The sequence below is a fragment of the Litorivivens lipolytica genome (assembly GCF_014191715.1).
In the GTDB taxonomy this organism is placed as follows: Bacteria; Pseudomonadota; Gammaproteobacteria; order Pseudomonadales; family Spongiibacteraceae; genus Litorivivens; species Litorivivens lipolytica.
Window position 1 is genome coordinate 758,560 of sequence record NZ_JACHWY010000002.1, and the last position, 55,815, is coordinate 814,374.

Genomic DNA, 55,815 nt, shown 5'->3' on the forward strand with positions numbered 1-55,815 from the left:
TGAGTCGGATGCTCTAACCAGCTTTTGGAAAGGGATTGGTGGGCCCGGACAGACTTGAACTGTCGACCTGCCGATTATGAGTCGGATGCTCTAACCAACTGAGCTACGGGCCCGGCGTGGGAGAGTCGGGCATTGTATAGAGCCTCGCAGCTATCGTCCATAAGGCCTTGAAATTTAAGTCTCGTCACCCCGCTACATTACTGGGTATACTCCTAATCATGAGCCGATGACATAGCGGGAACGGAGCGGCGGTGGAGCACCCAATAACAAAAAATCAGCAGGACTTGTGCGCTGCACTGGGATCTGCCGTAGAGCTGATTATTCGTCACGCGACCGAGCTGACCCGCCTCTTTACTGACAAGCAGCAGCGCGAGCACAAAGAAGATGCGGAGCGGATTCTGGAGGCGGGGCGGGAACTACAGGTTTTTGTGGTTGATATGCTGGGGCTGCTGCAGAACGGTGAGAGTTTTGCGCCGCTAAGACACGATATCCGCAATACCGTGGGTTTGGTCAGCGGGTATGCCGAGATCCTTGAAGACGAGGTTTCCCACCAGCCGCCCTGTTTGGCTGAACTCCGTGGCATTCAGAAATCTACCAGTCGTTTTCTCAATAGTCTTGATGAACTCACGGCCCTTACCAGCGATGAGGAAAAGGCACCTTCGGTTGATGAGCTAATCAGCAGCCTGAGCACCACAGCCCGCAGTCGCAGTGAAGCCACACTGGGGCGCAAGGTACTGCTGGTGGACGACAACGACGACAACCGGGAGCTGGTCTGCCTGCAATTGAACCGTCTCGGTATCGAAGTTGCCGAAGCCCGAAACGGTCATGAAGCGCTGGCGGCGTTGGCAACCAAGTCCATCGATTTGGTGCTGCTTGATCTGATGCTGCCGGATATCAATGGCTATGATCTCCTCAAGCGCATTAAACAGGACAAGAACTGGCGTCATCTGGCGATCATCGTTATCAGCGGTGTGAAGGATGAGCAAAGCGCGCAACGCTGCCTTGAGGCCGGAGCCTCCGATTACATCGTCAAACCGGTCAACGCCACCCTGCTGCGGGCGCGGGTAAGTTCGCTGCTGGAACGCAAGGCGTGGGAGGACAAGGAATCGGCCTACCTGTCGAATCTTGAGGCCAGCTATGACTTTATCCGTAAAGTCTTCGGGCGCTATCTGTCAAACGATGTCATGCAGCGGCTGTTATACGACGGCGACGGCCTGAGTCTGGGGGGAGAGCGGCGTGAAGTCACCATTCTGCTGGCGGATATCCGCAGTTTCTCGGTGATCAGTCAGCAGCTCAGTCCGGAAGACTGTGTGCGCCTGTTGAATAATTATTTTGCGGTGATGACCGATATCATCATGTCCTATCAGGGCACGGTCGATGAGTTTATCGGCGATGGGATTCTCGCGATTTTCGGCGCGCCGCTGTCCGATGCCCTGCACAGCGACCATGCGGTTGCCTGTGCGCTGGCCATGCAACAGGCCATGCCCCACGTCAATGAATACAATGTTGAAAGCGGTCTGCCGGCGATTGATATCGGTATCGGCATCAACACCGGGCCGGTGGTGGTGGGCAATGTCGGCTCCGAATTGCGCACCAAATACGGGGTGGTGGGCCACCACGTAAACATTGCCTCGCGGATCGAATCCTGTACTGTCGGCGGCCAGGTGTTGGCGTCGGCAGATACCTTAGCGAGCATGCAGGCAACGCCGCAATGGCGTAAAACCCTTGAGGTGAATGTGAAGGGCAGCACAGAGCCGCTTCAGATTTACGACCTGACTGGCATTGGTGTGCCCTTCGATATTATTCTGCCCGAGCGCAACGCGCCGATGGTCTTTTTGACCGAGCCGGTCGCGATCTCGGTGCGCCTGATGCAAGGTGAGCGCTTGTCACAGAGCGCGGGTTTAGGGCGCGTTGTCGCGTTAAACGGCCGTGAGCTGCTGCTGGAGCTTGATCTCACGCTGTCCTCTCTGGAAGAGGTACAGTTAATGTTGCCGGAGGTCGGCGAAGAATCGCTGGCTTACGCCCGAGTGATGGGAGCTGATGAAGCGAATCGCTACCATGTCACGTTGACATCGAGTGTCGGCGTATTGCGAAACCTGCTTGAACAGCGTCTGGCCTGATAATTCTGATAGTTTCCCAACGGAGGTAACAGCTTGGCGACTATCCTCTTGGTTGAAGACAATGAAATGAACCGGGATATGCTGCGCCGCCGTCTGGAGAAACGCGGCTATACCGTGTTGATCGCAGAAGATGGTGCTCAGGCCCTGGAGTCTGCCTGCGCCGAGCTTCCCGATCTGATATTGCTGGATATGAGCCTGCCCGTGGTTGATGGCTGGACTGCTGCAGCCAATCTGAAGGCTGATGAGCGCACCCGCAGTATTCCTGTTATTGCCCTGACGGCGCACGCAATGGACGGTGATCGACAGAAAGCCATTGCTGCCGGTTGTGATGACTACGACACCAAACCGGTAGACCTCAAACGCCTGCTGGTGAAAATCGTTGCCCATCTGGGCGAGGAGGGTAGTGTATGAGTCTCAAGCGCCGTCTTGCCCTGTCTTTTGCCCTGCTGCTCGTGCTCGGGCTGGTCAATATCGTCACCCATACCTGGGGTAGCTCGGTTCGCTCCGAGCTGTTCAGTGAGCTGCAGGTCGTCATGCGCGATCAGGCTGGTGTGAGAGACCTTGAGCAAAAGCTGGATGCCATGCACAAGAAAGTGCGGGTGATTCAGACTTTGGTCGAGGCGGGTAACGCCCAGCCCGTCACTGAAGCCGAGGCCATCGAGCAAATCAACACTCTGAACACCATGCTGAGCCGTGCCGACATGTTGGCGCTCAGGGCTCAGGAAGTGCTGGATACTCCCATCGATTTTTCTGCAAGCCGTAACCTGCTGAATAACTGGAGCAACTACCTCAGCCAGTTTGCCGGGGGGCAAGCAGAGAGCGTTGTGCTGGAAGATACAACGCCGGTATTTCGCGCAGCGATGCAGTCGCTGGTTACCTATGAGCTGGCCTTGGTTGAGCGGTCATCGCGAATCAATGAAGAGCTAAACAGCGCGGTTGAAACGACCAACCGCATGACCACGCTGATCTTTCTCGCAACCCTGTTAGCAACGGTTCTGCTGGCCTGGCATATCGTTACCTTCACCTCGCGTTCCATTCGTGCTCTGCACCAGGGAACCCAGCAGTGGGGGAACGGTAACTTGGCGTATCAGGTTCCGCCGCTGGAAGGTGAGCTCGGCGAGCTGGCTGAGAACTTTAACCACATGGCGCGCAATCTGCGGGTTGCGATGAACGAGGTTAAGGCTGCCAGTGCACGGGCCGATGCAGCCAATCAGGCGAAAAGCAGCTTTCTCGCGAATATGAGCCACGAGCTGCGTACGCCGATGAATGCGATTATTGGCTACAGTGAAATGCTGATTGAAGAGGCTGGCGATGATCCCACACAGGAAGTAGGCGATTTTGTGCCTGACGTGGAAAAGGTGCTGTCGGCGGGCCAGCATCTGTTGGCACTGATTAATGATGTATTGGATATTTCCAAAATTGAAAGCGGAAAAATGACGGTGTTCCGCGAGGTGACGGATCTGTCACAACTGTTGAACGAAGTGATTGTCACCGTTCAGCCCATGATTGATAAAAACGGCAATAAGCTCAATTACACTAATGAACTCGCTGACTCTCGCACGGCGACAGACGTAACGCGGTTCCGCCAGATCGTGCTCAATTTGCTGAGCAATGCAGCCAAGTTTACCCGCGAGGGCGAGGTGAGTCTGACCGTTCGCGAAGCGATCCACGGTGGCGATGCCTTTATCGAGGTTGCGGTTCAGGATACCGGTATCGGTATGTCTGAGGAGCAGATGGCGCAGGTGTTTGAGGCCTTTATTCAGGCGGATCTCTCTACCACTAAAGAATATGGTGGCACCGGCCTCGGGCTGACAATATCGAAGAAATTCGCGGAGCTTCTCGGCGGCAGCATTGAAGTGGAGAGCGAGCTGGGTAAAGGCTCGTGTTTTACGCTGCGACTGCCAAAGTTGACTGAGGGCGCGGAGAAAGGCGTTGATCAAAGCAACGGTGGTCCGAGCCCGGAAACCGTTCAGGTTCTTATGGTGGACGATAATGCTGAAGCGCGCGATATCTGTTCGCGTCATCTGTCTCAGGCGGGTTATCGTGTGACTTGCGCCGAATCCGGTAGCAAGGCGTTGTCGCTACTCGATGAAGTAGAGCCCGATTTGATCCTGCTGGATGTCATGATGCCGGAGATGGATGGCTGGCAGTTTATCGAGGCCTTGCGACAGCGACCGGCGTCGGTCGACACGCCAGTGGTTATTCAGTCGATGGTGAATGAGCGGGAAATGGGTGATCTAATGAAAGTTAGCGCCTATCTCGTAAAACCGGTCGATAAACAGGCGCTCGTGACAACGATTAATCAGGTGTTGGGCATTGCTGCGGAAGAACTTTGTAGCGAGTAACGCTGGCGCAAATTACTCCAGAGACAGTTCGCGCAGTTTGGTGACTGTCTGCTCGAGCAGGCGATTTTCCGTTAGCGCCTTGCTCAGTTCGCGCTCGCATGCACTGGCTTCACTGGAAGCCCGACTGTTTTGGCGCGTGTTGTTGTAAGCGATCGTCAAAGCACGTTTCAGCATAGTGTGATCCGTGTTGTCGCCTTCCTTCAGTTTTGGCAGCAGTTTGCCAGCTGCGCTCAGGTTTTCCCCTCGACCACGCTCCAGGTGAATTAGCACGGCAAGCGCCAGCGCGTCTTGTTGTTCCGATTCAGCTGCGCCTTCGTCGCCATAAACTTTCTCGAGAACACCCAACGCCTCTTTCGGATTGCCCGTAAAGTAATATTGCAAGGCCATTTCCATCAGGGCTGTGGGTTCTTCGCCCTGTTGCGAGCGGATGGCGGCGCAGCCACTCAGCAGGGACACGATGACGATCAGTGAGAGAAATCGTTTCATGGGTTTTTAATTGCTCCGCTTTTTACGGCTTTTTTATCTTCAGTGCTCTGAAGTGTTAGTTGTCGCATTCGCTAGCGTTAAAAAAAAGGCCCGTTTCCGGGCCTTTTGCTGGCCTGGCTGGCCTTACTCGTCGAGGAAGCTGCGCAAGTGATCCGAACGAGTCGGATGACGCAGTTTGCGCAGGGCCTTGGCTTCAATCTGACGGATCCGCTCGCGGGTAACATCAAACTGCTTGCCGACTTCTTCCAGCGTGTGATCGGTATTCATATCAATGCCGAAGCGCATGCGCAGAACCTTAGCTTCTCGCGCAGTCAGACCCGCGAGTACATCACGGGTGGATTCACGCAGGCCTTCACCGGTTGCAGAATCTACGGGCGAGGAAATGGTGTTGTCCTCGATAAAATCGCCCAGATGCGAATCTTCGTCGTCGCCAATAGGCGTTTCCATGGAGATAGGCTCTTTGGCGATTTTTAGCACCTTGCGAACCTTGTCTTCCGGCATGTCCATGCGTTCGCCAAGTTCTTCTGGCGTCGGCTCGCGACCCATTTCCTGCAGCATTTGCCGGGAAATGCGGTTCAGCTTGTTGATGGTCTCAATCATGTGGACCGGAATACGGATAGTGCGGGCCTGGTCGGCAATGGAGCGGGTAATGGCCTGACGAATCCACCAGGTGGCGTAGGTTGAGAATTTGTAACCGCGGCGGTATTCGAATTTGTCGACCGCTTTCATCAAGCCGATGTTGCCTTCCTGAATCAGGTCCAGGAACTGCAGGCCGCGGTTGGTGTACTTTTTGGCGATGGAGATAACCAGACGCAGGTTGGCTTCTACCATTTCTTTTTTTGCGCGACGGGCGCGCGCTTCGCCGATGGACATGCGGCGATTGATTTCCTTGATGTCGGCGATGGTCAGGTCGTAACCAGCCTCTACCAGTGAGATCTTTTTCTGCAGCTTGATGATGTCTTCGCTGATTTTTTCCAGCTCAGGGTAAGCCTTGAAGTGACTCTTGAGCCAGTCGGTGTTGGTTTCGTTGCCCTGAAAATCGCGAATGAATACCTTGCGATCCATTTTGCCGTCAACAACACACATGCGCATGACTTCGCGTTCCAGCACGCGAATGTCGTTGAGCGTATTACGTACCGATGCGGTCAGCGGCTCGAAAATCTGCGGTGTCAGTTTCAGGTACTTGAAGGACTCGGCCAGCTTGGCCAGTTCCTTGGCAGTCTGCTTGCTGTAGCGACCGTGCTTGTCGACAGACTTGGCGACTGCATTCATGTGCTTGCGGATTTCACCGAAGCGGCGGGCGGCTTCTTCGGGATCCGGGCCTGAATCCGTGTTGTCGTCATCGTCGTCGCTGTTACTCGCGGCAGCGTTGGCAGCAGCGACTTCAGCCGGGGTTGGTACATCGTCGGCAGGGTCGAGATAGCCGCTGATAATGTCGGCCAGACGGCGCTCTTCGGTGGCGACTTTGTCGTATTCAGTCAATACGCTGTCAACGGCGCCGGGGAAGTAGGCAAGCGCTGACATTACTTCGCGAATGCCTTCCTCAATACGCTTGGCGATAACAATCTCGCCTTCACGGGTCAGCAGCTCGACGGTACCCATTTCGCGCATGTACATGCGCACCGGGTCGGTGGTGCGCCCGGCTTCTGATTCAACGGCAGCCAGTGCGGCGGCAGCTTCAGCAGCGGCGATATCATCTGGTGAATCGCTGCCGGCCATCAGCAGGGTGTCGGCGTCCGGCGCGTTCTCGAACACCTGAATACCCATGTCGTTGATCATCTGAATGATTTCTTCCACCTGATCCGGATCAGATATATCCTCCGGCAGGTGGTCATTCACTTCGGCATAGGTGATGTAGCCCTGTTCTTTGCCTTTGGCGATCAGGTGCTTGAGTCTGGATTGTCGCTGAGAGTTGCTCATTAGTCCTCGGTGCCCGTTATTTCGTGCTTGCTGGTACTGACTGCTTACGCTTGTGAACTACTTACACACGCTTACGTTATGCAATTTCGCGGCCATTCTCGGACTTATGTCGAAACTGCTGCTGCGCTTTGGCGATGGCAGCACGCACACGGCAAATAGCCGCGCATTATACCCGAACGACACGGCCACCCACTAGTGCGAATGCAGACTTTCTCTATGGGGCTGGCGACCCGGAAATTCAATCCCCTTGCGCCTTTTGCTGCATCAGGGCGCGCAGGTTTTCCTTGTCTTCGTCGCTTAAATCAGCGTAGTTGGCATTGCGCAGTTTGTCGACTGCGCCCTGAAAGGAGCGCTGGGCATTCTGCCGGCGCAAATGTTGCAGGCTTTCCTGCAGGGCGATCTGGGCTTTCTCCGCGTCGTAGCGCGGTTTGTCGAGGCTCAGGGCGAGAGTAAGCACTTCGCCTTCGGGCTGGCCCTGCCAGTGCCCTAGCAGCATGGCTGTGCTGGATTCAGGTCGCTTGCGCAGCAGCTCGAGCAGGCTGCTCAGGGTGGCTAGGTAGGGGTTGTCGGTTGTCGGCAGCGCTTCTTCAAACAAGGCCGCCGCGCTGCTGGGATGCAGGAGCACCAAGCTGATCATATACAGCACCGGATCGCGTTTTGACGCGGGTATTGGCGGTGCGCTGACTTTCTGTTTCGGTGGCGGCGCGGCTGGTTTGGTGTCTGCTTCGGCTTTGGGTGCCGGTGTGGTTTGCTCCAGAATATTTTGCAAGGCGCCTGAGCTGAGACCGGTGCGCTGCGACAGGGCGTCCATCATCAGTTCGCGGTACACGCCGCGCGGCAACAATTGGATCAACGGGGCGGCGAGCTTGCTCAGGCGAGCCTTGCCTTCCAGTGAGTCGGTGTTCAGCCCGCTACTGAGGGTGTTAAAAAAGTGCTCCTCCAGCGGTGTGGCCTTGAGTATCTGCTGCTCGAAGAGGGTGGTGCCGATGGCGCGCACCTGGGTGTCCGGGTCTTCGCCGTCGGGCATAAACAAAAAGCGCGCCTGACGGCCGTCTTCCATTAGCGGCAGTACGGTTTCCATGGCACGGCGAGCGGCCTTGCGTCCGGCCTCATCGCCGTCAAAGCAGAACACGACCTCCGGGCAGTAGCGAAACACCTTGCGCAAGTGGTCTTCGCTGGTGGCGGTGCCGAGGGTTGCGACCGCGTAGGGGATGCCGTGTTGGGCTAGCGCGACCACGTCCATGTAGCCTTCGACGATAACCAGTCGCTCGAGATTCCGGACGGCTTTGCGCGCCTGGTAGAGGCCGTAGAGTTCGCGGCCTTTGTGGAAAATATCGGTTTCCGGGGAGTTTAGGTACTTGGGTTTGTCGTCCCCGAGCACGCGGCCACCGAAGGCGATGGTCTGGCCGCGGTTATCCAGAATCGGGAACATAATGCGATCGCGGAAGCGGTCGTAAAGCTTGTTGTCGCCGCTGACCAGCATGCCCGCATCAATCAGTAATTGGCGCGATTCCTCATCGTCGCCTAAGGCCTTGAGCAGGTTGTCCCAGCCGGGTGGAGCAAAGCCGATCTGGAAAGCCTTGGCGATCTCGCCGGACAGGCCGCGTTTAATCAGGTAGTCGCGCGCCCTAATACTGTTGTCGTGTTGTTTGAGTTGGCGCTGGTAATACTGAGCGGCCTGTTCCATCAGGCTGTGGAGGTCTTTGCGGCGGCTGACTTTTTCCGGGTTTTCGACGCGTTCGCGCGGGACTTCGAGCCCGGCAACCGTGGCGAGGCTATCGATCGCCTGCGGAAACTCCAGTCGCTCGTACTCCATCAGGAAACCGATGGCGTTACCGCCGGCGCCACAGCCGAAGCAGTAGTAGAACTGCTTGTCCGGGTTGACGCTAAACGACGGTGTTTTTTCTTCGTGGAAGGGGCAGCGGGCGGTGTAGTTTTGACCGGTTTTTTTCAGGGGAACCCGGCGGTCTACCACTTCAACAATGTCGACGCGGGACAGCAGTTCGTCAATGAAATGTTGTGGGATCAAGCCCTTCATGGTGCCCGCAGTTGAGAGTTACCGGAGCCGCAGAGAATAGCACAGCGGGGCGTAATTGAGAGGGTGTGGGCGGTGCAGCTTACTGCAGTCGCGCCTTGATGCGCTGGCTGACCTGACCGACGTCGGCCCGGCCCTGAATCTGCGGTTTGACGATGGCCATTACCTGACCCATGGCCTTGATAGAATCCGCGCCGCTTTCGCTGATTGCAGCATCGATCAGGGCGTCAATTTCGTCGTCGCTTAGCGGTTGCGGCAGGAAGGTCTTGATAACCTCGATCTCGGCCTGTTCCTTGGCGGCGAGCTCGTCGCGGCCGGCCTCGGTAAACTGCTTGATCGAGTCACGGCGCTGCTTCACCATTTTATCAAGCACAGCAAGGCCGCGAGCATCATCGACTTCGATGCGCTCATCGACCTCTATACGCTTGAACTCGGCGAGTATCAGGCGGATGGCAGCCAGTCGTTCCTTGTCTCTGGCTTTCATGGCGGCCTTCATGGCCTCCGTGAGTTCAGCCTTCAAGGTTGTGTCTGCCATCGCGGGGAGAGAACTCAGTAGAGGCGCTGCTGTTTCTTCATTTCGCGTGACACCTTTTTGGCGTGACGCTTAACAGCGGCTGCAGCCTTGCGCTTGCGGACGGAAGTGGGCTTCTCGTAAAACTCGCGGCGACGGACTTCTGCCAGGACGCCAGCTTTCTCGCAGGAGCGCTTAAAACGTCGCAGGGCGATATCAAATGGTTCGTTGTCTTTGACTTTAACAAAAGGCATTCAAAGTACCTGTGTGGTTCGATCTGTTTCTGCTCCTCGCCAGCACCCGCTTGGTGTGGAAATTAGCAGTCCTTAAGGGCGGGGGATTCTAAACGCAGAGACCGCAAAAAGCAAAGCAAAACTGGTTCTTATGCCCCCGAGTCAGTAAGATGCGCGCATTCCATGGCCGCGAGGCCGATGAGCGGGAGATCGGAGTGGCAGTCAGACGGGTTTTGGGTATTGAAACGTCCTGTGACGAGACCGGTGTGGCGGTATATGACGCCGACCGGGGCTTGCTGGCGCATCGGCTCTATTCCCAGATTGCCCTTCACGAGAGTTTTGGCGGCGTTGTGCCCGAATTGGCCTCCCGCGATCATATTCGCAAACTGTCGCCGCTGGTGAAGGAAGTGCTCTCAGCCTCTGGCTCCAAAGCCGAGGATATAGACGCTGTGGCCTATACTCAGGGGCCCGGCTTGGTGGGCGCGCTGATGGTTGGCGCCTGCTTTGGCCGTGCGCTGGCCTACGGTTGGGGCGTGCCGGCCCTCGGTGTGCACCATATGGAAGGCCACCTGCTGGCGCCCATGCTGGAGTCTGACCGTCCCGAATTCCCCTTTATTGCCCTGTTGGTTTCCGGCGGTCATACCCAGTTGGTCAGGGTGAATGGTGTCGGCGATTACCATTTATTGGGTGAATCTTTGGATGACGCCGCGGGCGAGGCCTTCGACAAAGCCGCCAAGATGCTGGAGCTGGGCTACCCTGGTGGGCCAAAGCTCGCAGCCTTGGCGGGGCAGGGGAATCCCGATCGTTTTGATTTTCCGCGCCCGATGGTGAACCGGCCGGGGCTGGATTTCAGTTTCAGCGGCCTGAAAACCTATACCCTCAATACCGTGACCGCTTGCAAAGAGGCCGGTGAGCTGACCGAGCACGACAAGGCCGATATCGCCTGTGCCTTTCAGGATGCGGTGGTCAGCACGCTGGTCATTAAATGCCGCCGCGCTCTGCAGCAGGAATCCCTGAAACGCTTAGTGATTGCCGGTGGTGTCAGTGCCAATACCCAGCTGCGCGCGGCGCTGGGTGCTGAGCTGGACAAACTGGGCGGCCGCGTCTATTACCCGCGCCCGGAGTTCTGCACCGATAACGGGGCCATGATTGCCTACGCCGGTTTCTGCCGTTTGCGAGCGGGCTTGCATGATGATTTGGGGATCAAGGTGCGCCCGCGCTGGCCGATGACGGAACTGGAAGGGGTAGCTTGAATATGGACAAGATCCTGATTCGCGGCCTGAAAGTTCGAACCATCGTCGGTATTTTGCCTTGGGAGCGGAAAATTCCGCAGCTTCTGCTGCTCGATGTGGACTTGGCGACCGATATTCGCGCCGCAGCTGACAGTGAAGATATCAGCCAAACCGTTGACTACAGTGCCGTTGCCGAGCGCCTGACGCGCTTTATTCAGGAAAGCCAGTTTTTGCTGATTGAAACCCTGGCCGAACGCTGCGCCGCCTTGATTTTGGAGGAATTTGGCGTGCCGGAAGTGCGTTTTCTGGTCAGCAAGCCAGAAGCGGTTCCGGCAACGGATACGGTGTGCATCGAGATTACCCGGTCGCGCCATGCCTGAGGTGTATATCGGTATCGGCAGCAACGTAGATCGCGACCTGAATATTCGTCGTGGTCTGGAGGTGCTCGAGCAGGAGTTCGGGCGGCTCCGCTTGTCGCCGGTCTATCTCAGCGAGGCGATTGGCTTTGCCGGGGATGACTTCCTGAATCTGGTTGCGGCCTTTGACACCCAGCTGAGTGTTGCGGAGCTGAGTACCCGTCTCAGACAGATTGAGCGGGATCACGGGCGACCGGATCATGCGCCCAAATTCAGCGCCAGAGCGCTGGACTTGGATATTCTCTTGTACGGTGACGCCTGCGGCTTGGTCGACGGGATCGAACTGCCTCGTGGCGAAGTGCTCTACAACGCCTTTGTGCTCAAGCCGCTGGTGGATTTGGCTCCGGAGGGAGTGCATCCCGGCGAGGGTCAAACCTTTCATGCGCTGTGGCAGGCATTGTCGGCACGCACGGAGCAGCGCCTGACCCCTTACCCCCTCGAACTCTGATTTATTTTCGAAAGATCACTGAGAAAGAGTTCTACCGCCGTCAACGGCCAGTATCTGACCGGTAATATAAGGCGCATCGCACACCAGAAACGCAATGGTTCGGGCGATGTCATCGGGCTCGCCGATCCGGCGCAGTGCCACCCTCTGTTCGATATTCAATTTTTCCTGACTGACAAATGCTGATTCTTCGGTGGGCATCAGAATGGCGCCCGGTGCTACGCCATTCACCCTCACCGCCGGTGCCAGCTCCAGTGCCAGCGACTGGGTCAACATGGCGACACCGGCCTTTGCGCAGCAGTAGGCAGTGTGTTCCGCCAGCGGCCTTTGTGCGTAGATATCCACCAGATTGACTATGCAGCCATTGCGCGCGGCCAATTCCGAGGCGAGTGCTTGTGACAGAAACAGCGGTGCGCGCAGGTTGCTGGCCATCAGGCCATCGAAATCCTGCTCGGTAATGCGGCCAACCGGCGTCGGGTAAAAATCGGACGCGTTATTGATCAGGGCGTCGACCCGGCCAAAGGTGTTTATAGCTGCCTGTGCCAATGTTTCTGCTGCTCCGCTTTGGGCAAAATCGGCACTGAGAATTGCCGCAGAGTCCGCTCGCTGATTGTTCAGCTCGCCCGCCAATTCCTCGGCAGCATCCGTAGAGCGGCGGTAGTGAATCAGAATGCGGTAACCGCGCTGGTGCAGGGTCTTGGCAATCTGTCGGCCAATGCGTTGGGCGCCACCGGTAATCAGGGCGACGGGAGATTCGCTTCGCAGGGGAGAATCGCTCATGGTCTGGCTTTATCCCTTTGTCAGTGCGTTTTTTATGGCGTGCAGCCGCTGCTCGCGCAAGGCCTGGCCGAGCGCTTTGCCGCTGAAACCCTCGGCAATCAGCGCATCGCTAGTCACGGCTTGCATCGCAGCCGCTGCGCTTAATAGATGTTTGTAGTCTTGTCCGGTTCGCAAGGCTTCCACGGCGCAGAGTTGTTCGATTAATTCCGGGCGGCGCAGGACATCAGCTTTTTCCAGCAGCGCTTGCGCTGCCTCAGGTGAGCAGTCATCAACGTGGGGCAGTGGCAGTACGGTGGCGTATAACTGGGCCAAGTGTCCCGGCACCTTGGGCACGGTGAGTTCTGTGCACAGGCATTTAACGACCTTGTGCGACAAGCCAGAGGTCGACAGCGCAAAGCGACAGTCGACGGACAGCGCCGTACTGTGGCTGAGCAGATCCAGTAGCGATGGCTCAATGCTGTCGGCCCACTCGGGGAACAGGGTTGGCAATGCCTCGCAATCCTGCAGTGTGCTCAACATGACCTGAGGCGATTGTTCACCCAAGCCTTTTTGTATTTCCTGCCAGACACGCTCTTTGGCCAGTGTTGCAAGTTCACCGCTGCGGCTGAGCTGGCGCATCAAGGCCAGTGTTTCCTCGGCAATGGTAAAGCCCAGATAGTGATAGCGCGCCGCAAAGCGGGCGGTGCGCAAAACTCTGAGAGGATCTTCCGCAAAGGCCGGTGATACATGCCGCAGCAGGCGGGCCTCCAGATCGTGCTGCCCGCGATAGGGGTCGATAATATCGCCTTCGTCGGTCATGGCCATAGCGTTTACGGTCAGGTCGCGCCGTTGCAGATCTTCTTCCAGCGTGACATCCGGGTGCGCATCTATCTCAAAGCCGTGATAACCGCGCCCGCGCTTGCGTTCGGTACGGGCGAGGGCGTATTCCTCGTGAGTGCTGGGGTGGAGAAAAACCGGAAAATCCTTGCCCACCTGGGTAAAGCCGGCAGCAAGCATGGCTTGGGGGGTGCTGCCGACCACGACCCAGTCAACCTCTTTTACGTCGCGCTTGAGCAGGTAATCACGAACGGCGCCGCCGACCTTATAGCACTGAGCTCCGTCTGCAAGTTTCATTGGGCGGGTTCGCAGTGGCAGCGGTGGAATTCTCGACTATCCATATCAAGCAGAGTCATATAACGCCCCCACACACAGCCGGTATCCAGCGGGATATAACCGGGTTGATCCAGCTTGCCGTCGAGGGCAGCCCAGTGCCCGAACAATTGGGTTTCCCGGCGCGGGCTGGCGGTGGGCCAGGTGAACCAGGGCGCGTAGCCGTCCGGGATATCTTCTATCCGCCCCTTATATTTCAGGTTGAGTTCGCCATTTTGGCGGGTTACCCGCATGCGGGTGAAGGTATTGGTAATCATCCGCAGCCGATCAAAACCCTGCAGGCCGTCGTTCCAACAGGCGGGTTCGTTGCCATACATATTCTGCAGAAAAGCGTCGACCTGTTGATCTTCGCTCAGCACGGCCTGAAGTTCTGCACTGTAGCCCAGTGCGTCTTCCGTCGACCACTGGGAGGGTACACCTGCATGACTCATTAGATATTCGCCGCAGTTACTGCGCACGCACAGCGGTAATTCGCGAAACCAGTCCATGTAGGCGGGAAGTTGGGTGGAGCTGAGCAAAGATTCGAGGCTGGCATGGCGACCCTGCGTGGTTGCGCCGCGCGCGAGTGCCAGCGTATGCAGGTCGTGATTGCCGAGCACGACGGTTAGCGCATGGCGTATGGGGTAGAGAAAATCGAGAACTTCCAGCGAGTGGGGGCCGCGGTTGACCAGATCGCCCACCAGCCACAGTTCATCCTGAGAGGGGTTGAAGGCGACTTCCTCAAGCAGGCATTGCAGTGGTTCCAGGCAGCCCTGTAAGTCTCCTACGGCGTAACGGCCCATACGGTGCGCCTTAGTGCAGTGAAGAGGGTTCGACCAGCGAAAAGGCGCTGACAGGCGCGATAAAGGGGCGGCCGGATTCGCTGATCATTTCGTAGCTGCCTTCCATGGTGCCGACAGCGGTTTCGATTATGGTGCCGGAGGTATAGCTGAAGCTCTTGCCGGGCTCTATCAGGGGTTGTTTGCCGACAACCCCTTCGCCGCGAACTTCGGAAATGCGGTTGCGACCGTTGGTGATGATCCAGTGGCGATTCAGCAGACGCACTGCCTCGCGGCCGCTATTGGTGATCGTAATGGTGTAGGCGAAGGCGTAGCGGTCTTCGCCCGGCGCGGATTCGTCCGCGAGGTATTGGGTGGCGACTTGAATGTCTACCTGATCTTGGTCGTTTGCGGTGTGCGTCATAGATCCTCAGTGTGCTGGCCCGATTCAGCCGGCAGAGCAAGAGGCTCAGCCGCTCGGGCAAAGTGCGTTCGACAAGCGCACGAAGTCAGCCAGTTCCAGTGTTTCCGGACGCGTGCCCGGATCGACACCGGCGGCTTCGATCTGTTCTGCGCTGGCCTGAGTCTTCAGTCCGTTGCGCAGGGTTTTGCGGCGCTGATTGAAGGCATCGCGAACCAGCGCCTGCAAATGCTCGGCGTTGTTGGCCGGGCAGGGCAGCGGGTCGAACGGGGTCAATCTTACCACGGCAGAGGTTACTTTTGGACGGGGCGTGAAGGCCTCGGGCGGTACTTCAAACAGGGATTCAACCTGACAGTAGTACTGGGTCATCACGCTGAGACGCCCGTAAGCCTTGGTGTTGGGCTTAGCGGCGAGCCGGTCTACCACTTCTTTTTGTAGCATGAAGTGCATGTCTTTCACGCGGCCATGCTGAGCGAGGAGATGGAAGATCAGCGGCGTGGAGATGTTGTAGGGAAGATTGCCGACAATGCGCAGTTTTTGTTCCGGGTAGAGGCTGGCAAAGTCGGTTTTCAGGGCGTCGGCCTGCAACAGGGTGACGTGTTCATGGCCTGAAAACTGACCTTCCAGAATCGGAATCAGGTCGCGGTCCAGCTCAACCAGAGTGAGCGGCGCACCGCTGGCCACCAGCTGCTCGGTCAAGGCCCCCTGACCGGGGCCGATTTCCACCAGCGCGTCGCTGGCCTGCGGGCGAATGGCCCGACCAATGCGGTCGATAATGCCTTGATCGCGCAGGAAGTTCTGCCCGAAGCGCTTGCGTGCGCGGTGTTCTGTCATGTGCTTGCCTGTGCCATAAGGATGGCTTGATTGAGGGCTTCTTCGAGGCTACCGGTATCGGCCTTGCCGCTACCGGCCAAATCCAGGGCGGTACCGTGGTCAACGCTGGTGCGGATGATGGGCAGGCCAAGGGTGATATTCACCGCGCGACCAAAACCCTGGTATTTCAGTACTGGCAGGCCTTGATCGTGATACATGGCCAGCACAGCATCGGCGTCCGCCAGATTTTTCGGGGTAAAGGCGGTATCGGCGGGCAGGGGTGCGCTTAGGTTCAGGCCTTCGCGGCGCAGGGTGTCGAGTGTAGGAATAATGACATCCAGTTCTTCACGCCCTAAATGGCCGCCTTCGCCTGCGTGAGGGTTTAGACCCAGGACCAGAATGCGCGGCTCGGCAATCCCAAACTGCGTATGCAGGCTGTGGTGGGTAATTCGCAAGACCTGTGTGAGGCTTTCTGGCGTAATGGCGTCGGCGACCTCTCGCAGCGGCAGATGCGTGGTGGCCAGTGCAACACGCAACTCACGGGTAGCCAGCATCATGACCACTTTGCTTACCTTGCAGCGCTCCGCCAGAAATTCCGTATGGCCACTGAAAGGAATGCCGGCGTCATTGATGACGGATTTCTGCACCGGCGCCGTCACCACGCCCTGACAATGGCCGTTGAGGCAGGCATCGGTGGCGGCTTTTAGGGTGTCGAGTACATAGGGCGCATTGGCGGTATTCAGCTGGCCGGGTACGGCGGCTTCCGCCAGTGTCACGGGCAGCACTTTCAAACTGCCCGCGCGCTGAGTTTCCGCTGGCGTCTGAAAATCGACAGGTTCTAGGGTAATGGTGAGCCCAAGCTGCGCGGCGCGAGCTTCGAGCAGGGCTGGATCGCCGACGGCCACCAGTTCGGCGGGCCAGTCGCGCTGGGCCAGTGCCAGCACGATATCCGGCCCGATACCGGCGGGTTCGCCGGGGGTAACCGCGAGTCGCGGAATACTCATGAACTTATTTGATATCGACGTAGGCTTCGTCGCGAATCTTGCGCAGCCAGATATCCAGCTCTTCGCCGAACTTGCGCTCGTGCAGGATATTGCGGGCCATATTGCGACGCAGATCCATGGTGACGTCCTGCATGCGGCGGTCTTCCACTTTGACAATGTGCCAGCCGTAGCGGGATTTGAAAGGCTCGCTGATCTTGCCTATAGCGGTGGCTTCCATGGCGTCCTGAAATTCGGGTACCAGCTGGCCGGGATTAGTCCAGCCCAAGTCTCCACCTTCCTGTGCCGAGCCGATATCTTCGGAGAAAGACTTGGCCAGCTCGTGGAAGGATTCGCCTTGCTGAGCGCGTTTGCGCAGGCTGGCGGCCAGTTCGCGGGTTTCTTCCTCACTGCGGATTGCCGAGGCTTTCAGCAGAATATGGCGGGCGCGTGTCTGGGCGATGACTTCGTTGTGACCGCGGCTTTCCAGCAGGCGGACCACGTGGAAACCACTGGCGCTCTCCATGGGCGGCAGCACTTCACCGTCTTGCACCAGACTGGCCTGATCGGCGAACAAACTGGGCAGGTCGGGCTGTTTGCGCCAGCCGAGATCGGTGGCGCGCACGTTGTCTGCTTTCAGTAGGGCATCGATGGCTTTCTGTTTGCCGCCTTGCAGGGCGCTGTATATTTTGTCGGCTTGCTGGCGGGCCTGCGCTTTCTGGGCGCTGCTGGCGTCACTGGGCAGAGCGACCAGAATATGGGCGAAATGGTATTCCGGGGCCGTGCGATTGCGGCCTTCTTCGGATTCCAGGTAGTTTGCAATTTCCTGATCGGTGATCTGGATGCGCTGGTTGACGTTACCGCGCTGTACCTGCTGCAGCACCATTTCCCGGCGAATCTGCTCGCGGGCGGCGGCATAGGAGGTGCCCGACGAATTCAGGGCCTCGCGGAACTGCTCCAGCGACATATTGTTCTGGGCAGCGATGCGGGCCATGGCGGCGCTGAGCTGCTCGTCGCTGATGCGCAGACCGACGCGTTCAGCCATCTGCATCTGGATATTTTCCAGAATCATCATATCCATGACTTCGCGACGAATCCGTTCTTCAGGAATGTCCTGGCCGGATTGGGCGATATTGGCGCGCACCTGTTGCAGTCGGGCGTCCAGTTCGCTGCGCAGAATAATATTGTCATCGACGATAGCGACGATTTCGTCCAGTACTTGCACGTCTGCGACGGCGGTAAAGGGAAGGGTGGCCAGTGTCAGCAGGCCAAAAATGCGCTTGAAAAACGGTTTATTCATCGCGGTAACCAAAAATACTCTCTTCCAGGACGCCGTTAAGTTTGTCGCCAAGACCGCCGAGGCCCTTCAGCTGAAATTCCAGCAGGATGGCCTCGTCGTGTTCAAGATCGTTAGACAAGGTTTCGTCGTCGGGTTCCAATGCGCGCTGATATAGCGTGCGTACTGCCCAGCAGCAGCTCTCATAGGCTACGCCGAACAGGGTTTCCAGTGATCGTTCCAGTTCCATGTCGTAGTGCCAGCGGCCAAACAGCTTCCACTGCCGACCAAAAGGCATACTGAAAGAGGCATCGAGCTGTTGCAGTTCAGGGCGGTCGTCGCTGTCCACCACGGTCAGGCGGCGCTGGCTGTAGCCGAAATTGTACAGGGTCTGTCGACCATCGCGATAGTGCCAGCCTAGATGACTCTGATTGACCCGGCCATCGTCCCGGTCGATAACCACGTCGGCTTCCAGCCAGTGATTGTCGGCGGCGCGCCAGCGCAGCGTGGTGGCCACATCCGAGTATTTTTCCTCGCGCTGCTCCTGAGAGCCATCCGCGGCGGCGGTGGCATTGCCGGGATGGCGGTAGCTGGTGGTGCCGGGTATCACAATGCTGCTGTCGAGCAGGTTGGGGTCAGTGGTCAGGGTGCCGGCGACGACGGTGTCGGGCAGGCTAACCAGCCGGTCGTCGAAATAAAAGGCCTGCCCGATACCGAGGCTGAGCTTTTCTTCACCAGTGAGCTGGTCATAGAAGCGACTGCGCAGGCCAAACGAGACGTGCTTGGCGTCGTCGACCCGATCGTAGCCGGTGTAACGAGAATCCCGGAACAGCTGGTAGTAGTCGAAGGTGCGCAGGCTGGTGTCGAAAATCGGCTGATCTTCCTGTCCGGCCTCGTAATCGCTGTAAAGGTAAAAGAGGCGAGGTTCTATGGTCTGACGCCATTTGCCGAGATTGCGCTCGAACACCAGTTGGGCGTCGAGGCTGGCCTGCGCGGCGGTCACCTCGGGCTGATCGTTGATGACGCCGTCGTCGAGTTCATAGCTCAGGTGGCGGGCTTTTGCCGTGCCGATGATATGCCCGGCCCGGCCAATATAGGGCAGTCGAAGGCCGGCTTCACCGTAAGTGCGGCGACCGGTGATAAAGAGGCCGCCGTCCTGTAGGTTGTCGTCGTGGTCGAATTCGGTGATATCGGCCCGGAACAGGGGTTGAGGCCTTAAATTGCGCACCACCGGCAGGTACTCCATGGACCATTGGGGCATCTTGCGGTAGGTATCGTCCAGATTGGCCAGCGCCTGATACTGCTGCACATTGAGCTGAGAGCGCCAGCGCTCGCTCTGGTAGTCGATGCGGGCGCGCTGATCGAGATAGGTTGTGCGGCGCACATTGAGGGAGGCCACACTGAGGTCGGAAAAGTAGTCGTCGTCGCTAACCCGGGTGTAGTCGACTTCGGTGCTCCAGCGCTCGCCTATAGAGCCCTGTTCCGTGACCCCGATCAGCCAGCGGTCGCGGTCGGCCTCGCGGTCATTGTTGAGGTAGGCGGTGGAGAGCTGCCATTCGCTCCAGGGGTTTAGATAGCGCGCCTCGGCTTCCATCATGTTGCCGCGTGCTTCCAGAAAGCGAGGTGTCAGGGTCAGGTCGTAGTTCGGTGCCAAATTGAAGTAGTAGGGGACGGAAATATCCAGACCGCCGTCGGTGCTGGCAAAGCCGGGCCACAACAGACCGGTGGCGCGGCGGTCGTCCACGGGGAAATCCAGCCAGGGGCTGTAAAACACGGGCACGCCTTTGATCTTCAGACTGGTGTCCCGGGCGACACCGCGGCCGGTTTCAAAATCCAGATGAATGTCTTTCGCATGCAGGGCCCAGGCCTCTGAGTCCGGCGGACACTGGGTGTATTCGGCGCCCAGCAGGTTCAGGGTTTGTGGCGTGGGGCGTTCAATTAGATCGGCGCTGGCGCGCACGCCGGAGTCAAAAGCGACAAACCGGGCCTGTTCTATGCGACCTGTACTGTCGGCGCCGCTGAGCTGGGCGCTTTCTCCGTGCAGCATCATTTCCGGCAATACGATATGCACTCCGCCGTCGAGGGCGAAGGCTTGGCTGGCGCGATCAAAGTGGGCGCTGCCGGCATTGAGGCCAAGCGGGCCTTTGTACACCACCACATCCCCACTCAAAGAAACCGCATTGCCCTGCATGCTCGAATGGTCGGCGCTGGCATGTAAGGGAGCCTGCTGCAGCGGAAGATCAGCGCCCGGCCAGGTGCGAACTGGAGGTAGATAGCGGCCGTCGCAGCCGGTCGCCAGTTGGCACTGGCTCATTTCGGCGACTTCTTCGGCGGAAAACCAATACCATGGGCGATCGGCACCCACGGGCGCGGTGCAGGCGGATTGGGCCTGTACGGCAGCGGGGGCCAGCACGGTCGTCAGCAGCGTTAGTGTGCGTAAAGTCGGAAGCTTCAAAAGGTCTGTTATGGTCTGTCTGGTTAAATGCAGGTGGATGATAATGGATTCTTTGATAGGATGCGCGCCTGCAGGCGCTGAAAAGGCAGGGAAATATGTTCGACAGTCTGCGGCAGTGGTGTGCCGCTGAGCTTGATTTGCCGGAGTCGGCGCTGGGCGAGCTCGAAACCGTCGCCGGTGATGCGAGTTTTCGCCGCTATTTTCGCCTGCATCCAGAAGGGCATCCGCCGGTTGTCATTATGGATGCTCCGCCCGAAAAAGAAGACAGCCGCCCCTTCCTCGATATCGCCGAGCGCCTGCGGGCCGTGGGTATTCATTCGCCCGCCATTCTTGCCCACGATCTTTCGCGAGGTTGGATTCTGCTCGAGGATCTGGGCGATACCCTGTATAAATCTGCCTTTGAAACTCGTCCTGGTGAAGCCGTTTTCGCCGAGATTTTGCCGGTACTGGTCAGTCAGACCACAGTTGAGACTCAGGGGCTGCCAAGCTACAGCCGCCAGCGCCTGCTGGATGAACTCAATCTCTTTGTCGACTGGCATATTCCCCGTGAAACCGACCAACCCTTTTCGGAGGCTGAGCAGCGTCAGTGGCTGAGTCTGTGTGAACTGTTGATCGATAGCGCGCAGGCCCAGCCGCAGGTGTTTGTGCACCGGGATTTTCACTCCTGCAATCTGATGGTGTGCGAAGGTGCGCCGGGGGTTATTGATTTTCAGGACGCGGTGCTAGGTCCTCTCACCTACGATCTGATGTCGATTCTGCTAGACCGTTATATCACCTGGCCTCGCCCCCAGCTGGAAGGCTGGATGGAAGCTTTCAGACAGCAGGTGGCCCCTCAGGTTGCCGTGGCCGACTGGCAGCGCTGGTGCGACTTTATGGGGCTGCAACGCAACCTGAAAATCATCGGTATTTTTGCAAGGCTGGCCCACCGAGACGGCAAATCGGGGTATCTTTCTCTGGTTCCACGCTTTGCCGACTATGTTCGCGACGTGCTGCATCACTATAACGAATTGAAGCCCTATAAGGCGCTTCTGGAGCCGCGACTATGAAAGCCATGATTCTCGCTGCCGGCCTCGGCAAGCGGATGCGCCCACTGACCACGGTCAGGCCTAAACCCCTCCTGAAAGTGAACGGCAAGGCTTTGATTGACTACCATCTGGAGCGACTGGCCGCTGCCGCGATCACCGAGGTTGTGATCAATCACTATTGGTTGGGCGAGCAGATCGAGGCCCATATCGGCGATGGCTCTGGCTACGGGCTCAAGGTCGTCTACTCCCGCGAAGCAGACTTGCTGGATACCGCTGGCGGTATGATCAATGCGTTGCCACTGCTGGGTGATAAGCCCTTTTTGCTGGTAAATGGCGATGTCTGGTGTGATTTTCCCGTGGCCAGTCTGGTCACGCGACAACCTGCCGGCGCGCATCTGGTCATGGTGGATAACCCCGAGCACAACCCTCAGGGCGACTTTGCGCTGAACGGCGAACATCTGGCGCTGTCGGGCAAGCGGGCGCTTACCTACGCCGGCATTGCCGTGGTCAATCCGGCGCTGTTTGCCGGTGCGGATCCCGGCTGTCTGCCCTTGAAGCCGTTTTTGGTAAAGGCTATCGAGCGGGGCGAGGTGACCGGCGAGCACTACGATGGTGAATGGGTCGATGTCGGCACGCCGGAACGCCTGTCTGAACTCGATGCCCGGGTATCGGCAATACCCGCCTGATACCCCTGCCTGAGCGCGCTGCCCGAATGGCCCCCGGCAGCCGAAGTCGGTAAACTACGCGCTTTCAAAATTCCACTACGCGAGTTTGTCGTCAATGTCTGATTTCTGGATTGCCCCCTCCATCCTTTCCGCCAATTTTGCCCGCCTTGGTGAAGAGGTGGACAACGTGCTCGCGGCGGGCGCCGATGTGGTGCACTTCGATGTGATGGACAATCACTACGTTCCCAACCTCACGTTTGGTCCGATGGTCTGCAAGGCCCTGCGCGATCACGGTGTCACCGCGCCGATAGATGTGCACCTGATGGTACAGCCGGTGGATGCTCTAATCGGCATGTTTGCGGAGGCGGGCGCCAGCTACATCACCTTCCACCCCGATGCCTCGACTCACGTGGATCGCTCGCTGCAGATGATCCGTGATGCGGGCTGCAAGGCGGGACTGGTGCTGAACCCGGCGGTTTCCCCGGACTGCCTGCGCTACGTAATGGACAAACTCGACATGATTCTGCTGATGTCGGTGAACCCCGGTTTCGGTGGGCAGAAATTCATCCCCTCGACCATCGATAAAGTGCGCGAAGTGCGTCAGCTGATCGATGCCAGCGGCTACGACATTCGCCTGGAAGTGGACGGTGGCATCTCTGCGAAAAATATCGCGGAAATTGCGGCTGCGGGTGCGGATACCTTTGTGGCCGGTTCGGCAATCTTCAATGCCGATGACTACAAAACGGTTATCGACGATATGCGCACTCAGCTGGCATCGATCTGATCGTGTTACTAAACCAGCTGCTTGGTCGCCAGCCCCAAGCCCTGCTGTTTGATCTGGATGGCACGCTGATAGACAGCGTGCCGGATCTGGCCAGCGCGGTGGATCACACCCTGAAGCATGCCGATCTGCCGCCGGCGGGCGAGACCTTGGTGCGAGGCTGGGTCGGGAATGGCGCGCGCAAATTACTGGAGCGTGCGCTGAAACATGCGCAAAGCGATGCCGATCTGGATGCACTCCTGCCGGTGTTCTTTGAGGCCTATGAAGCCTGTTGCGCGGAATATACCGTGGCCTATCCCGGCGTCGAGGCCGCTCTGCAGCACTGGCACAAGCAGGGCATTCGACTGGCCTGCGTCACCAACAAACCCGAGCGCTTTGCACTAAAGATTGTCCGCCATTTTGGCTGGGATAAGGTCATGCCGGTTGTGCTCGGCGGCGACAGCCTGCCTCAGCGTAAACCCTCTCCCGAACCCCTGTGGGAAGCTTGCGAGCGGCTGGGGGTTGAGCGCACTGATGCGCTTATGGTTGGGGATTCGGTCAATGACGTAGAGGCTGCCAGAGCGGCGGGCATGCCGGTGATTGCGGTGCCTTACGGCTATAACTACGGCAGCGATATCCGTGAAGCGAAGCCGGATCTGGTGGTCGAGCAGCTCGATGAGCTGATCTAGTACGTTGCTTCAGTTTTCATCCGGTCGACGATAGGCAAAACGCCGGCTTTGTTCGCGCCAAGCATTAATCAGACATTCTTCTTCGCCGGTCAGCATGTCCGGCACAATTCCGGTCTCATCCAATAGGCGCCGCGCCAGCTCCGATTCGCTTTCCAGCGCGCCCTCATGATCGATGTGGGCAATATCCAGATTGTGTTCGCGCTTTAAAAACTGGGCGATCAGCAAGCTGCGATGGCAGACCGCCGGATCTTTTTCTGCGCAGGTGAGGGCAATGCGAAAGCCCTTGTCGAGACCGTCCAGTAGGCGTTTGATGCCGCGTTGAAAGGGTTCGGATCGCTGCAAGCGCTCGAACTGCACCTGCCCGTAGTCGTAGTGCTCGTCGCAGGGGGAGCGCGGGCCGAGCTCCTCGCCCAAATAGACGTAGCGGATCTTCGCTTGCCGCAAATGCTCTATCAGCCTTTCCCGGTGATAATCGTGAAAGGCCTTGCTGTAAGGTACCGAGCGCACGTCGGCGACCACATCAATGCGGTGGGCCTGTAGTTGTTTGATAAAGGTTTCGATGGGTTTGGTGGCGTAGCCGATGCTGAAGAGCGCTGCCATAGGTGTTCCCGTTTTGACGAGGCCGCTAGTCTATCGGCGTCATTCATGCCTCGCAAATCCGCAGTTTTACAATACCGGGCACTGGGGTAGAATGCGGAGCTTGACTAATCCTTTCATCTGGAGAAAACGGTGATCTGCTCCGCTCACACAGCGCTGCAATCTGATACCCGCCGATGGCGATGGTAGGCCCCTGCGTACTTGCAAGCACGCCCCCGAACATCGTTATTCACCGTTTTTGAAGGAAAGACCTGTGACTCCCGAACATTTTGCCGAACTGGCCCAGCAGCCCTATAACCGTATTCCGGTCTACCGCGACGTGCTGGCCGATCTCGATACGCCTCTCAGTGCCTACCTGAAACTGGCGCGCGGCCCCTACAGCTACCTGTTTGAATCGGTGGAGGGCGGTGAGAAGTGGGGGCGCTATTCCATTATCGGCCTGCGGGCGTCGACGGTACTGACCGTGCGCGGCAATGACATCCGTGTCAGCGAAGATGGCCGTGACATTGAAAGCCTGAACAGTGACGATCCGCTGGATTTTGTCGAACAGTTTCAGGCCCGTTACAAAGCGCCGGATCTCGATGCACTGCCTGCTTTTAATGGCGGTCTGGTGGGCTACTTCGGTTACGACACGGTGCGCTACGTCGAGAAAAAGCTGGCGGCGACTTGCCCGCCGGATAAACTCGGCAACCCCGATATTCTGCTGATGGTGTCTGACGAGGTTGTGGTTTTCGACAATCTCGCCGGCGTGATCACCCTGATCGTTCACGCTGATCCGGCTGAGACTGATGCCTATCAGCAAGCCCAGCTGCGTCTGGACGAGCTGGAAAGTCTGATGGCTGGTCCGGCCCCCGAGCTTGCGCGGCCGCGCACCGTGCCTGGGGAACTGCCCGAATCCGCTTTCGAATCGGAAGTGGGTGAAGACGGTTACAGCGCGATGGTCGAGCGCGTGAAGGAATACACACTGGCTGGTGACGTGATGCAAGTGGTGCCATCCCAGCGGCTTTCTACCCCGTTTGATGCCGAACCGATCAATCTTTACCGCGCGCTGCGCCGCCTGAACCCCTCGCCCTATATGTTCTATCTGGATCTGGATGATTTTCATATTGTCGGCTCCAGCCCGGAAATTCTGGCGCGGGTCGAAGACGGTGAAATCACGCTGCGGCCGATTGCCGGCACCCGCCGTCGCGGTCACACCGAAGCCGAAGATCGGGCCATGGAAGAAGAATTGCTGGCCGATCCCAAAGAAATTGCCGAGCACCTGATGTTGATTGATCTGGGCCGCAATGATGTGGGCCGGGTTGCCGAGACTGGCAGTGTGGTGGTGACCGATCAGATGGTGGTTGAGCGTTATTCACACGTGATGCATATCGTTTCCAATGTGACCGGCAAATTGAAAGCGGGGATGAGCGCGATGGATGTGCTGCGCGCCAGTTTGCCTGCCGGCACCTTGAGCGGTGCACCAAAAGTGCGGGCCATGGAAATTATCGACGAGCTGGAGCCCGTCAAACGCGGTGTTTACGGCGGGGCTGTGGGCTACCTCGGTTTTAACGGCAACATGGATACGGCGATAGCCATTCGCACGGCGGTGATCAAGAGCGGTCGACTCTATGTACAGGCCGGTGGCGGTATCGTGGCCGATTCCGTGCCGCGACTGGAGTGGAAGGAAACCATGAACAAGGCGCGCGCCATGTTTCGTGCTGCCGCCATGGTGCTCGGCGGCGAGCGCGACGGTAAGGGAGGGCAATGACATGTTGTTGATGATCGATAACTACGACTCCTTTACCTACAACATCGTTCAGTACCTAGGCGAACTGAAAGCCGATGTGAAAGTGGTGCGCAACGATGAGGTAACGGTGGCCGATATTCGCGCCATGCAACCCGAGCGCATTGTGGTGTCGCCCGGCCCCTGTACGCCCAACGAGGCGGGTATTTCCATGGAGGCCATTCAGGCTTTTGCCGGTGAGCTGCCCATTCTCGGTATCTGTCTGGGGCATCAGAGTCTGGGGCAGGTTTTTGGTGGCAAGGTCGTGCGTGCACGACAGGTCATGCACGGCAAAACCTCTCCCATCTACCACGCAGACAAAGGCGTGTTTTCCGGTCTGAAAAATCCCTTGATCGCAACGCGCTACCATTCACTCGTTGTAGAAAAAGATAGCCTGCCGGATTGTCTGGAAATTACCGCCTGGACACAGACCGAAGATGGGGCGGTCGATGAAATTATGGGGCTGCGCCACAAAACGCTGGACGTGGAAGGCGTGCAGTTTCACCCGGAATCCATTCTGAGCGAAGAGGGCCACGCCATGTTGGCCAACTTCCTGAAACGCTGAAAGGAATATCGACATGGATATAAAAACCGCACTGGGCCGCGCCATTCAGCATTTGAGCCTAAGTACCGATGAGATGGCCGATGTCATGCGCGACATCATGACCGGTCAATGCACCGACGCGCAGATTGGCGCCTTTTTGGTGGCGCTGCGAATGAAAAGCGAAACCATCGATGAGATCGAAGGAGCCGCCCGCGTTATGCGTGATCTGGTGACGCCGGTGGATATTGCCGATCTCAAGCATGTGGTGGATATCGTCGGCACCGGTGGGGATGGCGCCAACCTGTTTAACGTCTCTTCTGCCAGCACCTTTGTGGCAGCCGCCGCCGGGGCGGTGGTGGCCAAGCACGGCAACCGCTCGGTCTCTTCAAAAAGCGGCAGTGCCGACCTGCTGGAAAGTGCCGGCATCAATCTGGCGTTGAGCGCCGCGCAAGTCGAGCAATGCATTCGTGAAGTGGGCGTCGGCTTTATGTTTGCCGTCAATCACCACAGTGCCATGAAGCACGCGATTGGCCCACGCAAGGAAATCGCCCAGCGAACCATCTTTAATATTCTGGGGCCGCTGACCAATCCTGCTGGGGTTAAACGTCTGCTACTCGGTGTCTTCAGTGCCGAGTTGTGTCGGCCGCTCGCCGAAGTACTCAAGCGTCTGGGTGCGGAGCATGTGATGGTGGTACACGCCCTTGATGGGCTGGATGAAATCAGTCTCGCGTCGGCAACGGAAGTGGCTGAGCTGAAGAATGGCGAGATCAGCGAATACCGCATTACGCCGGAAGACTGCGGTCTGAAAAGCCAGTCGTTGGTCGGGCTGGATGTAGCCGACAGTACCGCATCACTGCAACTGATTCGCGATGCCTTTTCCAATCAAGACAGCGAAACCGCTCGCAAAGCCGCCGATATGGTTGCGCTGAATGCAGGTGCGGCGCTTTATGTGGCTGGCAAGGCCGATTCTCTCTCTGATGGCGTTGCTCTGGCACAACAGACGCTGACGAGTGGCGCTGCATTGCAGAAAATGCAGCAGCTGGCGGATTTCTCGCAGGGTTTAAGCTAATGGCTACACCGACTGTTCTGAAAAAAATACTCGATCGCAAGGCCGAAGAAGTCGCCGAGCGATCGCGGAAGGTGTCGATCGAGGTATTGCGCGAGCAGGCCGCAAGCGCGTCTCCGGTGCGGGGCTTTGTCGCATCGATGGAACGCAAGCTGGCGGATGGTCAGTCGGCGGTTATCGCCGAGTGCAAAAAGGCGTCACCCTCGAAGGGGGTTATTCGTGCCGATTTTCAACCTGCCGATATTGCTCGCAGCTATGAGCAGGGCGGTGCGGCCTGTTTGTCGGTGCTGACCGACAAGGACTTTTTTCAGGGCAGTGAAGCCTTTCTGCAGGAAGCGCGAGCAGCCTGCTCTCTGCCCGTGATCCGCAAGGACTTTATCGTCGATTCCTATCAGGTGGCAGAAGCGCGCGCTATCGGTGCTGACTGCATTCTGCTGATTGCCGCGGCGCTGGATGATGCCCAGATGCAAAAGCTCTACGACGAAGCGCTCGCTTTCGGTATGGATGTCCTGATCGAGGTGCATGATGAGGAAGAGCTGCTGCGCACCCTGCCCTTAGGTGCCAAGCTGGTCGGCATCAATAACCGCAACCTGCACAATTTTGAAACCTCTCTCGACAATACCTTTAATTTGCTCGACAAGATTGGCGACGACCGCATTGTGGTGACTGAAAGCGCCATTCATACGCCGGCTGATGTAGCGGCCATGCGCGAGCGTGGTGTGAATGCCTTTCTGGTTGGGGAAGCGTTTATGCTGGCGGAACAGCCTGGCGAGAAGCTGGCGGAACTATTTTTTAAGTAGCTAAGTAGAAAAGTAGGCAGGGCGACGCAGTGTTGTCGCCCTTAGCTGTGGTGTCGAATCAGCGCGTGCCGAATACCACCATGGTTTTACCTTTCACAGACACTAAGCCCTGTTCTTCCAGCGTTTTCAGGACTCGACCTACCATTTCCCGTGAACAACCGACAATGCGACCGATTTCCTGACGGGTAATCTTGATCTGCATGCCATCCGGATGCGTCATGGCGTCGGGTTGATTGCACAGATCGAGCAGGGTGCGGGCAACGCGACCGGTTACGTCGAGGAAGGCTAAATCGCCGACCTTGCGCGTTGTCTGACGCAGGCGCTTGGCCATCTGGGTACCCAGCGCAAACAGCACTTCCGGGTATTGCTCGCGCAGTTCGTGAAACTTGCTGTAGCTGATTTCGGCCACTTCACACTCGGTCTTGGTTTTTACCCAGGCGGAGCGGGTTTCTTCGTGGTCGAAAACTCCCATCTCACCGAAGAAATCGCCCTTGTTCAGGTAGGCGACGATCATTTCGCGACCTTCATCGTCCTCGATCAGAACGGTCACCGAGCCCTCGATGATGAAATACAGCGCATCGCTGTCATCGCCCGCATAGATGATGGTGCTCTTGGCGGGATAGCGGCGGCGACGGCAGTGGCTTAGAAATCCATCGAGATTCGGAATCGCGGGCTTTGGTGCACTGATCACAATGGGTCCTCTTTGACGAAGGTCTTTTAACATTTATTCGAGCTATTATGCCGCGTGCGGCCACCAATGGCGACCCCTGCGAGCCTTGCGGCGCTTGTGGTAGGATGCGCTTCTCAAAAATATTCGCAATAGGGTAAAGGAATGGAAACTACCGTTAAATGGGTGGACGGAGTCAGTTTTGAGGCGACTTCCGGTTCCGGGCACAGCGTGGTGATGGATGGTCCCCCCGATCTCGGTGGTCGAAACCTCGGCCCACGGCCCATGGAAATGCTGATTATGGGCATGGGCGGCTGCGCCTCATTCGATGTGTTGACCATTCTGCAGAAGTCACGCCAGAACGTGACCGGCTGCGAGGCGAGCATCAGTGCCGAGCGCGCCGATGCAGTACCGGCGGTGTTTACCAAGATTCATATGACTTTTCGGGTCAGAGGCGAAGGTCTGAAAGAATCTATCGTTAAACGCGCGGTGGAGCTGTCAGCAGAAAAATATTGCTCGGCGTCGATCATGATGGAGAAAGCTGGCGTAGAAGTGACACACAGCTACGAAATTGTTGAGGCCTGACCGTGAAAAGACCGCGACCCACCGCTGGCCTGCGCCATGTGGCCCTGTTTGTGGAACGCTACGAGGAAGCGCTGCACTTTTATCAGAATCTGATGGGGATGGCGCTGGAGTGGCAGCCCGACGAGGACAATAGCTACCTCTGCTCCGGCAATGACAATCTGGCGCTGCATCGCTACAAGGGTGAAGCGCGCAACCCGGCGGCCCAGCGTCTGGACCATATCGGTTTTATTATCGATACCTTGGACGAGGTGGATGAGTGGTTTGCTTTTTTGACGGCGGAAGGGGTGAAAACCCTGTCGGAACCCCGCACTCACCGCGACGGAGCGCGAAGCTTTTACTGTCTTGATCCGGACGGCAATACGGTTCAGATCATCTATCACCCGCCCATCAGCGGGATGATCTTTTCTCGCCCCTGACCAAGGCTGTTATTCAGCGTTTCGGCAGACGTATTTTTCAGAAATAGCGTTTAAATGTAGTAGGTCGATCCTGTCATGACCTTCGAGGCCAGCGTCATCAGGTCTTTAACCCCGGGGGCGAAATCCTGTCCTCCCGCTTCAATGGCCTTGCTGGCGTGGGCAGATTCGTCAGCGAGCATCTGCTGCAATATCGCGCGGGATTTGCCGTCTTCCGGTGGCAACTGTTCCAGATGGTCCTGCAAATGTTTGCAAACCTGTTCCTCCGTTGCCGCCACAAAGCCGAGACTGATCCGGTCGCCCAAGGTGCCGGCGACAGCGCCCAGCGTAAAAGACGCTGCGTAAAACAGGGGGTTGAGCCGGCTGGTATGGCTGCCGAGCTCATTCAAACGCTGTTCGCACCAGGCAAGGTGGTCAATCTCTTCGTCGGCTGAATGCTGCATGGCTGCGCGCACCGCAGGATCTTTCGCAGTCAGCGCCTGACCGTGATAAAGCGCTTGCGCGCAGACCTCCCCCGTGTGATTGATTCGCATCAGGCCTGTGGTATGACGTGGACTGTCGTCCAGCAGGGCTTCGCCGTAATGGTCGGCAGGGCTGTTGCGACGGGGGCTGGCGCTGCCGGGAACCAGGGTTTTCAGGCCCCGGTCGAGTGAAATGACGAGCTGATCAACCAGTGAAAATCTGCGATTCATGGAATCCTCCTCCGCCGGCCATTTTACCGTAAATCGGCAGCTTCGGCGTGTTGCGGATCGGTTTCTACGCTTTCCAGCAGCTCAACGATCAGGCGTTTTAGCGTCAGCCCGGCCGAGGGCCGGGCCATAACCCGGAAAGGCGCTCGAGCGGTGGCGGGGAACTCGCGGCCGCTGTCCTGAAGGAAAATTGTAGCGGGGGGTGGAAGCTGCGTGGCTGCGGCCTCGTCATGCAAGCGGTGATTCAGGCTGATGGGATCGTCGATGGTATCGCTGAGCAGCACGACATCGATGGGCGTTTTAAACAGACATTGATTGCGGCTGAGCGCAATCGCCTGCTGTCTGTTGTGCGCCACAAACGCGATCATTCCCCATTGTTCACAAAGACGTTTCTGCTGCATCGCGAAGGTGCGGTTAGGCTCGACAATCAGAATACGACGCGAGCGCAATTGCAGTAGTTTTGGTAGTCGTTGCTGGTGTTCCCAGATCGACAGGGGCAACGACAGTTCGATGAATTGTTCCTGCCCCAGCGAATGCAACCGAAGTTCACCGTGCAGTGTCTCGACTAACTGGCGGGCTAACTCGGCACGGGTATGTATGCCGGCGTCGCTGTGCTTGGCCGAGTCTCGACTCTCGACCAGACTAAGCGCTTTCTTGCCACGATAGCGCAGTTCCAGCCAGAGCCCGTTGCGCCACTCAAGGTGCAGCGCAATGCCGGTTTCCTGACTGTGGTGGCTGGCGATCATGATCAGATGAAGCAGTAATTGCCGTAATCGACCGGGGTCGCCAATCACTTGCTGGGGGAGCGGCGTTTCTGGATTTTGCCACAGCAGTTCGGCCTGATAGGAATCAAAAATATCTTGCAACAGCGGGCGCAGATCGTAGAGCAGTTCAGGCGTCGTCGATAACTCGCCGGCTAATGGCGGGTGTGAACGCACGTTTTCAATAAAGCCGAGCATTTCCTGGCTGGCGGCCTGCAGACTGCTGACATACTCCCGCTGCTGCGGGGTGAGCTGTGAGTTCTTTAGCATTTCGGCGGTTCCGAAGATCGCACTCAATGGCGTCATCAGATCCTGATTGATACGGCGCAGGGATTCATTGCCGCCACGACTTTCTGCCTCCAGAGTGGCGACCTGCAGGCGACGTTCGAAGCGCTCGTTGGTCTTGTGTTGCCGATAGGTGCTGTAAATAACGGTCAACATCAGCACCTCAATGGCGGTGCCCAACAGGAGAATGAGATTGATCGTCTCGAGACCGGCGTCTACATGCAGATAAATCAGTGCAACCAGTGCCACGAACAAGGTCAGCCAGGCCCGGCTGAACAAATAGTGGTAAGTCACTGTCTCCTGAAATTTCAAGTAGGTCTGCAGTGCTCGCAGGGTTACCCAGAGTGAGCTCAACCCAACCACGATGAGCATGATTGGCATGCTGGAGCTAATCGGTAAAAACACCGCGGTCACGCCGGCGCAGACATTGCTGACGAGTATGCTCCAGAAACCCAGATCTGCACCTTGTTGATGCTTTCGGCGTGAGGGCTGAAAGTACTCTGACAGCAATAAGGCAATCAGCATGCTGAGGTGAGTGAGAACGACAAAGGCCGGATTTTCAAACAGAGAGGCCACGTGGCGGTGCAGGGCGATATAACCCCAGGACGCGGCGATCGTCAGCATGTTGCAAATGGCATAGACGCCGAGCAGGAGGAATGCCCGAGCGTGGGGCAGGACCAGAGCCATGGTGAGATTGGCCGCTGCGATAGCTAGTAGCAAACCAATACCAACACCATTGCCGAACAGTTCAGCGCGAAACTCGATCAAAAACGGATGCAGGTCGGTTAGCTTCGGATTAAGCAGCAGCTTGCCATGACCTGCCAGCGAGAGGTAGTAAACCTGCTGGCTATGGGGTTCCAGATTGATGACGAACAGCTGGGGGGCACGCAGGATGCCGCTGTAATCGACCTGGGCAATCTCAGTACTGTCATGGCGAAACAGCCGTACGGAGTCAATGTGGGAGGGCGTCAGGTGGAGGATGGCATAACGCTGCTCAGCCTGATCGTTAGCGATAGCAAATCGCAGCCAGTAGCGTCCTTGCGTAAAGTCGAGTTCGAAATCACGGGTTCTGGCCTGACGAAAGTAGCGGCTGTTCGCCGTCAGGTCAGCGACAGTAAGGGAGTGCTCGGGGTCGAGTAGTATGTCGACATGCTCGCGAATGGGCAGGTCAAAATTGCCCGAGCCCAGACGCAAAACATCAGCGGTCTGAGCCGGAGCAGGCAGTAGTAGAAGCAGGCAAAGCCAAAAAAAATTAGCTTTGCTGCTCCCGAGCAATCGCCCGATAGGCGATATCCTTGCGGTAGAAAACACCATCCCAGGCGATCTTCCCGGTCAGTTGATAGGCTTTTTGCTGGGCTTCGGTCACGCTGGTGCCCAGTGCGGTGGCGCAGAGTACGCGACCGCCGCTGGTGACCACCTGATCGCCCTGCAGGGCGGTGCCCGCGTGAAAAATCTTGGCAGTAGACTCATCGCTTTCATTGGGCAGCGAAATGACTTTGCCTTTTTCGTAGCTGCCGGGGTAACCACCAGCCGCCAGTACCACGCCTACCGCCTGACGCTTATCCCAGTCGGCGGTGGTGGAGTCCAGCTTGCCGGCCAGCGCCTGTTGGACCAACTCAACCAGATCCGACTGCAGTCGCAGCATGATGGGTTGGGTCTCCGGGTCGCCGAAACGGCAGTTGAATTCAATCACCTTGGGTTCGCCCGCGGCGGTAATCATCAAACCGGCGTAAAGAAAGCCCACGTAACGGTGACCTTCGCTGGCCATGCCTTTTACGGTCGGCATAATCACCTGATCCATAATGCGATCATGAATCTCTTGCGTCACCACGGGCGCGGGGGAATAGGCCCCCATGCCACCGGTATTGGGGCCGGTATCGCCATCACCCACACGCTTGTGGTCCTGGCTGGTGGCCATCGGCAAGACGTTCTCGCCGTCGACCAGCACGATAAAGCTGGCTTCTTCGCCTTCGAGAAATTCTTCGATGACTACCCGGCACCCGGCTTCGCCAAAGGCATTGCCTGAGAGCATATCGCGCACAGCTTCTTCAGCCTGCTCCAGGGTTTCGGCAACGATAACGCCTTTACCCGCCGCCAGACCGTCGGCTTTCACCACGATAGGCGCACCTTTTTCGCGCAGGTAAGCCAGTGCCGGCTCAACCTCGGTGAAGTTCTGGTAGTCGGCCGTGGGAATATGGTGGCGCGCCAGAAAATCCTTGGTAAAAGCCTTGGAGCCTTCCAGCTGAGCCGCGCCCTTGCTGGGCCCGAAACAGGGCAGGTTGCGGGCTTCAAAGAAATCGACCACACCGCCGACCAGCGGCGCTTCCGGGCCAACAATGGTCAAGCCAACCTGATTCTGCTCGGCAAAATCGGCCAGCGCCGCAAAATCCATTACGTCGATGGCGACGTTTTCCATATTGGGTTCACGGGCAGTACCGGCATTGCCGGGAGCGACAAAGACGGTTTCCACCTTGGCAGACTGGGCTGCCTTCCAGGCGAGGGCGTGTTCACGACCGCCACCGCCGATAATCAGTACATTCATTCCAGTTGTTCCTGTGAATAGTTCCTGCGAATCAGTGGCGGAAGTGGCGCATGCCGGTAAAGACCATGGCCATGCCGTGTTCGTCGGCGGCGGCGATAACTTCCTCGTCGCGGATGGAGCCACCGGGCTGAATGACGCAGGCAATGCCCACTTGCGCAGCATTATCAATGCCGTCGCGGAAGGGGAAGAAGGCGTCTGAGGCCATTACGGAACCTTTGACTTCCAGCTTGGCGTGCTCGGCCTTGATGGCGGCAATGCGGGCGGAGTTAACGCGGCTCATCTGGCCGGCACCGACGCCGATGGTGCGACCGTCACGGCCGTAGACGATGGCGTTGGATTTGACCATCTTGGCCACTTTCCAGGTAAACAGCAGGTCGCGGATTTCGGCTTCAGTGGGCTGACGTTTGCTGACCACTTTCAGGTCGGCAGCTGACACCATGCCCAGATCGCGATCTTGTACCAGCAGACCACCGTTTACGCGTTTGTAATCGAGGTCGGCCTGGCTGTCGGCCCACTGACCGCACTCCAGCAGACGCACGTTTTTCTTGGCGGCGACTGCGCTGACGGCATCTGCCGCAATGCTTGGGGCGATAATGACTTCCACAAACTGACGTTCGCAAATTGCGGCCGCCGTGGCAGCATCCAGCTCGCGGTTAAAGGCGATAATGCCGCCAAAGGCCGATTCGGGGTCTGTTTCGAAGGCCTTGTCGTAGGCTTCCAACAGACTGCCGGCAACGGCTACGCCGCAGGGGTTGGCGTGTTTGACGATAACGCAGGCCGGTTCGTCGAACAGTTTGACGGTTTCCAGCGCGGCGTCGGTATCGGCGATGTTGTTGTAGGACAGTTCCTTGCCCTGCAGCTGTTTTGCGGTTGCGATAGAACCCGCCGCGGGATTCTTTTCAACGTAGAAAGCACTGCGCTGGTGGGAGTTCTCACCGTAACGCAGTTCCTGTTGGCGGATAAAGTTGGCGTTGAAGGTGCGGGGAAAGCCCTCGCTGCCGCCCTCTACTTTCTGGCCGAAGTAATTGGCAATGGCGCTGTCGTAAGCTGCGGTGTGTTCGTAGGCCTTGATCGCCAGATCAAAGCGGGTGTTGTAGCGGGTGCTGCCGTCGTTGGCATCCAGTTCGTCAATCACGCGTTGGTAGTCAGAGGCGTTAACGACAATGGTCACATCGCGGTGGTTTTTAGCCGCTGCGCGCACCATGGTCGGGCCGCCGATATCGATATTCTCAATGGCGTCTTCCAGCGAGCAATCGGGCTTGGCCACGGTTTGCTCAAAGGGGTAGAGGTTGACCACAACCATATCGATGGCATTGATGCCGTGCTCGCCCATAATGGCTTCGTCGGTGCCGCGGCGACCGAGAATGCCGCCGTGAACTTTCGGGTGCAGGGTTTTCACCCGACCGTCCATCATCTCCGGAAATCCGGTGTAATCGGATACTTCAGTGACATCGAGGCCATTTTCCTGCAGCAGACGGAAGGTGCCGCCAGTAGACAGGAGCTCAACGCCGCGCTGGCGCAAAGCGCTGGCGAATTCGACGATGCCAGCTTTATCGGAAACACTGATCAGGGCCCGTTTCACGGGGCGAGGTAGTTCGGCTGTGCTCATTGAGGCTCAGATACCCTTAGCTTGATGATGGAAGACGTGGTGTAACGGAGAAAGCGGAAGGCTGTATTACAACAGCCCGTATTTTTTCAATTTCTTGCGCAGTGTGCCGCGGTTCAGACCGAGTACCTGAGAGGCGCGGGTCTGGTTGTTGCGCGTGTAGGTCATGACTTTTTCCAGCAGCGGTGCTTCCACTTCCGACAGGACCATTTCATAGACATCGGTGACGTCTTGACCGTCGAGCTGGTCGAAGTAGTTTTTCACGGCAACTGCCACGCTCTCGCGCAGGGAATGCGTCTCGGCGATGGTGGCGAAGGATTCGGTGCTGGCGGGTGTTTCCACCAGTTCCAGTTTGGTTTCTGCACTAGCGTTCATGCGGCTTGTTCCCCTGTTGTATAAGCTGACCATTCCGCCGCGAGCCGGTGAATGGCGTCAATCTGTGCACTGGCGTCAGTCAGACTGTTGAACTGCCTGCGTGTGTCGTCGCTGTCTGCAATATGCTGCAGATACCACGACACGTGTTTTCGGGCAATTTTCAGGCCCTGACGTTCGCCGTAAAAATCGTGAAGGGCTTTAACGTGGCGGAGCATGGTGTCAAACCGCTCTGCCTCGGTCGGGCCTTCCCGCAATGTGCCGGTGGCGAGGTAATGATTGATCTCTCGAAACAGCCAGGGTTGGCCCTGGGCGCCGCGACCGATCATCACTCCGTCTGCACCGGTGTAATCCAACACTGCCTTGGCCTGTGTCGGCGAGGTGATATCGCCATTGGCAAAAACCGGCAGTGATACGTTCTGTTTAATGGCTGCAATGGTGTCGTATTCCACCGTGCCGTGATAACGGCAGGCACGGGTTCGACCGTGTACCGCCAAAGACTGGATGCCACTGTCCTCGGCAATGCGTGCGATCTCGACGCCATTGCGGTGTTCGGGCGACCAGCCGGTGCGGAACTTGAGGGTGACGGGCACCTCAACTGCGGCGACCACGGCTTGTAGAATTTCTTTTACCAGCTGTGGATCGCGCAGCAGGGCAGAGCCCGCATCCCGCTTGCAAACCTTTTTCGCCGGGCAACCCATATTGATATCAATAATGTCGGCACCCAGCGTGTCGTTGTAGCGTGCCGCCTCGGCCATGGCTTCGGGAATGGAGCCAGCAATCTGGACCACCCGAATCTGCTCAGACTCGTCCTGAGCCAGTCGCAACTGAGTCTTGCGGCTGTCGCGCAGCTCCGAGTTGCTGATGACCATTTCCGACGCCGTCAGGCTGGCACCGAACTCCCGGCACAGTCTGCGAAAGGGCATATCTGTCACGCCGGCCATTGGCGCAAGAACAGCGCGCCCTGCCAGTGAGAAGCGGCCAATGCGGATCATGGTCGGGTCCCCTGGAGCACAAAGTAGACAACGAAAAGTGAGGCGCAATCATACTCTCTTGCGCGGGGGCATTAAAGGCTTGTGTTTATCTTTTGATCAATGTATGCGCTGTTCGCTGATGTCGGGTTTTTACGACTCAGCGGCGGGCAGAAACTGCATTTCGTAGTTCACCGCGGTGCTGCCCGGGTCGGCAATACTGATATTAATACGCACGCTCTGGCCTGAGGGCATGAACTCGATTCCCTTTAGTTCCCCGGCGAGGTATTCGTGGGGGGAAAAGGCGCGCCGGGCAACAATATTGCCGCGATCATTGCGGAAAATAAGCTCAATAAGGGGGAAAGGCTGCTCAAAACGGGCGCGGTTCAGAATAATGGTATCCACCAGCAGGCTATCGGCGTAGCGGGGGTGGGACATGATATTCAGGCCGAGCGAATCGATTTGCGAGAGGTTGCGCGGCGGCGGCAGCACGCAGCGCTGGCTGCCCCAGGCCCAGTTGATAACCTTGCAGGTCTCTACCAAGGCATTACGGTGCTGGGATTGAGCCAGGCTATTGAATTTGGCGTAGACAATCTGGCCGGCCAGGCAGGCGGCAGCCAACAGGCAGAGCAAGGTCCAGCCAACGTGCCGGCGGCTGATTTGAATCCGGCGCCGCTGATGGGCGACCAACTCGTCGAATTCATCGTGTTCTACATCGCGGTCGGGCTCGGACGGTTCGATTTCCTGTATGGGCGATTCAGCCTGCGGTTGCTCTTCGCTTGTCCCGATTTCTTCCTCTTCGGGAGGGGGCGCTGAGACTTCCTCCGATTCTGCGATATCCTCTTGCTCAGTGCGGTCTGCCCATTGCACAGAGGTGTCACTCGAGTCTTCGCTTTCTTCGCATGGGTCAGAAAAGCGCGCGGCTTCCTCGTCGTCTGAATCACTGTCTAGCGCGCTGAAGCGATAGCCGTCAGAGGTGTGGTCTTCGGCCTCGTCCTCGCTTTGGGCCATCTCTTCCTGATCGGGCTCGGCTTCATTTTCCGTAGGCTGAGCAGCCGTATCATTTTGCGGGTGTGTTTGCGCTTCCGTGTCTTCAATTGAGGCCGATTCCTGCCCGGCGTCATCCTCGGGAAAGGGCGTATTGTCGTCGTAGCGCGGTTCCGGCTCGGGAATGTCTGGCTGGCTGGGCGCGGGATCAACCCAATTGGTGGTGGCATTAAACACTTCAAGGCAGGCACCGCAACGCACCCGGCCGCGCGCTGTCGCTAACTGCGACTCGGTAACGCGGAAGCTGGTCTGGCAGTGGGGACAGCGCGTGGCCCGATTGGCCATGGTGGCTCCTGAAGTGTTTAATTTTTCGGCAGTTTAAGCGATACGGAGTGTAAGCGAAACTGAGTTGTTGTGTCAGATAACAGGTTCAGCTTTTCTGTTGAAAACGCGCATTGCGCACACCGGAAATGCAGCACCAGTCATCCTTGCTGACAATCGCCAGATTATCGAACCACTCGCTGTAGTGTTTGCGCAGGGTCTCCGCCTGTTCTGTGAGGATGCCGGACAGGGCGATTCGGCCGCCGCTGTCCAGATAGGCTGCCAAGCGCGGTGCCAGCTCCATCAGTGGGCCGGCCAGTATATTGGCGATCACGACGTCGGCCTTGCCGGTTCGATCGGCCTTATCGGGCAGGTGGCAGTCCAGCCGTTCTTCGGTCAAGTGGTTGCGTTCCAGATTGTCGCGGGTGGCAATCAGGGCTTGGGGGTCATTGTCGATGGCGGTGACGTGGCGGGCGCCGAGCAACAGGGCTGCAATACCCAGAATGCCTGAGCCACAGCCGTAGTCGACCACGTGGCAGTCGCTTAGGTCCTGGCTGTCGAGCCACTGCAGGCAGAGGAAGGTGGTGGGGTGCGTGCCGGTACCAAAGGCCAGACCGGGGTCGAGCAACAAATTCACTGCGTCCGGGTCTATGGGCTCACGCCAACTGGGGCAGATCCACAGTCGCTCGCCGCACTGGATGGGTTGAAAGTGAGTCATCCACTCCCGTTCCCAATCCTTGTCTTCAAGAATTTCAATTCGGTGGGCAGGGAGGGGCGCTGGGAATTTTCGAGTCAGGCTTTCCACCAGCGCGTCCATGTCTTCGGCGGCGTCGAACAGTCCGGTAACACGGGTCATATTCCATACCGGGCGCTCATTCAAGCCGGGCTCGTAAAGGGGCTGGTCGGCATTGTCTTCCAGCGTGACCGCGGCGGCGCCGAGCTCCAGCAAAACATCTTCGAGCGGTTCGGCATTGTCGCGGTCGGCGTCAAGTTTGAGCTGCAGCCAGGGCATGGCGGGACTCCTGCACAAAAGCGCGGATTGTAGCAAAAGAAAAGGCCGGACTCAGAGAGACCGGCCTTGATCGCGCAAAACCGATGGAGATCAGTCTTTCAGTTTTTTCTCGAGGTAGTGAATGGTGACACCGCCTTTGCGGAATTCGCCATCGCGTACCAGATCCTTGTGCAGATCAATATTGGTGCGAATACCGTCGACCACCAATTCCTCCAGTGCATGCTGCATGCGGCTCAGGGCAATTTCCCGGGTCTCACCGTAGGTGATTACCTTGCCAATCATGGAATCATAGTGTGGGGGGACGGTGTAACCACTGTAGAGGTGGGAATCCACCCGCACTCCGAAACCACCGGGGGCGTGGTAGTGTTTAACTTTGCCGGGACAGGGCATAAAGGTTTTCGGGTCTTCGGCGTTGATGCGCGCTTCGAAAGCGTGACCTCGAACGATCACGTCTTCCTGTTTTACGGTCAGCTTCTCGCCGCCGGCGATACGCAGCTGCCATTTGATCAGATCGATGCCTGTGATCATTTCGGTCACTGGGTGCTCAACCTGAATACGGGTGTTCATCTCGATAAAGAAGAACTCGCCGTCTTCATACAAAAACTCAAAGGTACCGGCGCCGCGATAACCGATCTTGATACAGGCATCTACACAGGCCTGCGCGGTTTTGTTCAGGGCTTCCTGATCGATGCAGGGCGGTGGCGCTTCTTCCAGAACCTTCTGGTGGCGGCGCTGCAAAGAGCAGTCGCGCCCGTTCAGGTGAATGGCATTGCCCTGGCCGTCGGCCAACACCTGAATTTCCACGTGGCGAGGCTTCTCGAGGAACTTTTCCAGATAAACCGTGCCGTCACCGAAGGCCGCTTTGGCTTCGGATTGGGTGACGAAAACGGCGTTCAGCAGGGCAGCTTCGCTATGAACCACGCGCATGCCGCGACCACCGCCACCGGCAGCGGCCTTGATGATAACCGGGTAGCCGATCTTGCGGGCGATTGCCTGGGTGCGTTCACCGTCGTCTGTTAGTGGTCCGTCGGAGCCGGGAACCGTTGGCACGCCGGCTTCCTTCATGGCTTTGATCGCTGAGACCTTGTCGCCCATCAGGCGGATAACGTCCGCTTTCGGACCGATAAAAATAAAGCCGCTGTTTTCCACCTGTTCGGCGAAATCGGCGTTTTCCGCGAGGAAGCCGTAACCGGGGTGGATGGCAACGGCGTCGGTGACTTCCGCGGCGGAAATAATGGCCGGGCCGTTAAGGTAACTTTGTGGGGAGGGAGCCGGGCCGATACAGACCGACTCATCTGCCAGGCGCACGTGCATCAGGTCCTTGTCGGCCTGAGAGTGCACGGCAACCGTTTTGATCCCCATCTCCTTGCAGGCGCGGAGAATGCGCAGCGCAATTTCACCGCGGTTGGCAATAATGACTTTCTTCAACATGAGGTGTTTGTCCTGTCGTCGCGCGGGATGGCCTTAAACGATAGTGATCAGCGGTTGATCAAACTCGACCGGTTGCGCGTTGTCGACCAGGATTGCCTCTACGACGCCGGATTTGTCGGCTTCGATCTGGTTCATCATTTTCATGGCTTCGACGATGCAGACAACGTCGCCCGCTTTCACGTGTTGGCCAACTTGAACAAAGGCGGGTGAGCCGGGAGACGGCGCACTGTAGTAGGTGCCAACCATCGGTGACTTGATGACATGGCCGTTGATCTTGGTGGGTTCTTCTTCAGCGGCAGCAGCAGGTGCTGGAGCCGCCGCAGCGGGTGCTGGTGCTGCAACGGGCGCTGGTGCCGGTGCGGCGTATTGCGGAGCATAAGCCATTGGCGTTCCGGAGTTGCGACTGATGCGCACGGACTCTTCGCCTTCCTTGATCTCGATTTCATCGATGTTGGATTCTTCCAGCAGTTCGATCAGTTTTTTGACTTTTCGTATGTCCATGAGTGCTCTCTAAAAGTGGTTTTAATCGTGTTTGAGTTGTGCCATTGCCGCGTCCAGCGCCAGCAGGTAGCCCTTGGGCCCTAGGCCGCAAATCACGCCAACGGCGATATCGGAAAAATAGGAGTGCTTGCGGAAGTCCTCGCGAGCGTGAACATTGCTCAGGTGAACTTCGATAAACGGAATGCCGGTCGCCAGCAGGGCGTCGCGCAGGGCAACGCTGGTATGGGTGAGGGCCGCCGGATTGAGCAGGATGAAGTTGATACCCTCATGCTTGGCATCGTGAATGCGCTCAATCAGCTCGTATTCCGCATTGCTCTGCAGGGTTTGCAGATGATGACCGGCATCAGTTGCGGCATCGACCAGCTGCTGGTTGATCTCTGCCAGCGTGCTGGAGCCGTAAATGCCGGGCTCGCGAGTGCCCAATAAATTCAAATTGGGGCCATGTAGTACGAGAATGGATGCCATCGTCTTTAAAAACAGCCAGTTACCAGTTTTTCTTTTGATTTTGCCTGAAACACTCAGGCCGAACCGTGAACTGGAGCCATTTTTTCAAAAATAACGACCAATTGCCAGCGCGTTTTAAGAAGTTATTATGAATTTCGACGCATTTAGTGTTTTCGGTGTTAACACTAGGGGGCGGGTTTTAAGGTCTCAAGCGCGTCGAGAATCAGGCCCTCTGTGAGAATCTGGGGCAGAATGCGAGCGCGATCCTCTCCCGGCACATAAAGCAGGTAGAGAGGGATCCCGTTGCGCTGGTATTCGCTCAGCAGGGCGGTGATGTGCTCGTCGTAGCGGGTCCAGTCCGCGACCACATAGGCCAAGTTGTGGCGTTCAAAGGCGGCTTCAACGGCGGGTGTGTGCAGGGCAACCGCCTCATTGACCTTGCAGGTAATGCACCAGTCGGCGGTGACATCGACTAGCACGGGCCGGCCTTCTGCGCGAAGGGCGTCAACGGTGCTGCGGCTGTATACGATCTGGTCGTCGCTGGTGGCGCCTAAGGCCGCTGTGTTAGCTGATGTAATCGGTGGGCTGAAAACCAAGGCCACGGCGATTCCTAAAAGCAGCAATGCAATCAGCCCGGCGATGCGTCCGCGCAGCCGCCAGCACCACACGGCCAGACCCAGTGCCAGCCAGGCCAGCAGGGTGGCCCCCATGCCGTCGCTGCCAACCTGACGGCCGGTGACCCAGCACAACCAGATGGCTGTTGCCAGCAGTGGAAAGCTGAGGAATTGTTTCAGGTGGTCCATCCATTTGCCCGAGCGCGGCAGGGCTTTGAGTGCGCGGGGGTAGAGTGTCAATAGATAAACCGGCAGTGCCATGCCGAGTCCGAGTGCGGCAAAGACAAGCAGTGCAGTCGCGGCCGGCTGGGTGGCGGCAAAACCGAGAGCGGTACCCATAAAAGGCGCTGTGCAGGGTGTTGCCACGATGGTGGCCAGTACGCCGGTGAAGAAACTGCCAGTGTAGTCGTTGCGCTGGCTCAGGGCCTGACCGGGGACGTTGCCGGGCAGGCGGATTTCAAACAGCCCCAAGAGGTTCAGGGACAGTAAAAAGAAGATGCAAGACAGCAGTGCGACAAACCACGGCGTCTGAAGTTGAAAGCCCCAGCCCACTGCTGCGCCGGCGCTTTTCACTGCGATCAGTGCCGCTGCCACTGCCAAAAAACTGCTAATCACGCCCAGGCTATATATCGCGCCGTGACGAGCGGCTGTGCCGCTCGGGCTTTGTGCAAAGCTCAAAACTTTTAGCCCCAGTACCGGGAACACACAGGGCATCAGGTTGAGAATGGCGCCGCCGGCCAGTGCAAAGAGCAGCATGAGCCAGAGCGAGCTATTGCGTTCAAGCGGTGGTTCCTGCCCTGAACTAACGGCCTGCCAGCGTGCTTCATCCACCGCTTGTACAGATGCGGATGCGATATCAACACGGAAAAACCAATCGTGCGGTGGGTAACAGAGGCCGGCATCAGCGCAGCCTTGAGCGGTCAGCTTCAGCAGAAAATCCGATGAATCCGGCAGCGCAATTCGGGCATTGGCGAAGTTGTAGTAGACCGGGGTTTCGCCGAAGTAGGGGTCGTCTTTGATCTCGGCCTGACCGTAGTTGAGCTCTAGCGAGCCCTTGTTCGACGCGCCCTGCCAGAGCGCAGCAAACTGCTGTTGGTAGAGATAGTAGGCTTCAGTGATTTGCCAGTTCACCTCCAGCGCGCCGTCGCTAAGGCTTACCAGCGGCTGGTAGGCTTCTGTTACGGGGAGAAATTGCGTGGTCTCTTCCGCGAATGGCGAATCACTGGCGAAGTCACTGAAAGCATTACTCAGAGCAGGTGCAGCGCACAGCGTGCTGAGCCACAGTAGGGTAAACTGTAAAAAATAGCGCATATTTCGTTGCCGAAAATGGGTAGAATTCCGGGCTCTCAGTGACCCGAGCGTGTTGTGCCAGTTTGACAGCGGCGGCGTCATTGTACTGGATATCAGGCGACAGGTTGCAGTCGCAGCCGCCATTAAACAAGTAGTCAGGAGCAGGTCGTGCTTAAAAAGATCGCTACAGCGCTGTTATTGCTCGCTAGTGTTGGACCGCTGGTCGCGCTGGAGTTCAATGAGGGGTTTGTTCGAGGGCTGCCGCCCACGCAAACCACCACGGCGGCGTTTTTTACCGTGACCAATCCAAGCGACGAGGTGTGGTCGCTGACGCGAGTGCACAGCCCGGCGGCAGGCAGCGTGGAAATTCACGAACACATTAATCGCGGCGGCACCATGCAGATGCGTCAATTGATGGCGCTTGATATTCCGGCCGGGGAGTCGGTGGTTTTTGCGCCGGGTGGTTTACACTTGATGTTGATTGGGCTGACCAAACCTCTGCGTGAGGGGGATGAGGTCAGTCTGCAGTTTGAAAGCGAGAAGGGTGCTGTGGTCGAAATCGTTTTTCCGGTGATCAGTGTGGTGAACGAACACCGCCATCACCACCACGCGCATCACTGAAGTAAGCAGAAAGGGGAGTAGTAGCATGGCAGCTGGCTGGTTGAAGGAGCGCTGGCAGATTCTGCGCGAAAACAGTGAAGACTGGTTTGGCAGCAGGCGTTCAATGACGTGGGCGGCACTGGTACTGGGTGTTTACCTGCTATTGGTTTGTATGCTGGGTATCTACTGGAGTCGCGAGCCCGGCAACATACCCGTACAGCAGACAGCTTCCGGTCCGGTTGTTATCGGCACGGTTACCACCAATACCCTGATCGCCGTCAGCGAAACGCTGCTCGACAAGCCCGGTGGTTTCCTGACCAATGACATTACGCCACCGGGGCTGCTCTTGGACAATATGCCGGCCTGGGAATACGGGGTGTTGATTCAGGTTCGCGACCTGACGCGGGCGATGCGAGAGAGCTTCAGCCGCAGTCAGTCCCAGTCCACGGAAGACCCTGACCTGGCGAAGGCCGAGCCGCGTTTTAACTTCTCCAATAACAGTTGGGCGGTGCCGGCATCTGAATCCGAGTATCGCGACGGTATTGAGTTTCTGAAGGCGTATCGAGACCGGCTTGCCAATACTGATGACCCACAGGCCCAGTTCTATGCCCGCGCCGATAATCTGCGCTACTGGCTGGCGAGCGTGGAATCCCGGCTGGGCAGCTTGTCCCAGCGCCTGAGCGCCAGTGTTGGCCAGCGCCGTCTGAATACGGATCTGGCCAATGAAACCGGTGCCCGTCAATCAACGGCGGCGCCCGGCGAGATGGTCGTGAAAACCCCGTGGCTGAAGATCGACGATATTTTTTATGAGGCGCGCGGCGGCTCTTGGGCGCTGATTCATTTTCTGCGGGCGGTTGAGCGTGATTTTGCCGATGTGCTGGCCAACAAAAACGCTCAGGTTAGCCTGCGCCAGATTATTCGCGAGCTGGAACAGACTCAGCAGCCGATCTACAGCCCGATGGTGCTAAACGGTAGCGGCTTCGGTCTGCTGGCCAATCATTCCCTGGTGATGGCGTCGTATATCTCACGCGCCAATGCCGCCATTATCGATCTTCGTGAACTTCTCTCTAAAGGATGAACCATGCGTGTACTGTCGTTAACTCAACAGCGTTTTGTCACCGTTTGTCTAGCCTTGCTGGTCAGCGCTTGTGCGCTCAGCCCGCAGCAGGTCACCATCAATCCGACCCTGGAATCGAGCAAAAGCAATATCGGCGAGGGCCGCACGATTTCGGTTGAGGTGGTGGATGCCCGGGAGCAGCAGGCCATCGGTTCGCGCGGCGGAATGTACAAAGACACCAGTTTGATCACGCCGGCCAACGATCTGGCCATGGCGATTCGCGAAGCCTCGGTGCGTAAATTCCGTGAAATGGGCTTTGTGGTGCAGGCGGGCAAGGGCGCCAGCGCCGATATCACCATTTTCGTGGATACCTTGAGCTACCGCGATCCTGATTCCAGCGTTGGCTTTGAGGTGGAGCTGGAAAGCATTTTGCGTGTGGTCGCCAATCAGAATAACGACACCTATACCGGTCGCTATCAGGTGAAGAACAAAAAGACCTACGCTACGGTGCCGGGGCGGGATCGCAATGAGGAAATGATCAACGAGACACTGTCGGATTCACTGCAGCGCTTGTTCAACGACCCGAAATTGCTGGCGTTTACACTGCGCTGAGCTATTAGTTTGCAGGGCTAAAAGCGCGGGCGACTCCGCCCGCGCATTACTTATCACAGAGCGGCCAGTAACTCTCCGTGCCGCGCCGCTGGCAACCTGGGGCCGTAATGGCTAACCACTTCAGCCGCTGACTGGCTGGCCAGTCGACCGGCTTCCGCAAAACTTTTGCCTGCGGTAATCGCGTAGAGGAAGGCGCCGGCAAACATGTCGCCTGCACCGTTGCTGTCGATGGCCTTGACCTGACGTGGCGCAATCTCGATCAGCTCATGACCATCGAATACCAGCGCGCCTTTGGCGCCCAAGGTAATGGCAAAGGTCTTGGCGACTTTCTTCAGGGCCGCGACCGCTTCATCAAGGCTGCGGGACTGGGCCCAACCCAAGGCCTCTTCCTCATTGCAGAACACCATGTCTACGCCATTGCCCAACATTTCCTGCAGGCCGTCGCGGAAGAATTCCACCATGCCGGGATCGGAAAAGCTCAGCGCGGTTTTGACGCCGTTTTGCTCTGCGACTTCGCGAGCGCGAATGGCGGCAGCGCGACCGGTCGGTGAAGTAACCAGATAGCCCTCCATGTACAGATACTCGGAATCTGCCAGAGCGGCTTCATTAAGCTCGGCCGTGGAGAGGGTTTCGCTGATACCGAGATAGGTGTTCATGCTGCGTTCGGCGTCGGGAGTAATCATCACGAGGCAGGTCCCCGTCACACCTTCAGTACTTTTCTGGCTGTAGTCGGCGTCCACGCCTGCCGCGCGCAGATCGTTCATGTAGAATTCGCCAAGTGCATCGTCGGCAACCTTGCAGGAATAAAAGGTGCTGGAACCGAAGTAGGTTGCCGCGATGATGGAGTTGGCAGCGGAACCGCCACTGGCTTGTTTGGCGTGTACCAGATGGCCGTCGAGGCTTTGCATGATGGCTTCCTGGCGCTCGCGATCTACCAGCGTCATAAGACCCTTGTCGATGCCGAGATTGGTCAAATCGCTATCGCTCACGTCGATTTCTGTGTCGACCAGTGCCGCGCCGAGGCCATAGATGTGGTATTTGCTCATGTTGATTCCGCTGTTGATGAAAAGTGACGCCGCATTATCCGGTTTGAAAACCGTTTTGCAAAGTAAGCTGGCCGCGCCTGACCGGCCCTGTCATTCCGCTACCATCCTCTTTGGAGCCTGCTAGACTACGACGATGCCAAAAAAGAAATCTTCGGCCCGCAAGCGCCAACCCAGACGTTTTTTCCGCTTTCAGACGCTATTCAAGCTGTTCGTTGTTTTCAGTGTGGTGGCCTTTGCCTTCCTTATTTACTGCGATATTCAGGTTCGCTCCGCTTTCAGCGATGTGCGCTGGCAGCAGCCGGCCAAGGTTTACGCCCGGCCGCTGATCCTGGCCCCCGGCGTGCCGCTCACGCCGCAGGAACTGGAATACGAGCTGGGTTTGCTCGGCTACCAGAATGATTCGCGGCTGCGTTATCCCGGCAGCTACTACCGCCAGCAAATGACCTTTGCGCTGCACTACCGCGATTTCGCCTTTCCGGATCAGCAGCGTCAGGCAGGGCGGGTGCTGGTGCATTTTTCCGGCGACAGCGTGCGCCGGGTAGAAGCCATGGGCGGTGAGCCCCTGGAAGAAGTCGTGCTGGAGCCCACAGTCATCGGCGGTATTTACCCGAATGTGCAGGAGGATCGCCTGCTCGTGCGGCTGGAAAATACCCCGCGTATGCTGGTGGAAGTGCTCCTGCAGGTTGAAGATAAGCAGTTCTACGAACATTTTGGTATTTCACCGCGCGGTATCGCCCGCGCCATGCTCGCCAACCTGAAAGCCGGACGCACGGTGCAGGGCGGCAGCACCATTACCCAGCAGTTAGTCAAAAATGTGCTTTTGACCCGCGAGCGAAGCCTGTGGCGCAAGTTCCAGGAAATGGTAATGGCCTTGCTGCTGGAGGTGCACTACAGCAAGGATGAAATCCTCGAGGCTTACATCAATCAGGTCTACCTTGGGCAAGAAGGCTCTCGCGCGATTCACGGTTTTGCGCTGGCTGCGCGCCACTACTACAACAAGCCTCTGGAAGAGCTGAATCTGGCCCAGACCGCCATGCTGGTGGGTTTGGTCAAAGGGCCGTCCTATTACGCGCCCTGGCGTCACGAGCAGCGCGCAAAAGAGCGCCGCAATCTGGTACTGGCAGAACTGGCTGAGGCGGGCTGGTTGTCGCAGGCGCAGCTAAAAGTCCAGCAGGCGCAGTCTCTGCAATTGGCCAAGAGCAGTGCGCTGGAAGGGGTCTTTCCCGCCTACGTCGACTTGGTCAGAAGGCAGTTGCGCCGGGACTACCGCAATGCCGATCTGGCAACCGAAGGTCTCAGAGTGTTCACGCCGTTCGATCCGCTGGTGCAGCGTCACGCCGAGCAGGCGCTCACGGCAACGCTGGATGGATTCGGTTCGCGTCAATCCGAACTTCAGGGCGCGATGACGGTGACCTCTGTCGACAATGCCGATGTGATTGCGATGGTAGGCGGGCGGCGACCGCGCTTCGCCGGTTTTAATCGTGCCCTCGATGCGCTGCGACCGGTGGGTTCGCTTATTAAGCCAGCGATCTACCTGACCGCCCTGCAGGAGCCCCACAGTTATACGCTGTCGACCTTTATCGATGACAACCCGATTGCGGTGAAAAACCCCGATGGCAGTCTGTGGAAGCCGACGAACTATGACGAGGAATTTCACGGGCGGGTCATGCTTCATGAAGCGCTGTCGCGTTCTTACAATCTCGCGGCCGCGCGCCTCGGCCTGGAGCTGGGCATCGACAAGGTGCTCCTCACACTGAAAAAATTGGGGGTTCAGCGTCCTCTCCCGGCCGTGCCGGCCATGCTGCTCGGGGCGGCGGAACTGTCACCTATTGAAGTGCATGCCATGTATCAGACGCTGGCGGCGAATGGCCGACTACAATCCCTGCGAGCCATCTATGCGGTGACTGACAGTCGCGGTCAGCTGCTGGCCCGTTACCCACAGAAGCCGCGGCAAACTGTGGATCAGGCCGCTGTGCACCTGCTGCAGTATGCGATGATCGAAACCGTGCGCGAAGGTACCGGCAAGGCGGTGTATCAGTCCTTGCCGGCAGATTATCGCGTTGCAGGTAAAACGGGCACGAGTAATGATTTTCGCGATTCCTGGTTCTCCGGGTTTGCCGGGGATTACGCCGCCACCGTCTGGCTCGGGAATGACGACAATTCGCCCACCGGTTTGACCGGCTCGGCGGGCGCGCTCAAGGCCTGGCGACAATTCATGGCCGGTGCCAGTCGCCAACCGATGCCCTTCCAGCCAGTTGAGGGTGTAACGTATCGCTGGATTGATCCGGAAAATGGTCGCGGCAGTCATGCCTGGTGTGAAGGAGCGCGGCAGATGCCCTTTATCGGCGGTTCCTGGCCCACGCAGGAATCCCCGCGCTGTGTGCGCACCCTCCCCAATATTTTTCAGTGGTTCCGCAATGTCTTCGACTGAGGTCTTCAAAACCCTGAATCAGGTGCAGGAAACCCTGTCACCGTTTCGGCCACGCAAGCGCTGGTTTCGCCGTTGGGTTAAACGATCGGCCGTGGCCATGCTGGTGCGCGATGGTAAGGCAGGGCCTGAAGTGTTGATGATTAAACGCGCCGAGCGGGAAGGCGATCGCTGGTCCGGTCATATGGCTTTTCCCGGTGGCCGGATGGAAACCGACGATCAGCACAGCAAAGCCACCGCGGAACGGGAAACCCGCGAGGAAATCGGGGTCGACCCCGCTAAAGTGGGCCACTGTATTGGCCGCTTGTCAGATATTATGACCCAGCCCCACAGTGGCCTGCGGCCCATGGTGATTACGCCTTATGTCTACGCCTTAAAGCGTTTTCCGGAACCGCGACCCAATTACGAAGTGGACGAGGTCATCTGGGTGCCGCTCAATTTTCTGGCGGATGAAGGCAACCGGGAAAAGATGATCTGGGAGAAGGGTCGGCTGAAAATTGAGCTGTCCTGCTACTGGTATCAGGAGCGCCGGATCTGGGGCTTGTCGCTGGCCATGCTGGACGAGCTAGTGAGTCTCTTCCAGTGATTCCAGTTTTTCGCGCAGATGCTGTTCACGCATCTGCTGCTCAAGAAATACTCGCGTATTCAGCTGCAGCGCTTCCTTGCCTTCACGGGGTGCAGCGGCTTCCGCCAGCAGCTCCTTGTCCGCGCGGCCATCAATAAAGGCTTTGATCAGCTCGAGACTCACCGGAGACTTTTTCCGGTCGAGATAGAACCAGCGACGCGCGTCATCTACATTGCCACTGAGATAGCCATTGTGGTGTTTCAGCCAATACACACCGCAGCGGCTCAGCTCGAAATCGCCGACCCGGCCATAGCTGAAGTTGGGCGTGCTGGGGTTGAAACCCCACTCCGGTGTTTCTTCAATACTGTCCAGCACCATCAGCCACTGACTGCCTTTTTCAAATTCCTTGACGTCCGCCCGACACAGATTGCCGATGGCGCCCCAGACTCGGATCTGTTCCTGAAACAGTTTGCCGCTCAGCACTTCCATAACGGACAGATCCATGGAGTTGCCGGCGTGACTCTGCACCTCACCCAACACGATGGTGTGTTCTTCAAGATCCAGTTCAGTGAAATTGCCTTCCCAAAGGCAGCGACAGGCTTGGGCAGGCAAAGCCGCCAGTAGAAAAATAAGGGGAATAAGAGTTGTGATTCGAAACATACGTCACCTTGCGCACTGCGACCAGAGACTACTTAAAGGCGGCGTTTTGCTCAAGTGACAACAGGCACAAAAAAGCCCGGCAATGCCGGGCTTTTTGCGTGGTACTGTGGCGGTCGATCAGATATCAACGACTACACCGAGGAAGGCACCTTCGACGGTCATGTTGAATTCCGCGTCGTCGTCTTCCGCGTCAATTTCAAAGGAACGAACGCCCGCTTCGAAAGCGACAATGCCGATTTCGTAGCCAATGCCCAGTTTAGTATCGATGATAGAGTCGTCATCGACCTTCAAGCCGTGGATCTCACCAGTGGCGTAGAGGCCGGTCAATGGCAGGTCAACACGGGCGCCGACATACAGCAAAGGAATGGTGAAATCGATGTCTGAGGTACCGGTCTGGTTGCCATCACTGATGGTGGCGTCCCCATCGAACATCCGTGCGGTCAGGCCCACATCGACTGACACGATATTGTCGAGGATTTCGTAGTACAGCGTGGCATCGATATGGCTCAGGTCGAAATCTGAGGTAACTTGGCTGTTTGCGGTATAGGTTTTACCGTCGTAGTTAAACGAGCGCGTCAGAGTCCCCGTTTCTTTAATTTCCATCTCGGTACTGGCAAGACGGATATTGGGCAGCACGGGAATCGGATGCTCCAGCGCGACGAAAATGCTGTTGGCGCGCTCATCGTCAAAGCCCAGATCATCCTCGAGATCAATCTTGTCATCGCCCGTCTCCTCGCCGCGCAGATCACCAGACCAACCTTGATTCCAGCTGTAGGCCCCAGCTGTTGCCCCAATAATGTCTGCCTGTGCACTGAAGGGCAGAGCCAGCGCCAGTGCGGCGCCCAGAAGTTTCTTATTCACGTTGTATAGCCTCTTTTGTTATGAGCGTGATGGGTCGAGTTTATGCAAAAACAGTGACGTTTCCTAGCGTTTGCCCCTATTTGGCATGGTCACGCAGGATGATTGCCGCCGCTTTTGCGAAGTAGGTCAATATGCCGTCGGCGCCGGCGCGCTTGAAGGCGAGCAGGGATTCCATAATGACTGCCTCGCGGTCGAGCCAGCCTTTTTCAAAGGCGGCGCAGTGCATGGCGTACTCGCCACTGACCTGATACACGTAGGTCGGCGCGGCCAGTTCATCTTTTACCCGGCGCACAATATCCAGATAGGGCATGCCGGGTTTGACCATAATCATATCGGCGCCTTCCTGCAGATCGAGGGCGCATTCGTGCAGGGCTTCGTCGCTGTTAGCCGGGTCCATCTGGTAGCTGTATTTATGGCCCTTGCCCAGATTGCCCGCCGAGCCAACCGCATCGCGGAAAGGTCCGTAATAACTGGAGGCGTACTTGGCCGAGTAGGCCAGAATGCGGGTGTTCACATGACCGGCGGCTTCCAGTGCCTGGCGTACGTCGCCGATGCGGCCGTCCATCATGTCTGAGGGAGCGACGACATCGGCGCCTGCGCGGGCATGGGACAGGGCCTGTTTGACCAGCGTATCGACGGTGCGATCATTCAGCACATAGCCCTTGTCGTCGATAATGCCGTCCTGACCGTGGGTGGTATAAGGGTCGAGGGCGACATCGGTGATGATGCCCAGCTCCGGGTATCTGTCCTTGAGGGCGCTGACGCAGCGTTGAACCAAGCCATTGCTGTTGTAGGCTTCTTCGGCCAGCTCGGATTTTCCCGCCGCATCGACCACCGGGAACAGGGCAATGGCGGGAATGCCCAGCTCGACCAGCTCCTTGGCTTCCTGCAATAACAGGTCGACGCTGAATCGCTCCACGCCCGGCATGGAGGCGACGGCCTCACGCTGGTTTTTGCCATCGAGGACAAACATCGGATAAATCAGATCGTCCACCGACAATCTGTTCTCCCGCATCAGGCGGCGCGAGAAATCATCCGCCCGCATACGCCGCATTCGGGTGGCGGGGAAGGGGCCTCGGGATAGGGATTTGCTCATGCCTGACTCCTGCTTGCTTTTAGGTGCGTAGAGTTTTAAAGACACGCTCGGCGGCCGCCAGCGTGTCGTTGATATCCTGATCGCTATGGGCTGCCGACAGGAAGCCCGCTTCATAGCTTGCCGGGGCCAGGTAAACGCCTTCATTCAGCATGCCGTGGAAGAATTTATTAAAACGATCCGTGTCGCAGGCCATGACCTGCTGATAGTTGGTGATGGTTTTTTCTTCGGTGAAAAAGACGCCGAACATGGTGCCCACATGATTGCTGGTCATGGGGATGCCAGCCGCATCGGCGCGTTCGCGCAGCCCTTTAACCAGCGCATCGGTTTTGGCAAACAGCGGCTCGTAAAAGTCGTTTTCCTGAACCGCTTTCAACATGGTTAAACCGGCAGCCATCGCCAGTGGATTGCCAGACAAGGTACCGGCCTGATACACCGGGCCAGCCGGTGCGAGCTGCTGCATGATGTCACTGCGCCCGCCAAAGGCCGCAACCGGCATGCCACCGCCCATGACTTTGCCGAGGGTGGTGATATCGGCGGTGACACCGTAATAGCCCTGAGCACCCTGCGGGCCGAGACGGAAGCCGGTCATGACCTCGTCGATAATCAGCAGGGCGCCGCTGTTGTCACATTGCTCACGCAGAGTTTCGAGGAAACCGGGGATGGGGGGCACGCAATTCATATTGCCCGCGACCGGCTCCACAATCACGCAGGCCACTTGATCGCCGATTTCTGCAAAGGCCTGCTTTACGCCTTCGATATCGTTGTAGGTGAGGGTGACGGTGTGATCGGCCAGTGATTTGGGAACGCCCGGCGAGCTGGGTACACCGAAGGTGAGCGCACCGGAACCGGCCTTGATTAAAAGGGAATCGGAGTGACCGTGGTAGCAGCCTTCAAACTTGATGATCTTGTCGCGACCGGTGGCGCCGCGCGCCAGACGAATGGCGCTCATGGTGGCTTCGGTGCCGGAGTTAACCATGCGCACCTGGTCCATGCCGGGCACGAGTTGGCAGAGAGTTTCGGCCAGTTCTGTTTCCAATGCGGTAGGCGCACCAAAACTCAAGCCCTTGTCGAGCTGTTTGCGCACGGCGTCGAGCACTTTGGGGTTGGCGTGGCCCAGCAGCATCGGCCCCCAGGACAAGACATAGTCAATGTAGCGTTTGCCATCGACATCAAACAGATAGGCACCTTCGGCCCGGTCGATAAAGACAGGCGTACCGCCGACGGCCTTGAAGGCGCGAACCGGAGAATTAACCCCGCCGGGGATGCGTTGTTTGGCGGCTTCGAAGAGGGTTTCTGAACCTTGCATACTGTCTCTCTTGTTTCTCTCTTGTAACTACATTGACGAAAATAATGGGCGGGATTATCCCTGATTGGGCCTGACTTTACAGGGGGCGCACCACCACCAGTATGACGGCGCCGAACAAGACCAGCACCGGTGCCTCGTTAAACCAGCGGTAAAAAACATGGCTGCGGACGTTTTCGTCCTGTTCAAAGCGCTTGACCAGCACACCGCAATACAGGTGATAGGCGACCAGTGCGGCTACCAGTGCGAGCTTGATCTGCATCCAGACTTCGCCGAGGTAGTAGCTCCAGTTTTGGGAGAGCAGGATCAAACCGAACACCACGGTCAGCACCGCAAAAGGGGAAATAAAACGGTAGAGTTTTCGCTCCATGATTTTCAGGTGTTCGCGGGTTGCGCTTTCTTCGGCCATGGTGTGATACACGAACAGCCGCGGCAGGTAAAAGATGCCGGCGAACCAGCAGACCATGGCGATGATGTGCAGAGCTTTGATCCAGAGCATTGTCAGTCCTGTGCGCGCTAAAAACGAATGGGTAGGTTGTAGTGGTCCGACAGGGCCTCACGGGTCAGAATCCCTTCGTCCGGCGGCCCGCGTCGCTGACGTCTGGCGGTCACGAATAAACTATCTAGGCCTTCCTGATTCATGGTTTCCAGCGCTTCCATCAGGGTGCCGTTGATATCAAACGCAGCGGTCCGGCGCCGGTTTTCCAGTGCAGCCAAAAGATCGAGGCTGTCGAGCTCTTTCTCATCTACCTCACTCAATACCGGAAACCAGTGCTCGCGATGGACGATAATACGTTGCCCTTCGGCGTTAGTGATCACCAGCCAGCGCACCGGATTTTCAAGCAAGTTGGCGAGCGTCTCGGCGTCGGGCTTCTGCGCCACATGTCGCAGGTTGCGATCGATCAGGGCGGCAGCGCTGGTTCGCAGTAGTGTTAGCGTTACCGGATTGGCGCGCACCGCCTGCTGGGTCGCCAGCAGGGTTGTCTGGTGCGCAGACTGCAACTTGAATAGTTCCCGGTGTACGAGCTGCGCTGCAATCACCGCCAGCATTGCCGGGAAAATGATGTTCAGGTTGTGGGTCAGCTCAATAACCGCCAGTAATGCCGCAAGCGGGGCATTGAGGATGGCGCCCATCACAGCAGCCATCCCCATCAAAACATAAAAATTGTGTTCCGCTGCCAATGTCGGCACCGCCATGGCGCCAAGCTGGCCTATCGCGCCGCCGGCAAAAGCGCCGATCAGAAGGGCAGGACCGATAATGCCGATGGGCATGCCCATGCCACAAGACACCGAGGTGGCAATGAGTTTCAGCAGCATCAAGATCAGCAATAGTTGCAGGCCGTAGCTGCCGTCCAGCGTTGCCTGAAGGCTGTCATAGCCAATGCCGAGCACTTGCGGTGCGGCCAGTGCGCACAGACCGGTGACAAATCCGGCGATGCCCAGTCGCAACCAGACCGGGCGATTGGCCCAACGCAGACAGCGACTCTGAATCAGCACAAAAACACTCGACAGCACGCCGCCAAGGCAGCCCAGTAGAGCGATAAAAGGTAATTCAAGCAGCGAACTCATATTCACGTCGCCCGCCGGCAAAAAGACGATGGCGCCGAATACCGCCTGCGACAGGGTGGTGGCAATCACGGCCGCCAGTATGACCGGCACAAAGCCCGCCACGGTGTATTCCATCATTACCACTTCCATGGCGAAGATGACGCCGGCAATCGGGGTGTTAAACGATGCTGCAATCGCCGCTGCGGTGCCGCAGGCTGACATCACCCTCAGGCTGTTGTTCGGCAGCCGCAAGCCGGCACCA

General features: G+C 57.7%; 55 protein-coding genes and 1 tRNA gene (1 of these 56 only partly in view). 21 read left to right on the top strand and 35 right to left on the bottom strand.

Annotated elements, in window-relative coordinates; genetic code table 11:
- Positions 1-36: 36 nt before the first annotated feature.
- Positions 37-113, bottom strand: a tRNA-Ile gene (locus FHR99_RS11815).
- Positions 114-251: 138 nt separating this feature from the next.
- Between FHR99_RS11815 and FHR99_RS11820 the strand changes: the two genes are divergently transcribed.
- The 3 genes from FHR99_RS11820 to FHR99_RS11830 are packed head-to-tail and all read left to right on the top strand — an operon-like array spanning position 252 to position 4,465.
- Positions 252-2,120, top strand: a complete 1,869-nt coding sequence (locus tag FHR99_RS11820) for a response regulator (RefSeq protein ID WP_183410877.1) — start codon at positions 252-254, stop codon at positions 2,118-2,120.
- 33 nt (positions 2,121-2,153) lie between these two features.
- Positions 2,154-2,531 (top strand): response regulator, encoded by a 378-nt coding sequence (locus FHR99_RS11825; protein ID WP_183410878.1) that lies wholly within the window; start codon positions 2,154-2,156, stop codon positions 2,529-2,531.
- Entirely contained in the window at positions 2,528-4,465 is a 1,938-nt protein-coding gene (locus tag FHR99_RS11830) for a hybrid sensor histidine kinase/response regulator (protein ID WP_183410879.1), read from the top strand. The genes FHR99_RS11825 and FHR99_RS11830 overlap by 4 nt, the downstream gene beginning before the upstream one ends.
- A gap of 12 nt (positions 4,466-4,477) precedes the next feature.
- Here FHR99_RS11830 and FHR99_RS11835 read toward each other — a convergent pair whose 3' ends face one another.
- The 5 genes from FHR99_RS11835 to rpsU form a co-directional block, all read right to left on the bottom strand.
- Positions 4,478-4,951 (bottom strand): outer membrane protein assembly factor BamD, encoded by a 474-nt coding sequence (locus FHR99_RS11835; protein WP_183410880.1) that lies wholly within the window; start codon positions 4,949-4,951, stop codon positions 4,478-4,480.
- Between the two features lie 123 nt (positions 4,952-5,074).
- Positions 5,075-6,871: an RNA polymerase sigma factor RpoD gene (gene rpoD, locus FHR99_RS11840; RefSeq protein WP_183410881.1), complete on the bottom strand. Its 1,797-nt coding sequence runs from the start codon at positions 6,869-6,871 to the stop codon at positions 5,075-5,077.
- 238 nt (positions 6,872-7,109) lie between these two features.
- The gene (dnaG, locus tag FHR99_RS11845) at positions 7,110-8,909 is read right to left on the bottom strand and encodes a DNA primase (protein ID WP_183410882.1); all 1,800 of its coding nucleotides are present in this window, start codon (positions 8,907-8,909) and stop codon (positions 7,110-7,112) included.
- A 79-nt stretch (positions 8,910-8,988) separates the two neighbouring features.
- Complete coding sequence (locus FHR99_RS11850; protein WP_183410883.1) at positions 8,989-9,441, bottom strand: GatB/YqeY domain-containing protein; 453 nt, start codon at positions 9,439-9,441, stop codon at positions 8,989-8,991.
- A 14-nt stretch (positions 9,442-9,455) separates the two neighbouring features.
- Positions 9,456-9,671, bottom strand: coding sequence for a 30S ribosomal protein S21 (gene rpsU, locus FHR99_RS11855; protein WP_183410884.1), 216 nt, complete (start codon positions 9,669-9,671; stop codon positions 9,456-9,458).
- A gap of 149 nt (positions 9,672-9,820) precedes the next feature.
- On the opposite strand from rpsU, the gene tsaD reads away from it, so the two are divergent.
- Genes tsaD through folK form a run of 3 tightly spaced genes read left to right on the top strand, consistent with a single transcriptional unit; the run spans position 9,821 to position 11,746 of the window.
- A complete protein-coding gene (gene tsaD, locus FHR99_RS11860) occupies positions 9,821-10,903 on the top strand; it encodes a tRNA (adenosine(37)-N6)-threonylcarbamoyltransferase complex transferase subunit TsaD (RefSeq protein WP_183410885.1) in 1,083 nt (360 codons plus the stop codon).
- 2 nt (positions 10,904-10,905) lie between these two features.
- A complete protein-coding gene (gene folB / locus FHR99_RS11865) occupies positions 10,906-11,262 on the top strand; it encodes a dihydroneopterin aldolase (RefSeq protein ID WP_183410886.1) in 357 nt (118 codons plus the stop codon).
- The gene (gene folK, locus FHR99_RS11870) at positions 11,255-11,746 is read left to right on the top strand and encodes a 2-amino-4-hydroxy-6-hydroxymethyldihydropteridine diphosphokinase (RefSeq protein WP_183410887.1); all 492 of its coding nucleotides are present in this window, start codon (positions 11,255-11,257) and stop codon (positions 11,744-11,746) included. Before folB ends, folK begins: the two co-directional genes overlap by 8 nt.
- A 15-nt stretch (positions 11,747-11,761) precedes the next feature.
- Here folK and FHR99_RS11875 read toward each other — a convergent pair whose 3' ends face one another.
- The 8 genes from FHR99_RS11875 to FHR99_RS11910 are packed head-to-tail and all read right to left on the bottom strand — an operon-like array spanning position 11,762 to position 20,375.
- A complete protein-coding gene (locus tag FHR99_RS11875) occupies positions 11,762-12,523 on the bottom strand; it encodes a pteridine reductase (protein ID WP_183410888.1) in 762 nt (253 codons plus the stop codon).
- A gap of 9 nt (positions 12,524-12,532) precedes the next feature.
- Entirely contained in the window at positions 12,533-13,636 is a 1,104-nt protein-coding gene (locus FHR99_RS11880; RefSeq protein WP_183410889.1) for a tRNA nucleotidyltransferase/poly(A) polymerase-related protein, read from the bottom strand.
- Entirely contained in the window at positions 13,633-14,454 is an 822-nt protein-coding gene (locus tag FHR99_RS11885) for a symmetrical bis(5'-nucleosyl)-tetraphosphatase (RefSeq protein ID WP_183410890.1), read from the bottom strand. Before FHR99_RS11885 ends, FHR99_RS11880 begins: the two co-directional genes overlap by 4 nt.
- A gap of 10 nt (positions 14,455-14,464) precedes the next feature.
- The gene (apaG, locus tag FHR99_RS11890) at positions 14,465-14,854 is read right to left on the bottom strand and encodes a Co2+/Mg2+ efflux protein ApaG (protein WP_183410891.1); all 390 of its coding nucleotides are present in this window, start codon (positions 14,852-14,854) and stop codon (positions 14,465-14,467) included.
- 45 nt (positions 14,855-14,899) lie between these two features.
- Positions 14,900-15,685: a 16S rRNA (adenine(1518)-N(6)/adenine(1519)-N(6))-dimethyltransferase RsmA gene (gene rsmA / locus FHR99_RS11895; protein WP_183410892.1), complete on the bottom strand. Its 786-nt coding sequence runs from the start codon at positions 15,683-15,685 to the stop codon at positions 14,900-14,902.
- The gene (gene pdxA / locus FHR99_RS11900) at positions 15,682-16,668 is read right to left on the bottom strand and encodes a 4-hydroxythreonine-4-phosphate dehydrogenase PdxA (RefSeq protein WP_183410893.1); all 987 of its coding nucleotides are present in this window, start codon (positions 16,666-16,668) and stop codon (positions 15,682-15,684) included. The genes rsmA and pdxA overlap by 4 nt, the downstream gene beginning before the upstream one ends.
- Positions 16,669-16,672: 4 nt before the next feature.
- A complete protein-coding gene (locus FHR99_RS11905; RefSeq protein ID WP_183410894.1) occupies positions 16,673-17,944 on the bottom strand; it encodes a peptidylprolyl isomerase in 1,272 nt (423 codons plus the stop codon).
- Entirely contained in the window at positions 17,937-20,375 is a 2,439-nt protein-coding gene (locus tag FHR99_RS11910; protein ID WP_183410895.1) for an LPS-assembly protein LptD, read from the bottom strand. Before FHR99_RS11910 ends, FHR99_RS11905 begins: the two co-directional genes overlap by 8 nt.
- Positions 20,376-20,470: 95 nt before the next feature.
- Here FHR99_RS11910 and FHR99_RS11915 point away from each other — a divergent pair, with 95 nt between their 5' ends.
- The 4 genes from FHR99_RS11915 (at position 20,471) to FHR99_RS11930 (ending at position 23,514) form a co-directional block, all read left to right on the top strand.
- Entirely contained in the window at positions 20,471-21,421 is a 951-nt protein-coding gene (locus tag FHR99_RS11915) for an aminoglycoside phosphotransferase family protein (protein WP_183410896.1), read from the top strand.
- The gene (murU, locus tag FHR99_RS11920; RefSeq protein WP_183410897.1) at positions 21,418-22,086 is read left to right on the top strand and encodes an N-acetylmuramate alpha-1-phosphate uridylyltransferase MurU; all 669 of its coding nucleotides are present in this window, start codon (positions 21,418-21,420) and stop codon (positions 22,084-22,086) included. The genes FHR99_RS11915 and murU overlap by 4 nt, the downstream gene beginning before the upstream one ends.
- A 94-nt stretch (positions 22,087-22,180) precedes the next feature.
- Entirely contained in the window at positions 22,181-22,849 is a 669-nt protein-coding gene (gene rpe, locus FHR99_RS11925; protein ID WP_183410898.1) for a ribulose-phosphate 3-epimerase, read from the top strand.
- Between the two features lie 2 nt (positions 22,850-22,851).
- On the top strand, positions 22,852-23,514 hold the full coding sequence (locus tag FHR99_RS11930; RefSeq protein ID WP_343067548.1) for a phosphoglycolate phosphatase: 663 nt from the start codon (positions 22,852-22,854) through the stop codon (positions 23,512-23,514).
- A gap of 9 nt (positions 23,515-23,523) precedes the next feature.
- Here FHR99_RS11930 and FHR99_RS11935 read toward each other — a convergent pair whose 3' ends face one another.
- Positions 23,524-24,114, bottom strand: a complete 591-nt coding sequence (locus tag FHR99_RS11935; RefSeq protein ID WP_183410899.1) for a DUF488 domain-containing protein — start codon at positions 24,112-24,114, stop codon at positions 23,524-23,526.
- 250 nt (positions 24,115-24,364) lie between these two features.
- Between FHR99_RS11935 and trpE the strand changes: the two genes are divergently transcribed.
- Genes trpE through trpC form a run of 4 tightly spaced genes read left to right on the top strand, consistent with a single transcriptional unit; the run spans position 24,365 to position 28,286 of the window.
- On the top strand, positions 24,365-25,861 hold the full coding sequence (trpE, locus tag FHR99_RS11940) for an anthranilate synthase component I (RefSeq protein ID WP_183410900.1): 1,497 nt from the start codon (positions 24,365-24,367) through the stop codon (positions 25,859-25,861).
- A gap of 1 nt (position 25,862) precedes the next feature.
- Positions 25,863-26,441, top strand: coding sequence for an anthranilate synthase component II (locus FHR99_RS11945; RefSeq protein ID WP_183410901.1), 579 nt, complete (start codon positions 25,863-25,865; stop codon positions 26,439-26,441).
- A 13-nt stretch (positions 26,442-26,454) separates the two neighbouring features.
- Positions 26,455-27,489, top strand: a complete 1,035-nt coding sequence (trpD, locus tag FHR99_RS11950; RefSeq protein ID WP_183410902.1) for an anthranilate phosphoribosyltransferase — start codon at positions 26,455-26,457, stop codon at positions 27,487-27,489.
- Positions 27,489-28,286: an indole-3-glycerol phosphate synthase TrpC gene (gene trpC, locus FHR99_RS11955; protein ID WP_183410903.1), complete on the top strand. Its 798-nt coding sequence runs from the start codon at positions 27,489-27,491 to the stop codon at positions 28,284-28,286. Before trpD ends, trpC begins: the two co-directional genes overlap by 1 nt.
- Positions 28,287-28,344: 58 nt before the next feature.
- Here the strand turns inward: trpC and crp are convergent, their stop codons facing one another.
- Positions 28,345-28,977, bottom strand: coding sequence for a cAMP-activated global transcriptional regulator CRP (gene crp, locus FHR99_RS11960; protein ID WP_343067549.1), 633 nt, complete (start codon positions 28,975-28,977; stop codon positions 28,345-28,347).
- Between the two features lie 141 nt (positions 28,978-29,118).
- Here crp and FHR99_RS11965 point away from each other — a divergent pair, with 141 nt between their 5' ends.
- Together FHR99_RS11965 and FHR99_RS11970 are read left to right on the top strand one after the other, a co-directional pair.
- Complete coding sequence (locus FHR99_RS11965) at positions 29,119-29,538, top strand: OsmC family protein (RefSeq protein WP_183410905.1); 420 nt, start codon at positions 29,119-29,121, stop codon at positions 29,536-29,538.
- Positions 29,539-29,540: 2 nt separating this feature from the next.
- Positions 29,541-29,954, top strand: coding sequence for a VOC family protein (locus FHR99_RS11970; protein ID WP_183410906.1), 414 nt, complete (start codon positions 29,541-29,543; stop codon positions 29,952-29,954).
- Between the two features lie 50 nt (positions 29,955-30,004).
- Here the strand turns inward: FHR99_RS11970 and coq7 are convergent, their stop codons facing one another.
- The 12 genes from coq7 to FHR99_RS12030 all read right to left on the bottom strand — a co-directional run bounded on the left by coq7 (position 30,005) and on the right by FHR99_RS12030 (position 43,798).
- Positions 30,005-30,643 (bottom strand): 2-polyprenyl-3-methyl-6-methoxy-1,4-benzoquinone monooxygenase, encoded by a 639-nt coding sequence (coq7, locus tag FHR99_RS11975; RefSeq protein WP_183410907.1) that lies wholly within the window; start codon positions 30,641-30,643, stop codon positions 30,005-30,007.
- Between the two features lie 23 nt (positions 30,644-30,666).
- The gene (locus FHR99_RS11980) at positions 30,667-32,880 is read right to left on the bottom strand and encodes a 7TM-DISM domain-containing protein (RefSeq protein ID WP_183410908.1); all 2,214 of its coding nucleotides are present in this window, start codon (positions 32,878-32,880) and stop codon (positions 30,667-30,669) included.
- A 58-nt stretch (positions 32,881-32,938) separates the two neighbouring features.
- On the bottom strand, positions 32,939-34,228 hold the full coding sequence (purD, locus tag FHR99_RS11985; RefSeq protein ID WP_183410909.1) for a phosphoribosylamine--glycine ligase: 1,290 nt from the start codon (positions 34,226-34,228) through the stop codon (positions 32,939-32,941).
- Between the two features lie 31 nt (positions 34,229-34,259).
- Complete coding sequence (gene purH, locus FHR99_RS11990) at positions 34,260-35,837, bottom strand: bifunctional phosphoribosylaminoimidazolecarboxamide formyltransferase/IMP cyclohydrolase (protein ID WP_183410910.1); 1,578 nt, start codon at positions 35,835-35,837, stop codon at positions 34,260-34,262.
- Positions 35,838-35,903: 66 nt separating this feature from the next.
- Positions 35,904-36,209, bottom strand: coding sequence for a DNA-binding transcriptional regulator Fis (gene fis, locus FHR99_RS11995; RefSeq protein WP_183410911.1), 306 nt, complete (start codon positions 36,207-36,209; stop codon positions 35,904-35,906).
- Positions 36,206-37,198 (bottom strand): tRNA dihydrouridine synthase DusB, encoded by a 993-nt coding sequence (gene dusB / locus FHR99_RS12000; RefSeq protein WP_183410975.1) that lies wholly within the window; start codon positions 37,196-37,198, stop codon positions 36,206-36,208. Before dusB ends, fis begins: the two co-directional genes overlap by 4 nt.
- Before the next feature lie 132 nt (positions 37,199-37,330).
- Complete coding sequence (locus FHR99_RS12005) at positions 37,331-38,509, bottom strand: DUF3426 domain-containing protein (RefSeq protein ID WP_183410976.1); 1,179 nt, start codon at positions 38,507-38,509, stop codon at positions 37,331-37,333.
- Positions 38,510-38,594: 85 nt separating this feature from the next.
- Positions 38,595-39,497 (bottom strand): 50S ribosomal protein L11 methyltransferase, encoded by a 903-nt coding sequence (gene prmA / locus FHR99_RS12010; protein ID WP_183410912.1) that lies wholly within the window; start codon positions 39,495-39,497, stop codon positions 38,595-38,597.
- A gap of 90 nt (positions 39,498-39,587) precedes the next feature.
- On the bottom strand, positions 39,588-40,928 hold the full coding sequence (accC, locus tag FHR99_RS12015; protein WP_183410913.1) for an acetyl-CoA carboxylase biotin carboxylase subunit: 1,341 nt from the start codon (positions 40,926-40,928) through the stop codon (positions 39,588-39,590).
- Between the two features lie 33 nt (positions 40,929-40,961).
- A complete protein-coding gene (accB, locus tag FHR99_RS12020; protein ID WP_183410914.1) occupies positions 40,962-41,429 on the bottom strand; it encodes an acetyl-CoA carboxylase biotin carboxyl carrier protein in 468 nt (155 codons plus the stop codon).
- Between the two features lie 21 nt (positions 41,430-41,450).
- Complete coding sequence (gene aroQ, locus FHR99_RS12025; RefSeq protein WP_183410915.1) at positions 41,451-41,894, bottom strand: type II 3-dehydroquinate dehydratase; 444 nt, start codon at positions 41,892-41,894, stop codon at positions 41,451-41,453.
- Positions 41,895-42,058: 164 nt separating this feature from the next.
- Entirely contained in the window at positions 42,059-43,798 is a 1,740-nt protein-coding gene (locus FHR99_RS12030) for a protein-disulfide reductase DsbD family protein (RefSeq protein WP_183410916.1), read from the bottom strand.
- Between the two features lie 147 nt (positions 43,799-43,945).
- Here FHR99_RS12030 and FHR99_RS12035 point away from each other — a divergent pair, with 147 nt between their 5' ends.
- Genes FHR99_RS12035 through FHR99_RS12045 form a run of 3 tightly spaced genes read left to right on the top strand, consistent with a single transcriptional unit; the run spans position 43,946 to position 46,046 of the window.
- On the top strand, positions 43,946-44,398 hold the full coding sequence (locus FHR99_RS12035) for a copper chaperone PCu(A)C domain-containing protein (protein ID WP_183410917.1): 453 nt from the start codon (positions 43,946-43,948) through the stop codon (positions 44,396-44,398).
- 25 nt (positions 44,399-44,423) lie between these two features.
- Positions 44,424-45,455 (top strand): DUF2333 family protein, encoded by a 1,032-nt coding sequence (locus FHR99_RS12040; RefSeq protein WP_183410918.1) that lies wholly within the window; start codon positions 44,424-44,426, stop codon positions 45,453-45,455.
- Between the two features lie 3 nt (positions 45,456-45,458).
- On the top strand, positions 45,459-46,046 hold the full coding sequence (locus FHR99_RS12045) for a YajG family lipoprotein (RefSeq protein WP_183410919.1): 588 nt from the start codon (positions 45,459-45,461) through the stop codon (positions 46,044-46,046).
- Positions 46,047-46,099: 53 nt separating this feature from the next.
- Here FHR99_RS12045 and FHR99_RS12050 read toward each other — a convergent pair whose 3' ends face one another.
- Entirely contained in the window at positions 46,100-47,092 is a 993-nt protein-coding gene (locus FHR99_RS12050; RefSeq protein WP_183410920.1) for an adenosine kinase, read from the bottom strand.
- Positions 47,093-47,225: 133 nt separating this feature from the next.
- Between FHR99_RS12050 and mrcB the strand changes: the two genes are divergently transcribed.
- Together mrcB and FHR99_RS12060 are read left to right on the top strand one after the other, a co-directional pair.
- On the top strand, positions 47,226-49,523 hold the full coding sequence (gene mrcB / locus FHR99_RS12055; protein ID WP_183410921.1) for a penicillin-binding protein 1B: 2,298 nt from the start codon (positions 47,226-47,228) through the stop codon (positions 49,521-49,523).
- Positions 49,510-50,106 (top strand): NUDIX hydrolase, encoded by a 597-nt coding sequence (locus FHR99_RS12060; RefSeq protein ID WP_183410922.1) that lies wholly within the window; start codon positions 49,510-49,512, stop codon positions 50,104-50,106. Before mrcB ends, FHR99_RS12060 begins: the two co-directional genes overlap by 14 nt.
- On the opposite strand, the gene FHR99_RS12065 is transcribed toward FHR99_RS12060, so the two are convergent.
- From FHR99_RS12065 to FHR99_RS12090, 6 genes are all read right to left on the bottom strand, one after another.
- The gene (locus FHR99_RS12065; protein ID WP_183410923.1) at positions 50,086-50,745 is read right to left on the bottom strand and encodes a hypothetical protein; all 660 of its coding nucleotides are present in this window, start codon (positions 50,743-50,745) and stop codon (positions 50,086-50,088) included. The genes FHR99_RS12060 and FHR99_RS12065 overlap by 21 nt on opposite strands.
- 117 nt (positions 50,746-50,862) lie before the next feature.
- Complete coding sequence (locus FHR99_RS12070; RefSeq protein ID WP_183410924.1) at positions 50,863-51,606, bottom strand: TIGR04219 family outer membrane beta-barrel protein; 744 nt, start codon at positions 51,604-51,606, stop codon at positions 50,863-50,865.
- A 76-nt stretch (positions 51,607-51,682) separates the two neighbouring features.
- Positions 51,683-52,702, bottom strand: a complete 1,020-nt coding sequence (hemB, locus tag FHR99_RS12075) for a porphobilinogen synthase (RefSeq protein WP_183410925.1) — start codon at positions 52,700-52,702, stop codon at positions 51,683-51,685.
- Positions 52,703-52,721: 19 nt separating this feature from the next.
- On the bottom strand, positions 52,722-54,008 hold the full coding sequence (hemL, locus tag FHR99_RS12080) for a glutamate-1-semialdehyde 2,1-aminomutase (RefSeq protein WP_183410926.1): 1,287 nt from the start codon (positions 54,006-54,008) through the stop codon (positions 52,722-52,724).
- A gap of 76 nt (positions 54,009-54,084) precedes the next feature.
- Positions 54,085-54,504, bottom strand: coding sequence for a protoporphyrinogen oxidase HemJ (hemJ, locus tag FHR99_RS12085; RefSeq protein ID WP_183410927.1), 420 nt, complete (start codon positions 54,502-54,504; stop codon positions 54,085-54,087).
- A gap of 17 nt (positions 54,505-54,521) precedes the next feature.
- Positions 54,522-55,815 carry the 3' portion of a chloride channel protein gene (locus FHR99_RS12090; RefSeq protein WP_183410928.1) on the bottom strand. It continues 443 nt past the right edge of the window, so the window shows 1,294 of its 1,737 coding nt (coding positions 444-1,737); its start codon lies beyond the right edge, outside the window — the gene reads right to left on this strand; the stop codon is at positions 54,522-54,524.

Excerpts from the sequence above, each read along its gene's own strand:
- FHR99_RS11830 (WP_183410879.1), top strand. The coding sequence starts at position 2,528 with ATGAGTCTCAAGCGCCGTCTTGCCCTGTCTTTTGCCCTGCTGCTCGTG.
- FHR99_RS11835 (WP_183410880.1), bottom strand. The coding sequence starts at position 4,951 with ATGAAACGATTTCTCTCACTGATCGTCATCGTGTCCCTGCTGAGTGGC.
- rpoD (WP_183410881.1), bottom strand. The coding sequence starts at position 6,871 with ATGAGCAACTCTCAGCGACAATCCAGACTCAAGCACCTGATCGCCAAA.
- dnaG (WP_183410882.1), bottom strand. The coding sequence starts at position 8,909 with ATGAAGGGCTTGATCCCACAACATTTCATTGACGAACTGCTGTCCCGC.
- FHR99_RS11850 (WP_183410883.1), bottom strand. The coding sequence starts at position 9,441 with ATGGCAGACACAACCTTGAAGGCTGAACTCACGGAGGCCATGAAGGCC.
- rpsU (WP_183410884.1), bottom strand. The coding sequence starts at position 9,671 with ATGCCTTTTGTTAAAGTCAAAGACAACGAACCATTTGATATCGCCCTG.
- tsaD (WP_183410885.1), top strand. The coding sequence starts at position 9,821 with ATGCGCGCATTCCATGGCCGCGAGGCCGATGAGCGGGAGATCGGAGTG.
- folB (WP_183410886.1), top strand. The coding sequence starts at position 10,906 with ATGGACAAGATCCTGATTCGCGGCCTGAAAGTTCGAACCATCGTCGGT.
- folK (WP_183410887.1), top strand. The coding sequence starts at position 11,255 with ATGCCTGAGGTGTATATCGGTATCGGCAGCAACGTAGATCGCGACCTG.
- FHR99_RS11875 (WP_183410888.1), bottom strand. The coding sequence starts at position 12,523 with ATGAGCGATTCTCCCCTGCGAAGCGAATCTCCCGTCGCCCTGATTACC.
- FHR99_RS11880 (WP_183410889.1), bottom strand. The coding sequence starts at position 13,636 with ATGAAACTTGCAGACGGAGCTCAGTGCTATAAGGTCGGCGGCGCCGTT.
- FHR99_RS11885 (WP_183410890.1), bottom strand. The coding sequence starts at position 14,454 with ATGGGCCGTTACGCCGTAGGAGACTTACAGGGCTGCCTGGAACCACTG.
- apaG (WP_183410891.1), bottom strand. The coding sequence starts at position 14,854 with ATGACGCACACCGCAAACGACCAAGATCAGGTAGACATTCAAGTCGCC.
- rsmA (WP_183410892.1), bottom strand. The coding sequence starts at position 15,685 with ATGACAGAACACCGCGCACGCAAGCGCTTCGGGCAGAACTTCCTGCGC.
- pdxA (WP_183410893.1), bottom strand. The coding sequence starts at position 16,668 with ATGAGTATTCCGCGACTCGCGGTTACCCCCGGCGAACCCGCCGGTATC.
- FHR99_RS11905 (WP_183410894.1), bottom strand. The coding sequence starts at position 17,944 with ATGAATAAACCGTTTTTCAAGCGCATTTTTGGCCTGCTGACACTGGCC.
- FHR99_RS11915 (WP_183410896.1), top strand. The coding sequence starts at position 20,471 with ATGTTCGACAGTCTGCGGCAGTGGTGTGCCGCTGAGCTTGATTTGCCG.
- murU (WP_183410897.1), top strand. The coding sequence starts at position 21,418 with ATGAAAGCCATGATTCTCGCTGCCGGCCTCGGCAAGCGGATGCGCCCA.
- rpe (WP_183410898.1), top strand. The coding sequence starts at position 22,181 with ATGTCTGATTTCTGGATTGCCCCCTCCATCCTTTCCGCCAATTTTGCC.
- FHR99_RS11935 (WP_183410899.1), bottom strand. The coding sequence starts at position 24,114 with ATGGCAGCGCTCTTCAGCATCGGCTACGCCACCAAACCCATCGAAACC.
- FHR99_RS11945 (WP_183410901.1), top strand. The coding sequence starts at position 25,863 with ATGTTGTTGATGATCGATAACTACGACTCCTTTACCTACAACATCGTT.
- trpD (WP_183410902.1), top strand. The coding sequence starts at position 26,455 with ATGGATATAAAAACCGCACTGGGCCGCGCCATTCAGCATTTGAGCCTA.
- trpC (WP_183410903.1), top strand. The coding sequence starts at position 27,489 with ATGGCTACACCGACTGTTCTGAAAAAAATACTCGATCGCAAGGCCGAA.
- FHR99_RS11965 (WP_183410905.1), top strand. The coding sequence starts at position 29,119 with ATGGAAACTACCGTTAAATGGGTGGACGGAGTCAGTTTTGAGGCGACT.
- coq7 (WP_183410907.1), bottom strand. The coding sequence starts at position 30,643 with ATGAATCGCAGATTTTCACTGGTTGATCAGCTCGTCATTTCACTCGAC.
- purD (WP_183410909.1), bottom strand. The coding sequence starts at position 34,228 with ATGAATGTACTGATTATCGGCGGTGGCGGTCGTGAACACGCCCTCGCC.
- purH (WP_183410910.1), bottom strand. The coding sequence starts at position 35,837 with ATGAGCACAGCCGAACTACCTCGCCCCGTGAAACGGGCCCTGATCAGT.
- fis (WP_183410911.1), bottom strand. The coding sequence starts at position 36,209 with ATGAACGCTAGTGCAGAAACCAAACTGGAACTGGTGGAAACACCCGCC.
- FHR99_RS12005 (WP_183410976.1), bottom strand. The coding sequence starts at position 38,509 with ATGGCCAATCGGGCCACGCGCTGTCCCCACTGCCAGACCAGCTTCCGC.
- prmA (WP_183410912.1), bottom strand. The coding sequence starts at position 39,497 with ATGCCCTGGCTGCAGCTCAAACTTGACGCCGACCGCGACAATGCCGAA.
- accC (WP_183410913.1), bottom strand. The coding sequence starts at position 40,928 with ATGTTGAAGAAAGTCATTATTGCCAACCGCGGTGAAATTGCGCTGCGC.
- accB (WP_183410914.1), bottom strand. The coding sequence starts at position 41,429 with ATGGACATACGAAAAGTCAAAAAACTGATCGAACTGCTGGAAGAATCC.
- aroQ (WP_183410915.1), bottom strand. The coding sequence starts at position 41,894 with ATGGCATCCATTCTCGTACTACATGGCCCCAATTTGAATTTATTGGGC.
- FHR99_RS12030 (WP_183410916.1), bottom strand. The coding sequence starts at position 43,798 with ATGCGCTATTTTTTACAGTTTACCCTACTGTGGCTCAGCACGCTGTGC.
- FHR99_RS12040 (WP_183410918.1), top strand. The coding sequence starts at position 44,424 with ATGGCAGCTGGCTGGTTGAAGGAGCGCTGGCAGATTCTGCGCGAAAAC.
- FHR99_RS12045 (WP_183410919.1), top strand. The coding sequence starts at position 45,459 with ATGCGTGTACTGTCGTTAACTCAACAGCGTTTTGTCACCGTTTGTCTA.
- FHR99_RS12050 (WP_183410920.1), bottom strand. The coding sequence starts at position 47,092 with ATGAGCAAATACCACATCTATGGCCTCGGCGCGGCACTGGTCGACACA.
- mrcB (WP_183410921.1), top strand. The coding sequence starts at position 47,226 with ATGCCAAAAAAGAAATCTTCGGCCCGCAAGCGCCAACCCAGACGTTTT.
- FHR99_RS12060 (WP_183410922.1), top strand. The coding sequence starts at position 49,510 with ATGTCTTCGACTGAGGTCTTCAAAACCCTGAATCAGGTGCAGGAAACC.
- FHR99_RS12065 (WP_183410923.1), bottom strand. The coding sequence starts at position 50,745 with ATGTTTCGAATCACAACTCTTATTCCCCTTATTTTTCTACTGGCGGCT.
- hemB (WP_183410925.1), bottom strand. The coding sequence starts at position 52,702 with ATGAGCAAATCCCTATCCCGAGGCCCCTTCCCCGCCACCCGAATGCGG.
- hemL (WP_183410926.1), bottom strand. The coding sequence starts at position 54,008 with ATGCAAGGTTCAGAAACCCTCTTCGAAGCCGCCAAACAACGCATCCCC.
- hemJ (WP_183410927.1), bottom strand. The coding sequence starts at position 54,504 with ATGCTCTGGATCAAAGCTCTGCACATCATCGCCATGGTCTGCTGGTTC.